Genomic DNA, 56,663 nt, shown 5'->3' with positions numbered 1-56,663 from the left:
GATTTCGGGCACGCGTGAACAATATCTCTTTGTAGTATAAGAAGAGAAAGATGCAGATGCAAGTTTCTCGCAACTAGAGAGGTTCTAATCAGGCCTGGAACCGCGTGGTGAGCGCGTCATTTTACCTTCATGGATGCGCTTTGCCACCCGAAATGGCCTGTGTTAGAGAGCGCGCGGTTCCGCTTAGCCGATTTTGGCGCAGCCGAGCATGAAGGCTTGGTTCGCAGTCCATCCGGGGCTTGCGCGAGTCGCGGCCGACGGTGGCAATTGGCGTTGCTGTCCGATCGAGACGGGGCCATTTTCGCCAAAGAACGCCGCTCAATCGGGATTGAACAGAGGCTCGTGAATGCTGAACAGGCGCAACGGTTATGATTACGAAGATCTGCTGGCCTGTGCCCGCGGCGAGATGTTCGGTCCGGGCAATGCCCAGCTGCCGCTGCCGCCGATGCTGATGTTCGACCGCATCACGGAGATCACCGACAATGGCGGCGAATTCGGCAAGGGCCTGGTGCGCGCCGAGCTCGACGTGAAGCCTGACCTCTGGTTTTTCGGCTGCCATTTCAAGAACGACCCGGTGATGCCGGGCTGCCTCGGCCTGGATGCGCTGTGGCAAATGGTCGGCTTTTACCTCGGCTGGGTCGGCGGCGAAGGCCGCGGCCGGGCGCTCGGCCTGAGCGAGCTGAAGTTCGGCGGCCAGGTGCTGACCGACGCCCGCAAGGTTGTGTACAACATCGACATCAAACGCGTGATGCGGGCAAAGCTGGTGCTCGGCATCGCCGACGGGTGGCTTTCGGTCGATGACCAGATTATTTATCGCGCCAAGGATCTGAAGGTCGGCCTGTTCAAGCAGGGCACCAACCTGGTCTGAGCGCATCACCAAAAAGACAACGATTGAGGCGAGGCTGTCATGAGGCGGGTTGTGGTCACCGGAATGGGCATCGTCTCGTCCATCGGAAACAACACCCAGGAAGTGCTTGCGAGCCTTCACGAGGCGAAGTCTGGCATTTCGCGGGCAGGGAAATATGCCGAGCTCGGCTTCCGTTCGCAGGTGCAAGGTGAGCCCACGCTCGATCCGTCGACGGTGGTCGACCGCCGCGCGATGCGTTTCCTCGGCCAGGGTGCGGCGTGGAATCACGTCGCGATGGAGCAGGCGATCCAGGACTCCGGCCTGTCGCCGGATGAAGTCTCCAACATCCGTACCGGCATCATCATGGGCTCCGGCGGTCCCTCGGCCCGCACCATCGTCGAAGCCGCCGACATCACCCGCTCCAAGGGACCCAAGCGCGTCGGCCCGTTTGCCGTGCCGAAGGCGATGTCTTCCACGGCCTCCGCGACGCTTGCAACCTGGTTCAAGATCAAGGGCGTGAACTATTCGATCTCCTCGGCCTGCGCGACGTCGAACCATTGCGTCGGCAATGCCTATGAGACGATCCAGATCGGCAAGCAGGACATCATCTTCGCCGGCGGCTGCGAGGAGCTGGACTGGTCGCTCTCGGTGCTGTTCGACGCCATGGGCGCGATGTCCTCGAAATACAACGACACGCCGGCCACGGCGTCGCGTCCCTACGACCTCAATCGCGATGGCTTCGTCATCGCCGGCGGCGCCGGCGTGCTGGTGCTGGAAGAGCTCGAGCATGCCAAGGCGCGCGGTGCGCGCATCTATGGCGAGATCGTCGGCTATGGCGCGACCTCGGACGGCCACGACATGGTGGCGCCGTCGGGCGAAGGCGCCGAGCGCTGCATGCGCATGGCAATGTCGACGGTGAAGACCAGGGTCGACTACATCAATCCGCACGCGACCTCGACACCCGCCGGCGATCCGCCGGAGATCGAGGCGATCCGGAAAGTGTTCGGCGTCGGCGAGAAGTGCCCGCCGATCTCGGCGACCAAGGCGCTGACCGGCCACTCGCTGGGCGCCACCGGCGTGCAGGAAGCGATCTATTCGCTGCTGATGATGAACAACGGCTTCATCTGCGAGAGCGCGCACATCCAGGAGCTCGATCCCGTGTTCGCCGACATGCCGATCGTGCGCAAGCGCATCGACAACGTCAAGATCGGCACCGTGCTGTCGAACTCCTTCGGCTTCGGTGGCACCAACGCCACGCTGGTGTTCAGCCGGCTGGATGCGTGACATCATTGTTGGTGCATTGTTGATTTCTTCGTCATGGCCGGGCTCGTCCCGGCCATCCACGTCTTGGCCTCAAGCATCGAAGCGATGGGCCCGGCCACGGCGAAGCGGAAGGTGATGGTGAGATGGAAGGTCTGATGAAAGGCAAGCGCGGTCTGATCATGGGCATCGCCAATGATCACTCGATCGCCTGGGGCATGGCGCGGACGCTGCATGCCCATGGCGCAGAGCTTGCCTTCACCTTCCAGGGCGAGGCGCTCGGCAAGCGCGTGAAGCCGCTGGCGGAGCAGCTTGGCGTGGATCTGGTTCTGCCTTGCGACGTCGAGGACATCGCCAGTGTCGATGCCACCTTCGCTGCGCTCCGCGAGCAATGGGGCCGGCTCGACTTCGTGATCCACGCGATCGGCTTTGCCGACAAAAACGAGCTCAAGGGCCGCTACGCCGACACCAGCCGCGAGAATTTCTCGCGCACCATGGTAATCTCCTGCTTTTCGTTCACGGAGGTCGCAAAACGCGCCGCCGAGCTGATGACGGAAGGCGGCAGCATGATCACGCTGACCTTCGGCGCGTCGGAGCGCGCGATGCCGAATTACAACGTGATGGGCGTGGCGAAGGCGGCGCTGGAAGCTTCCGTGCGCTATCTCGCCGCCGATTTCGGACCGCGCGGCATCCGCGTCAACGCGATCTCCGCGGGCCCCATCCGCACGCTCGCCGGCTCCGGCATCGGCGAGGCGCGGGCGATGTTCGCCTTCATGCAGAAGCACTCCCCGCTCCGTCGCGGCGTCACGCTCGACGACCTCGGCGGCTCGGCGCTGTATCTGCTGTCGGATCTCTCCGGCGGCGTGACCGGCGAGATCCACTACGTGGATTCCGGCTACAACGTCATCCTGATGCCGCGGCCGGACAATCTGAAGACGGAAGGCTGACCTGTAAGCATGATCCTTCGGAAAACCGCTGCACACTTTTCCGAATTATGCGCTAACCGGCCGCGATCTTCTCCGCGCGCTGGAACGCCGGCCGCGCCATGCAGCGCGCCAGATAGGCGTCGAAGGCCGGCCGCGACGGCACCATCTTGAACAGCCGTACCGCGAAATTCAGGCCGGAGCCGACCGTGATGTCGGCGGCGGAAAATTCTTCGCCGAGAATCCACGGTCCTTTTTCAAGTGCGGCTTCCAGCACGTCGAACACCTGCGTCGCGCTGCCCCACGCCGCGGTCGAGGTCGGGATCTCGATCTTGGTGAAGATCTGGATGATGGCGGGCTCGATGCAGCCCGGCGAGAAGAACAGCCATTGCAGGTAGCGCGCGCGGCGCGGGTCGGTCACGCCAGGCGCCAGCTTCGTCTCGGGATAGCGGTCGGCGATGTAGGCGCAGATGGCGGCGGCTTCCGCGAGCGCCGCGTCGCCGTCGGTCAGCGCCGGCACCTTGCCCATCGGGTTGATCTTTAGAAAGTCCGGCGTCTTCTGCGCGCCGGTCGAAATATCGGTCAGCACGCGCTCGTAGGGCAGGCCGCTCTCTTCCATCAGCCAAAGCGTCGTGAACGAGCGCGAGCGGGGAGACCAGTAGAGCTTGATCATGGCGAGGAACCTCCTCAACGTGAAGCGCGACGAGGCTCATTCATCGCCTGTCCGCCGCGAATCCGCAACGTACAAGTCCCAATGCGTGGAGGTGATGCCTTGCGACATCCTGGTCGACGGACCACGGCGGCGAGTCGCTTAATCTTCCTTGAGATAGCCGGGGAGAGTCCGGTCGAGCCTCGCCGCAACGAGCGCGCGGGTCCTTTCTCGCAACGTTGTATTGCCCGCCGCGGTGGCGGGAGGATCGGGAAACTGCGAATTGTCGAGCTTGGTGATCGGATCTTCCGTCAGCCTCATGCTCTCGGCGAGATTGGAGCCGAAATTCGCGAAGTGCCGATTGATCGGCTCATAGCTCCTGCCGTCAATCAGGTTGACCGCAACATTGGCGAACAAATGCGAATGTCTGGCGAAAGAGCCGAGGCCCCGGCTGTAGGCGCCGATGCCGTCCAGAACCAGGCTGGAGCCTTGCAATTCGGTCTTGTACCTCGTCACCACGAGATAGCGGTCGCAATTCGCATTGGCGGTGATGTTGCGAACGATGGCCGGTAAACGCTCGCTCGGATCCGGAAAGAGCCTGGATTTCGGATTGTAGAATGGCTCGAACGCTCCCTTGGGGTAGCTGATCTTCCTGATCGACGGATCAGCGCCGCTTGCGGCACGCACACGCGCCAGCGGGATGTCGTCAAGGCTCCAATCGTCGATCGGAATCTCGTTGAATTCGGTCTCGAACACCGTGAGGCCGAACTTCTCGACCGAGAACCGACCGCCGATCGCTGAAATGACGCCCAGGCGGCAAGGGCCGGTCTCGATCGCTGCCGGCTGCTTCGTGGCCGCATTGGCCTTCGCTGCATTTGGCTTGGCGGCGGGTTTCTTGACAGCCGGTTTGACCGGCGCGCCAGGAGCCGCCGATGTGGGGACCTCGGCCCATCCAGTGGCAGTCAGGCACGATGAAGCGAGGACGATGGCGACGATGAAACGACAGAACATGATCGGGGAATGAGCGGTCGAAAGTGTGAGAGCTGCAAAACTAGAGCGTGTAAGCCGCGCCTGCAAGCATGGCGCGCGGCTTCAAGCTGCCCTCTTCCACCGGTAATATTTCATCATGAACCCATTCGACGGCTCGATCTCTTCCTTCTCGAATACAAAACCCTCGCGCTCGTACCAGCGCCAGGCCTTTTCGTTCTCGCGCACGCAACGCAGGTACATTTCATCGGGCATCTGCGTCCGCGCAAACGCGAGCAGTCGCCGCCCGAGCGAACGACCCTGATAGTCTGGCGCGATGAAGAGCATGTCGAGATAGAGCTTTGGCACATGCAGCGCCAGCATCGCAGCGACCGTGCCGTTGTCGTCGGCGACGAACAGGCTCCAGCCGTTCGCGATCTCGCGCCTGATGCGCGCACGCAAGTTGGCCAGGAGGAAGTCGCTCGTCTCGGCAAGCCCGGTCGAGGCCCAGCTCTCCATCCAGACGCGGCCGACCTCATCATACTCGTCTGCGCGGGCAGGGCGGATGACAGGGTGCGGCATCGGAGCTAGGCCCGCTGGCTGCGCACGCTCTGACGCGCGCGCACCTTGCCGGCCGACAGGCAGACCACCTCGGAGATTTGCAGCAGCTGCCGTGCGAGCGGGCTGGTCTTGCGCCACACCATACCGATGGTGCGCGACGGCTCGGGGTCGCGGAAGCGCGCCAGCGAGACCGAGGCCGATCGCGTCTCCACCGGCACCGCCATCTCCGGGATCAGCGTCACGCCGATGCCGGCGCTGACCATCTGGACCAGCGTCGAGAGCGAGTTGGCGTCCAGCATCTCGCGCGGCGGCGCCGACTGCATGTTGCAGAAGGAGAGCGCCTGGTCGCGGAAGCAGTGCCCCTCTTCCAGCAGCAGAAGCCGCATCTCGCGCATCATCTCCCGCGACGGCACCGGTGTGCCCTCGTCGGAGCCCGGCCGGACCAGCAAGAATTTCTCTTCGAACAGAGCGACCTCGGTGAGCGAGGGCTCCGACACCGGGAGTGCCACGATGGCGGTGTCGAGCCGGCCTTCCACCAGTTCCTGGATCAGCCGGGGAGTCATGGTCTCGCGCACGCGGATATCGAGCTCTGGATGCATGCGCGTGAGATTCTTGGTGATCTTGGGCAGCAGGTAAGGCGCGATCGTCGGGATCATGCCGATGCGCAGGCGGCCGGCAAAGCGGTCCTGCGAGGCCCGGGCGAAATCACCGAGTTCGTCGACCGAGCGCAGGATGTCACGGACGCGCTGGGCGAGCTCCTCGCCGAACCGGGTCAGCGCAACCTGCCGCGCGCTGCGCTCCAGCAGCAGCCCGCCGAGCGTCTCCTCCAGCGCCTTGATTTGCATCGACAGGGCCGGTTGCGAGATGGAACAGGATTCGGCCGCGCGGCCGAAATGGCCGTGGCGCGCCAGCGCATCGAAATACCGGAGCTGGCGCAGCGTCAGATTTATCATAAGAAAATCCTATCGCAGCGATCACTAAAGTCAACTTCCCCTGATGGGATGCGGCGCTTACAGTGGTTCTACCTGGTCAAGGGCGCGAGTTCGACGCCGCCAGAGGAGGTATTCATGGACGACACTTCGAAGTGCCCGTTTTCGGGCGGAAAACCCGCGCGTGCCAACCGCGACTGGTGGCCAACTCAGCTCGACATCGAGGTCCTGCACAAGAACTCGAACAAGTCCGATCCGATGGACAAGGACTTCGACTACGCGAAGGAGTTCAAGTCGCTCGACTTGAATGCGGTCATCAAGGACCTGACCGCTCTGATGACGGATTCGCAGGAATGGTGGCCCGCCGATTTCGGTCACTATGGCGGCCTCATGATCCGCATGGCCTGGCACAGCGCGGGCACTTACCGCATCACCGACGGCCGCGGTGGCGCCGGAGCCGGTCAGCAGCGTTTCGCGCCGCTCAACAGCTGGCCCGACAACGCCAATCTCGACAAGGCGCGCCGTCTGCTCTGGCCGATCAAGCAGAAATACGGCCGCAAGATTTCCTGGGCCGATCTGATGGTGCTCGCCGGCAACGTCGCGCTGGAATCGATGGGCTTCAAGACCTTTGGTTTCGCCGGCGGTCGCGTCGACGTCTGGGAGCCGGAAGAGCTCTATTGGGGTCCGGAAGGCACCTGGCTCGGCGATGAGCGCTACAGCGGTGAGCGTCAGCTCGCCGAGCCGCTCGGCGCGGTGCAGATGGGCCTGATCTACGTCAATCCGGAGGGGCCGAACGGCAAGCCGGATCCGGTCGCTGCGGCCAAGGACATCCGCGAGACGTTCGCCCGCATGGCGATGAACGACGAAGAGACCGTCGCGCTGATCGCCGGTGGCCACAGCTTCGGCAAGACCCACGGCGCCGGCGATGCGTCGCTGGTCGGTCCGGAGCCGGAAGCGGGCGCGCTGGAAGATCAGGGGCTCGGTTGGAAGAGCAAGCATGGGACGGGCCTGGGTGCTGATTCCATCACCAGCGGCCTCGAGGTGACGTGGACGACGACCCCGACCAAGTGGAGCAACAACTTCTTCGAGAACCTGTTCAATTTCGAATGGGAGCTGACGAAGAGCCCGGCTGGTGCGCAGCAGTGGACGGCCAAGAACGCCGAGGCGATCATCCCCGATGCTTTCGACAAGTCGAAGAAGCATCGGCCGACGATGCTGACGACCGACCTCTCGCTGCGCTTCGATCCCGTGTACGAGAAGATCTCGCGTCGCTTCCTGGAGAACCCGGATCAGTTCGCGGACGCCTTCGCCCGCGCCTGGTTCAAGCTGACCCATCGCGATATGGGCCCGATCCAGCGCTATCTCGGCCCGCTGGTGCCGAAGGAGACGCTGATCTGGCAGGATCCCATTCCGGCCGTCAATCACGAGCTGGTCAGCGATCAGGACATCGCCGCCCTGAAGACCAAGATCCTGGGCTCCGGCCTCTCGGTGTCCGAGCTGGTCTCGACCGCCTGGGCGTCGGCCTCGACGTTCCGCGGCTCCGACAAGCGCGGCGGCGCCAATGGCGCGCGCATCCGCCTTGCCCCGCAGAAGGACTGGGAGGTGAACGAGCCGGCTCAGCTCGCCAAGGTGCTCGGCAAGCTCGAAGCGATCCAGAAGGACTTCAATGCGTCATCCGGCGCGAAGAAGGTCTCGCTGGCGGACCTGATCGTGCTCGGCGGCACCGCCGCGGTCGAGAAGGCCGCCAAGGACGCTGGCGTCGATGTGAAGGTCGGCTTCACGCCGGGCCGCATGGACGCCTCGCAGGAGCAGACGGATGCGGCTTCCTTCGCGCCGCTGGAGCCGCGGGCCGATGGCTTCCGCAACTACATCGGCAAGCGGCATCAGTTCATGCATCCTGAAGAGGCGCTGGTCGATCGCGCGCAGCTGCTGAGGCTGACCGGTCCGGAGATGACGGTGCTGGTCGGCGGCCTGCGGGTGCTCGGTGCGAATGCGAACGGTTCGAAGCACGGCGTCTTCACTTCGAAGCTGGGTACGCTGAGCAACGACTACTTCGTCAACCTGCTCGACATGAGCACGCAGTGGACGCCGTCGGCCGACGGCTCCTATGAGGGGCGCGACCGCAAGACCAACGCGGTGAAGTGGACCAGCACGCGTGTCGATCTCATCTTCGGCGCACACTCGCAGCTCCGCGCCTTCGCCGAGGTCTATGCCACCTCGGACTCCAAGGAGAAGTTCGTCAAGGACTTCGCCAAGGCATGGACCAAGGTGATGAACCTCGACCGGTACGACATCGTGGCGTGAGGTCAGGTTCACCTCTCCCGCTTGCGGGAGAGGTCGACGCGCGAAGCGCGGCGGGTGAGGGTTCTCTCCGCATTGGAAGTCTCTCTGAGGAGACACCCTCTCCCCAGCCCTCTCCCGCAAGCGGGAGAGGGAGCGCATATCGGCCGGAGCATGAACAACGGCACAAACAAAAAGGGCGGCCGCTCGGCCGCCCTTTGTGTTTCTGGCTGGGTGCGAGAGCTTACTCGCCCGCCGCTTCGCGCGGGGCCTTCTCGCCCTCGGCGGCCTTCTCCTTGGCCTCGAGGTCCTCGCCGGTGGTCTGGTCGACCACCTTCATCGACAGGCGGGTCTTGCCGCGATCGTCGAAGCCGAGCAGCTTGACCTTGACCTTGTCGCCTTCCTTGACGACGTCGGAGGTCTTCTGCACGCGGCTGGAAGCGAGCTGGCTGATGTGGACGAGGCCGTCCTTGGAGCCGAAGAAGTTCACGAAGGCGCCGAACTCCATCACCTTGACGACGGTGCCGTCATAGATCTGGCCGACTTCGGGCTCGGACGCGATCGACTTGATCCACTTGATCGCGGCCTTCATGGCTTCGCCGTCGCTGGAGGCGACCTTCACGGTGCCGTCGTCCTCGATGTTGACCTTGGCGCCGGTCTTCTCGACGATCTCGCGGATCACCTTGCCGCCGGTGCCGATCACTTCGCGGATCTTGTCGGTCGGGATCTTGAAGGTCTCGATGCGCGGCGCATATTCGCCGAGCTCGGCGCGGGCGTTGGTCAGCGCCTTGGCCATCTCGCCGAGGATGTGGATACGGCCGTCCTTGGCCTGGCCAAGGGCGACGCGCATGATCTCTTCGGTGATGCCCTCGATCTTGATGTCCATCTGGAGCGAGGTGATGCCCTGCTCGGTACCGGCGACCTTGAAGTCCATGTCGCCGAGATGGTCCTCGTCACCGAGGATGTCGGAGAGAACCGCGAAGCGCTTGTCTTCGAGGATCAGGCCCATCGCGATGCCCGCGGTCGGCCGCTTTAACGGCACGCCCGCATCCATCAGCGCCAGCGAGGCGCCGCAGACCGACGCCATCGACGAGGAGCCGTTGGATTCGGTGATCTCCGAGACCACGCGCACCGTGTAGGGGAACTCGTGGTGCGGCGGCAGCACCGGATGGATCGCGCGCCAGGCCAGCTTGCCGTGGCCGATCTCGCGGCGCTTGGTGCCGCCGAGGCGGCCGGTCTCGCCGACCGAATAGGGCGGGAAGTTGTAGTGCAGCAGGAACGTTTCCTTGTACGTTCCCGACAGCGCGTCGATGTACTGCTCGTCCTCGCCGGTGCCGAGCGTGGTCACGACCATCGCCTGGGTCTCGCCGCGGGTGAACAGCGCCGAACCGTGGGCGCGGGGCAGCACGCCGACTTCGGCGATGATGTTGCGGACCGTCTTGCTGTCGCGGCCGTCGATGCGCTTGCCGGTGTCCAGGATGTTCCAGCGAACGATCTTGGCTTCCAATTCCTTGAACACGCCGGCGACGCGGAGCTTGTCGTATTTCGGCTCCTGCCCTTCGGGGAAGTAATGGGCGATCACCTTTTCCTTGACCTTGCCGACCGCGGCGTAGCGATCCTGCTTGACGGGAATCGCGTAGGCGGCGCGCAGCTCCTGCTCGACGAGGCCGAGCATCTCCTTCTCGAGCGCGGCGTTGTCGATCACGGTGACTTCGCGCGGCTCCTTGGCGGCCTTCTCGGCGAGCTCGATGATCGCGTTGATCACCGGCTGGAAGTGGCGGTGACCGAACATCACGGCGCCGAGCATGATGTCTTCGTTCAGCTCCTTGGCTTCCGATTCCACCATCAGCACGGCGTCGGCGGTGCCGGCGACGACGAGGTCGAGCTGGGTGTCGACCATCTCGTCGAGCGTCGGGTTGAGGATGAACTCGTCATTGGCGAAGCCGACGCGCGCTGCGCCGATCGGGCCCTTGAACGGGGCGCCGGACAGGGTCAGCGCAGCCGACGACGCGACCAGCGCGACGATATCCGGGTCGTTCTCCATGTCGTGCGACAGCACGGTGACGATCACCTGGGTCTCATTGCGCCAGCCGTCGACGAACAGCGGGCGGATCGGACGGTCGATCAGGCGGGAGACCAGCGTCTCCTTCTCGGTCGGACGGCCCTCGCGCTTGAAATAGCCGCCGGGGATGCGGCCGGCCGCGTAGGTCTTCTCCTGGTAGTCGACGGTCAGCGGCAGGAAGTCGACGCCTTCGCGCGGCGCCTTCGCCGCAACGACAGTGGCGAGCACCACGGTCTCGCCATAGGTGGCGACGACGGCGCCGTCGGCCTGGCGGGCGATCTTGCCGGTTTCGAGCTTGAGTGGGCGTCCGCCCCAGTCGATCTCGACTGAATGCTTATTGAACATAGTGGTCTTCTTTCATGGGTTCTCGAAAGAAGGGCCGCGTCGAAAAACAAAAACCATGCGCAAGATTGCGGGACGCTGATCGGAGCGGATGATCAGCGTCCTGCGATCCTGCCATGGTTTTTGGATTTCGGATGGCGTCCATCCTTTCGGGTCATACGGGCGCCTTGCCCGTTGTGCCCAGCCGCCGGATTGCTGCTGGACTGTCAGTCGGCACGAACGCGAACACCGAACCGCGGTCTTCACTCTTCATGCCCGGATGCGAATCCTCAAAGACGCGCATCCGACGCGCACGCAGCCTCGATCAAAAACCTTTAAGGAAGCGCTTTCGTTCGAAACCACGCACGAAAACGCGCGCCAGTGGCGCGCGCAGGAACACTTAACGACGAATATTGTGCTTCTCGAGCAGCGCCTTGTACCGCGCCTCGTCCTTCTTCTTGAGATAGTCGAGGAGCGAGCGGCGGGTCGAGACCAGCTTCAAGAGGCCGCGACGCGAATGGTTGTCCTTCACGTGGGTCTTGAAATGGTTGGTGAGGTTGTTGATGCGTTCCGACAGGATCGCGACCTGAACCTCGGGCGAGCCGGTGTCGCCGGCCTTGGTGGCATTCGTCTTGATGACTTCCGCTTTGCGTTCTGCGGCAATCGACATCGTCAATTTCTCTCGTTGCGACCGGAGCTGGCAGTCAGGCCGGTCAGGTTGAACACACGCTTGGGGATGATTTCGCCATTGCCGACTTCAGCAAGCGCGAGAAGCCGGCCTGCCACCGTGACATAGACTGTGCCGCTACAAGTGGGCGCATCCCGTCCGCGCAACAAAACGGCTTGGCCCCGATGGAGCCTTGCCGCATCAGCCCGAGTGACGGCCAGTGCCGGGATGTCGTCCAGCGCGGTCTCAACGGGCAAAAGCGCGTCGGCGAGGCTTCCCTCGCCGGACGCGGCTCTATCGCACAAAGCCTCCAACTGATCCAGCGGAATCATGTCGTTTTCGCCGAACGGGCCGACCAAGGTCCGCCTGAGGGCGCAGATATGGCCATAAGTGCCGAGAATCCGGCCCATATCGCGGGCCAGGGCGCGGACATAGGTGCCCTTGCCGCACTCGGCCTCGAATACGGCTCGGTCCTTATCCGGTTGATCTACAAGGGTTAAATGGTGAATCTCGACCGGCCGGGGGGCCAGTTCCACGACCTCGCCGTCGCGGGCGAGGTCATAGGCGCGCTCGCCCTGGATCTTGATCGCGGAATAGCGTGGCGGGATCTGCTCGATCACCCCGGTGAAGCGGGGCAGAAGAGCCAGGATCGCCTCCCGGGTCGGGCGCTGGTCGGAGGTCGCGGTCACCCGGCCCTCGATGTCGTCGGTGTCGCGCTCCTCGCCCCAGCAGACCGTGAACTGGTAGCGCTTGCGGCCGTCCATCACGAAGGGAACGGTCTTGGTGGCTTCGCCGAGTGCGATCGGCAGCCCGCCGGAGGCGAGCGGATCGAGCGTACCGGCGTGGCCGGCGCGCTTGGCGTTGAACAGGCGCTTGAGCACCGCAACCGCCTGCGTCGAGGTCATGCCGATCGGCTTGTCGAGCACGACCCAGCCATGGACGTCGCGGCGGTCCCGGCGCGGCTGGTTGCCCTTCTGCTGCTTGGCGCGCGGATCGTTGTTGACGCGGCGCGGCTCCTGATGCGGCCGGGCATCGCCTCCCAGATCCGCCAAATTATTCTTCTGCACCTCGCGCTGATCGGCATCGTTGCCGCCGATGGTGCCGTGAGCCGGGTCCATGGTCATTGTTCTTCTTCCCGATCCGAAGCCGGATTCTGTTCCAGATCCTTGTCCAAGTCCTTCTGCACCGCAGGTGTTCGCAAAAGCTTCTCGATCCGTTCCGCTTCGTCGAATCGCTCGTCGACGCGGAAGCGAATGTCAGGTGCAAATTTCAGGTTAACGCGCCGCGCGACCTCGCCGCGCAGGAATTTCTTGTTGCGTTCGAGCGCCGCGATCACGATCTCGGTGTCGCGGCCGCCAAGCGGCATCACGTAGACCGTCGCGAGCTTCAGGTCGGGCGACATCCGTACCTCCGGCACGGTGATGATGTGACCTTCGAGATCCCCATCATGTACGTTGCCTTGCGCCAGAATATCGGCCATCGCGTGGCGAACCTGCTCGCCGACGCGCAACTGTCGCTGCGAGCCTCCGCCGGGCGCGGAACTTTTCTTCTGTTGGTGGCGTGGCATTCTCGAAAATCACCTCGTCATGCCCGTGCTTGGGACACGGGCATTGTCGTTTTCCTGTTGAAACGAAGAGGGGTGGATGGCCGGAAAGATCCGGCCATCGCACTCCCGCAATTTCAGTTCAAAAAGATCCGAGCGCTTCGGTAAGATTTGGACTTACAGGGAGCGCTGAATCGTCTCCACGCGATAGCACTCGATCACGTCACCGGCACGCATGTCGTGATAGCTCTCGAAGGCCATGCCGCATTCCTGGCCCGACTGGACTTCCTTCACTTCGTCCTTGAAGCGCTTCAGCGTCGACAGCTTGCCTTCGTGCACCACGACGTTGTCGCGGATCAGGCGCACATTGGCGCCGCGTTCCACGGTGCCGTCGGTGACGCGGCAGCCGGCGACCTTGCCGACCTTGGAGATGTTGAAGATCTCCAGGATCTCGGCATTGCCCAGCATGGTTTCGCGCAAGGTCGGCGCGAGCAGACCGCTCATCGCCTTCTTCACGTCGTCCACGAGGTCGTAGATGATGTTGTAGTAGCGGATCTCGATGCCGTTGCGCTTGGCGGCCGCAGCGGCTTCCTTGTTGGCTCGGACCGAGAAGCCGATGATCGCGGCGTTGAAGCCTTCCGCGAGCGTCACGTCGGATTCCGAGATTCCGCCGACGCCGGCATGCAGGATGCGGGCTGCGACTTCGTCGGTGCCGAGCTTCTCCAGCGAGCCGAGGATCGCTTCCAGCGAGCCCTGCACGTCGGCCTTGACGATCAGCGGGAATTCCTTGCGGCCCGCCGTCTTCAATTGCGACATCATCTGCTCTAGCGAGCCGCGCATACCGGAGATCGAAGCTGCCGCGTTCTCGCGCTTCTGGTGCGCACGGTAGCTGGTGACCTGACGGGCGCGGGCTTCGTTCTCGACCACCGCGAGACGATCGCCGGCCTCGGGCGGACCGTTGAAGCCGAGCACTTCAACCGGTACCGAGGGACCGGCCTCCTGCACCGTCTCGCCCTGATCCGAGATCAAGGCGCGGACACGGCCCATTTCGGCACCGGCGACGATGATGTCGCCGACGCGGAGCGTGCCGCGCTGCACCAGCACGGTCGCAACCGGACCACGGCCGCGATCGAGCTTGGCCTCGATCACGGTGCCCTCGGCCGGACGCTGCGAATTGGTCTTCAGGTCGAGGATTTCGGCCTGGAGCGCGATCATTTCGAGCAGCTTGTCGAGATTGGTCTTGTTCTTGGCGGACACCTCGACGTCGACGACCTCGCCGCCGAAGGATTCCACCTGCACCTCGTGCTGAAGCAGCTCGGTGCGCACGCGCTCGGGCTTGGCGTCGGGCTTGTCGATCTTGTTGATGGCAACGATGATCGGCACTCGCGCCGCCTTGGCGTGGTTGATGGCCTCGACCGTCTGCGGCATCACGCCGTCATCGGCCGCGACCACCAGCACCACGATGTCGGTGACCTTGGCGCCGCGGGCGCGCATCGCGGTGAACGCGGCGTGGCCGGGCGTATCGATGAAGGTGATCTTCTTGCCGCTTTCGGGCGACACCACCTGATAGGCGCCGATGTGCTGGGTGATGCCGCCGGCCTCGCCGGAGACGACGTTGGCGTGACGGAGTGCGTCGAGCAGCGAAGTCTTGCCGTGATCGACGTGACCCATCACGGTCACGACGGGCGAGCGCGTTTCGGTATCGGTGGAATCGTCGACGGTGTCGAACAGGCCTTCCTCGACGTCCGACGCGGCAACGCGTTTGACGGTGTGGCCCAGTTCTTCGGCGATCAGCTGCGCGGTGTCGGCGTCGATCACGTCGGTGATCTTGTGCATCGCGCCCTGCTTCATCAGCATGCGGATGACGTCGACCGCGCGCTCGGCCATGCGGTTGGCGAGCTCCTGGATGGTGATCGCTTCCGGAATGACTACCTCGCGGATGAGCTTTTCCTTCGGCTCGTTCGAGGCGTGGCCCTTCAGGCGCTGGGTGCGGCGGCGGAACGAAGCGATCGAGCGCTCGCGCACCTCGTCGGCGTTGAGCGCGGTGACCACGGTGAGGCGGCCGCGCTCCTTCTGCGGGCCGGGCTTGTGGGTGGTCTTCGGGGGAGGCGCGGGACGCGCGGCGCCGCCGGGACCGCGACGGATCTGGCGCGGAGCTTCGTCCTCATCAGGCTCGGCTGCAACTGCGGGGCCGCGACCTGCCGGTGCACCCGGGCGCTGCGCGGTCGTCGTTGCGGGACGCGCCGTCGTGGTTCCCGGGCGGGTCGTGGTGGTTCCGGGCCGGGCCGCGGGGGCGCCGGGCCGCGGCGCAGGCGCGGCCGGTGCGGCGGTTGCGGGGCGCGCGGCCGCTGCGGCCTGCTCGCCTTCGCCAAAACGCTTCTTGGCTTCGCTCTCGGCCTTCCGCTTGGCTTCGTCCTCGTGGCGATGGCGCTCGTCCTCGGCCTTGCGGCGGGCTTCGGCGGCTTCGCGCTCGGCGCGTTCGGCGGCCTCGCGGACGGCGCGGCGCTGGGCCTCTTCCTCGGCCTGGCGGCGTTCTTCGACTTCGCGCAGCTTGGCATCGGCCAGCGCGCTGGCGCGGGCCGAACGTTCGTCCTCGGTCAGGGTACGCAGCACCACGCCGGAACCGGCGTTGCGAGGCGGGGCGGGCGGAGCCGGGCGCGACGGCGCGGCGGGTGCCGCCGGCGCCGGCTTTGCGGCCACCTCAGGCGCGTGCGGCTCGGGGCCATCGCCAATGCGGCGCTTGCCGCGCTTCTCGACCACGACCTGCTTGCTGCGGCCATGGCTGAAGCTCTGGCGCACGGTCCCCGTTTCGACGCGCGGCTTGAGCGATAGCGTCTTGCTCGGAACGCTCAGCTTCTTGTCGCCAGGGGTCTTGGTATCAACCATTCAGCAGTCCTAATCCTGATTTATCAGTGTTGTGCGTTGCCGCACCGTCCAATTGGGTCGTCGTTGTCTCTCAGAAATCCTGGCCGTGCTTTTCGGCAGTCTTGTCATCGTCCGCCATCCGGTATCGGACCAGCATCTGGCTACGTGACAGGAATGACCTGCTCGCCGGGCCCGCGAGCAGCGCAGCATGTATCACATTTGACCGGGTGAGTGCCAAATCCAATTCTACCGATTTCAGTGCGGTGACGACGGGAATCTGCGGCTCAGCGCCGCGATTTCCGGCATTTTGACGTGCCAGCATGTCCAATTTGCGGATTCCGTCCGCGGCCCCGTCGCTGGCATGGATCAGGACCTCGACCGTGCCCTCCCGAAGCGCGCTCTCGACCTTGCCGAAGCCGGCCACGACCTGGCCCGCCTTGGCGGCGATCCCAAGGGCTTCCGTCACGCTCCGAACCAGGAGCGCCTCGATGTCGGTGGGAAGCGTCTGAGGGATGCGCAGATCGCGCTTGAAGGCCCTGCTAAATTGGTGACGCCGGACGGCTTCCGCAACCACCTTGCGTGAGGCGGTGATCCACATGCCGCGTCCGGGCAGCTTGCGCTTGAGATCGGGAACCACCTCGCCTTGCGGCGATACGACGAAGCGGATCAGCTCGTCGATCGGCCGGACCTCGCGACTGACCGCGCACATGCGCATGGTCGCGGACCTTTCGGTCCGCGGCCCATGGTCGAGTTCGCTGTCAATGCTGGCGAGCATCCGGATGACATCCTCCCTGGCCCTTACGCCGGCTGGTCTTCGGTCGCCGCAGCCTCTTCGGCAGGCTTGGCGATATCGGCTTCGGTGATCCAGCCGGCCTTGACGCGGGCCTGCATGATCATCGCTTCGGCATCGTCACGGGAAATGTCGATGCCATCGAGCGCACCGGCGTGCTTGGTCGGCTCGCTGCCTTCCTTGCGCTCGGTCCAGCCGACCAGATCGTCGGTGGCGCAGCCGGCGAGGTCGTCGACCGTCTTGATGTCGTTCTCGCCGAACTTCACCAGCATCTTCGAGGTCACGCCGGGCACGTCCTTGAGCGCGTCCTCGACACCGAGCTCCTTGCGCCTGGCCTCGAGCTCGGCTTCCTGCTGCTCCAGATATTCGCGGGCGCGGTTCTGGAGCTCTTGCGCGGTCTCCTCGTCAAAGCCTTCGATGCCGGCGAGTTCCTTGACGTCCACCATCGCGAGTTCCTCGACCGAGGTGAAGCCTTCGGACGCCAGCAGCTGGCCGACCACTTCGTCGACGTTGAGCGATTCCATGAAGACGCGAGTGGAGTTCTCGAAGTCGGCCTGGCGGCGCTCCGATTCCTCCTGCTCGGTCAGGATGTCGATGTCCCAGCCGGTGAGCTGCGAGGCCAGACGCACGTTCTGGCCGCGGCGGCCGATCGCCAGCGAGAGCTGGTTGTTGGTGTCGGGCACCACGACCTCGATGCGCTCGCGGTCCTCGTCGATGACGACCTTGGAGACTTCGGCCGGCGCCAGCGCGTTGACCACGAAGGTCGCGATGTCGGGCGACCAGGGGATGATGTCGATCTTCTCGCCCTGCAGTTCGTTCACCACGGCCTGCACGCGCGAGCCGCGCATGCCGACGCAGGCGCCGACCGGATCGACCGAGGAATCGCGGGAAATCACGCCGATTTTCGCGCGCGAGCCGGGATCGCGGGCCACCGCCTTGATCTCGACGATGCCGTCATAGATCTCAGGCACTTCCTGCGCGAACAGTTTCGCCATGAATTGCGGATGAGTGCGGGAGAGGAAGATCTGTGGGCCTCTCGTCTCGCGGCGGACGTCGAAGATGTAGGCGCGGACGCGGTCGCCGTTGCGGAACACTTCGCGCGGCAACATCTCGTCGCGGCGGATGATGGCCTCGCCACGGCCGAGATCGACGATCACGCTGCCATATTCGACGCGCTTGACGACGCCATTGACGATATCGCCGATGCGGTCCTTGAATTCCTGGTATTGCCGGTCGCGCTCGGCCTCGCGCACCTTCTGCACGATCACCTGCTTGGCCGATTGCGCGGCGATGCGGCCATATTCCAGCGGCGGCAGGGTGTCGGCGATGGTGTCGCCGACCTGGGCACCGGGATTGGCGCGCTGCGCGTCCACCAGCGAGATCTGGTTGGCATGGTTTTCGACCTTGTCGACCACCAGCATGTGGCGCGACAGCCGCAGCTCACCCTTTTTCGGGTCGATCTCGGCATGAACGTCAGTTTCGCTGCCGTAACGGGCCCGCGCCGCCTTGGCGATGGCGTCCTCCATCGCGGCGATGACGATGCCGCGGTCGATCGATTTCTCGCGTGCAACGGCGTCCGCGATCTGAAGCAATTCAAGTCGGTTGGCGCTGACTGCCATGGCTAGTCTCCTTGGTCAGGCTCGATCTCGCCCCGCCGCGCGCGTTCGGCGGCCAGGCGATGTTTCTTCGTATTGGTCGGAGCCGGCTTCTTCTTCGGCTTGGTGTTCTTGGTGATTCTTTCACTGATCTTCGCGTGCGGCGCCTGCGGCGGCTCGAGACCGAGATTGCGGCGCATCTCGCGCGCCTCGGCCTTGCCGCGGCGCATGGATTCGGCGATCAGTTCGTCGGTCAGCACCAGCCGGGCATCGCCGATATCCTCCATGGTCAGGAGAACGTCGACTTCGTCACCTGCCTTGACGTCGTCGCGATGCAGATGCACGCGATCGCCTTCGACAGCACCGAGCGTGCCGCGGAAGCGCTTGCGCCCCTCGTGCGCGACCGCCATCTCGATCTTCACCAGATGCCCGGAATAGCGCTCGAAATCGGAGCGGCGCACCAGCGGGCGGTCGATCCCCGGCGAGGAGATCTCCAGCCGGTAGGCGCGATCGATGGGATCGGCGACGTCGAGCACGGGCGACAATGCCCGCGAGATCGCCTCGCAATCCTCGATCTGCATCGAGCCGTCCGGTCGCTCGGCCATGATCTGAACGGTGCAGCCGGCTTCCCCGGAAATGCGGATCCGCACCAGGCGATAGCCCATGCCCTGGAGCACGGGAGCAGCCACCGCGGACACCCGTGCCGCGACGCCCGGCTCGACCACGAGCCGCGGCTCGGCCAGCAATTCGGCATCCGTGGAACCAGGGTTCGGCTCGGTCATGTCCAGGGTCAGGGCGCTCAATGGTTAAGGCTTGGTTACGACTTCAAAGCCCGCTTCGGAACTTTCCCGACAGCGCGTCGGGCCGCATCTTCCGCCAAGCCGCGTTCAGGTAATAAAAAAGAGCGGGTCCTTGCGGGCCCACTCTCACTACGCGGATCGTATGAGAAGATGAATTGGCGCTGATATAGCGCTTTCCGCCCTCCCGGACAAGGCCCATCGCAGCGGGAACGGGGCCTTTTTGCGCCGATCTGCGGACCCTGCGCAACGCTTCTTTCATCAAGCAGGCCTAACTTCCGCGATCGTGGGGCGGCTTGAACCAAGGGCGCACCCGCGGCGTGCCCCGTTCGAGTTGCGTTTTCATGACCGTTGCCACGTCGCTCATTCCTGGACTGGACGATATCGTCAAACGCGGCGATCCGCGGCGACGCGGCGAGATCGCGCGGGCCATCGCCCAGTTGTTCTTCCAGGATGCGGAGAAGCTCCGCCCCGAGTTGATCGATCTCTTCGACAATCTCCTGATCGATCTCGTCCCGCATGCCGAGCTGTCCTCGCGGGTCGATCTGGCCGAGCGCTTCTCGCGCCTGAACAACGCGCCGCCGCACCTGGTCAATCAGCTCGCGCGCGAAAACGAGATCATGGTGGCCGGTCCCGTGCTGCGCCGCTCGCCCGTGCTCGACGACGCGGCTCTTGCCGAGATCGCGCGCCTGAAAGGCCAGGGCCATCTCCTGGCGATGACGGAGCGCCCAGCCCTGTCTCCCGTCGTCACCGACGTGCTGGTCGAGCGCGGCGATCGCGACGTGGTGCGCCGCGCCGCAGGCAATGCCGGCGCGGTGTTCTCACCAGGCAGCTATTCCGAGATGATCAGGCGCGCGGCCCAGGACGGCGTGCTGACGCTCAGGATCGGCCAGCGCAACGACCTTTCCGGCGAGCACCTGAAACAGCTGCTCGACGGGACGCTCGACGTCATCCGCCGCCGCCTCTCCAGCGTGGTCAATCCCGCGCGCAAGGCCGAGATCAAGCGCGCGATGGCGGCGATCGAGGAGGCGGCGCGCCCGCCGGGGCCGCGCCGCGATTTTTCGGACGCGCAGCGCACGGTGCTCGCCTTGCATCGCGAGGGCCATCTCGGCGAAAGCGCGCTGCTCGGCTTCGCCAAGGCGCACAAATACGAGGAATCGATCGCCTCGCTCTCGGCGATGTCCGGCATTCGCCTCTCGACCCTCGACCGCCTGATCGCTGGCGACCGCTACGATCCGCTTCTGATCCTGGGCCGCGTGCTCAATCTCGGCTGGCCCACGGTGCGTGCGCTCATCCTGCTCTGGTACGGTCCGCAACGCACGCCTGCCGATGCCGACCTCGAGGCCGCGCGCGTGAACTTCACGCGCCTGATGCCGACGACCGCCGAACGCGTCGTGAATTTCTGGCGCAACCGGCGGACGATCTGAGATCATTTCTCCAGTCATTCCGGGGCGCGTGAAGCGCGAACCCGGAATCTCGAGATTCTCAGGTGCGCAATTGCGCACCATAGTTCGATGCTGCGCATCGCCCCGGAATGACGACTACGCTCTCCTGAACCGCAAGTAAGCTGCCTTGCGTCCTTCCCGCGCGGCCTTCCGGCCGTAGCGTGTCATGGTGTAGCCGGGCCATGGCTGGCGGAAATCGTCGGCGCGTTCGGCCAGCCAGACGAAGTCCTGCGAGCGCGCAAGATGCGAGAGCGTCCAGGCGCAGTAATCGTCGATGTCGCAGACGAAACGGAACTCGCCGCCGCTTCGGAGCACGCGCGCCATTGCGGCGATCGTCCGGTCCTGGACGAAACGCCGCTTCCAGTGTCTCCGCTTCGGCCAGGGATCGGGGTGGATCAGGTCGATCCGCGACAGCGAATCCTTCGGCAACCAGGCCAGGAGCTCGGCGGCATCGCCCGCGAACAGGCGGATGTTGCCGATGTTGGCGGCCTCGATCTGCGCGAGGATTTTCGCCATGCCGTTGACGTAGGGTTCGCAGCCGATGAAGCCCGTAGCGGGAAAGTTCTGGGCCTCGGCCGCGAGATGCTCGCCGCCGCCGAAGCCGATCTCGAGCCTGACGTCTTCGGCTGCGGGAGCGAAGATCGCGCGGGCATCCGCCGGCGCCTCACCGTCGATGTCGAGGGCAAGATGCGGCAGCAGCTGCTCGATCAGCCCGGCCTGATGTTGCCTGAGCTTGTGGCCCTTGCGGCGCCCGAAGAAGGCGCGGTCGCTGTCGTCGCGATCGGGGTCTGATTTGCGTTCGCTCATCGCAGCGTCTGATACAGGCGATGGAGCAGTCGCGCGCGCGGCGCGAGCGACGAGACATAGAGCTGCTCATAATGGGTGTGCGCGCCCTTGCCGTCGACGCCGAGCCCGTCGAGCGTCGCGGTGTAGGCAGCGGTGAAATTGCCGTCCGAGCCGCCGCCTGTATGCGTGTCGATCAGCTCGAAGCCGATCTCCGCGGCGAGCGTCCTCGCATGCTCGTACAGCGAGGCGCCCGCATTGCTCTTCTCGTAAGGCGGACGATTGAGCTCGCCGGTGACCGTGACGGTGACGCCGTCCGTCTTCGACGTCAGCCCGAGGATCTTGCCCACGAACTCGTCTGCGTCCTTCAGGCCCGGCACGCGCAGATCGACTTCGGCATAGGCCTCTTCCGGTGTCACGTTGGGGCGCGTGCCTCCGCGCACCACTCCGACATTGACGGTGACGCCGCGCGTCAGATCGTTCATTCCTTCCAGCGCCAGGATGATATTGCCGAGCTCGCGGACGGCGCTGCGGCCGTCTTCGGGCCTGGAGCCGGCATGCGCGGGCACACCCTTGATGAATACCTGGAAGCGCCCGACGCCCTTGCGTCCGGTGACGATCTTGCCGCCGTCGCGCGCCGGCTCGGTCACCAGCACATATTTGGCCTTGCGCCCTTCCTTCTCAATCAGCGCACGCGACGTCGGGCTGCCGATCTCCTCGTCGGAGGTGAACAGGTGCGTGATGCCGAGCGGCGAGCGATCGGCCGTCGCGCAAAGCGCGCGAAAGGCGTGATGGGCGATGTAGGCACCGCCCTTCATGTCGTAGATGCCGGGGCCGAACGCGACGTCGCCTTCAACCTTGAACGGCAGGCGCTCGATGAATCCGATGGGATGAACGGTATCGAGGTGGCTCAGCACCAGGATGCCCGGTCGATCCTGACCCCAATTGGTGCGCGCCACGAGATGATCGCCGCAGCCATCCACGCCGGCGACGCGCTCGAGCGTGACAGGCAGGTCGCGGTACTGCTCCGCGACCAGAGACACCAGCTTGTTGACCTGTTCAGGCGCTTCGGTCGGCGTCTCGATTTCCACCCAGCGGCGGATGCCATCGAGGATGGTTTGGGAATCGAACCAATTGGAGCCGGTCATGAGCGCATCTGTGCCTTTGAATCGCATCATCGAAGCGGGCGCGCAGCAAAGCGCGGTCCTAAATGACGACATAGGCCAGATTTGACGCAGTCTCAAATCGCCATCGAGATGGCGCTTCAGCGCTTGTCGGGGCCTTCGCGGGCCGCAATCTGCTCGACGAGATCGACGATGGAGCGGCGCATCTTCGAATCGGTGATTCGCGTGAACGCCTTGGTCAAGGCGAGCCCTTCGGAGGTCGCGAGAAAGTCCGAGACGTAAGAGGGCGAGGCGCCTTCGCTGAAGCCATCCGGACCCGGCACGCCGCTCGGGCCGCCTTCGAACAGGAATGACACCGGCACCTGGAGAATCTCGGCGATCTGCTGGATGCGGCTCGCGCCGACCCGGTTGGTGCCCTTCTCGTATTTCTGGACCTGCTGGAAAGTCAGGCCCAAAGCTTCACCGAGCTTCTCCTGGCTCATGCCCAACATGATGCGGCGCATGCGCACGCGACTGCCGACATATTTGTCAACAGGGTTGGGCGCTTTCGACATTTCCTCAGCCCTCCAAACATCACCTTCGGCGCAATCATCAAGCATGCCTCGGGTGCAGCATCGTCAAAACCAAACCCTGTTATTGGGAAACATTGCGGAGAAATTTAGCAACGCACCTCTGTCTTTCGCAGCTGGTGCAGAATGGGGAGCCCGCGTGCAGTCTGTCAACCGTGGGACTACGGTTGTCAAAGGATTCCGGCCGCCTCGGCGGCGGCGTCATCAGGGCTGACGCTTGGCGACACGCCGGCGGAGCGCCAGGAGCACGGCCACTGCGACGAGCATCGCCGCGGGCGCATCACCCACCCGTGCATAGACGGTCGGCGGGATCGCGGCCGGAAGGTTTGCATCCAAAATGCCTTCGATGCCGAGGCCGAGGCTCGCGACCGTGCGTCCGACCGGATCGATCACTGCGGAGATGCCGGTATTGGCGGAGCGGACCAGCGGCAATCCCAGCTCGATCGCGCGCATCCGCGACTGCTCCAGATGCTGATAGGGGCCGGTCGAGATGCCGAACCAGCCGTCGTTGGTGAGGTTCACGATCCAGCCTGGACGTTCGTTGCGTCCAGCCACTTCACCGGGAAAGATGGCTTCGTAGCAGATCAGCGGCAGCGCCGGTTGTGCGCCGGGGACCGGCAGCACATGCCGCACGCTGCCGGCGATGAAGCCGCCGCGCACACGCGTCAGCTGCTCGAAACCGAGCTTCTCCATCAACGCCTGGTAGGGGAGAAATTCTCCGAACGGGACCAAATGCACCTTGTCGTACACAGCGAGCACGCTGCCGTCGTGATCGATCACGTAAATCGAGTTATAGGCGCGCGTGATCGGCGTGCCCCGCGGCAGGTCGGGCGCGCGGACCGAGCCCGTGATCAGCACGGTACCCTTGGGCAGGAGGTCGGCGATTTGCGCCATCGCGTCGGCTTCGCGGGTCAGGAAGAACGGAAAGGCGGATTCCGGCCAGATCAGGATGGTGGCATCGCGTACACCGGTCGATTGCGGGCCGGAGGCGCGGTCCGACAGCGCAAGGTATTTCTTCATCACCTCCGTCTTCGCGGCGTAGTTGAATTTTGCGTCCTGCTGGAGGTTCGGCTGCATCAGGCGGAGCTTGGCGCCTGACACCATTGTGGTTGGATGCAGCGACAGGCGGATTGCGCCGAAGACGCTCATGACGACCAGAAGCGCGACGGCGGCCGCCGGCACGCGCCATGGCAGGCGGCGATCGGGCGTGCGGTCGATCAGCGTCGCCGGGCTTGCGAAGATCGCAACCGTCAGGAACGTCATGCCCCACAGGCCGATCAGCGACGCCGTCTGGGCCAGCGGCAGCGGCTCGGACAGCGCGTAGCCGAACGCGTTCCAGGGAAAGCCTGTCAGTGCGTGACCGCGCAGCCATTCGCTCATGGTGAGGCTCGCTGCGAGTGCCAGCACGCGCGTGGCGTTCTTGGTCCAGAGCAGGCGCGCCAGCGCAAAGCCCATCGCGGTGAAGATCGACAGATAGGCCGGCAGGCCGAGGACGGCGAACGGCGTCAGCCAGGCGAACACGTCGGCGTCGACAAAGAAGGCGTAGCCGATCCAGTAGAGGCCGGGCACGAAATAGCCGAGCCCGAACCAGTAGCCGGTCAGCGCGGCGGCGGGGACGCCGCCATAGCGGCCGGCGCCGGCGCCGTCGATCAGCCAGACCAGCACCGGGAAGGTTACGAACAGCACCGGGAAGAGGTTGAACGGCGCCAGTGCCAGCACCGACAGCGCCCCGGCCGCCATGGCGATGACGGCGCGCTTCCATCCCCAGGTGAGAATGATGGCAAGCGCAATCTGCCGGAGTCGCTGTGATGGACTCACTGCGGGCCGGTCCCGTCGCTCGGTGGCGGCGTGGGCGTGTCGCTGGCCGATGGCTGTCCGCTCTCCGGCGTGGCCTCGCGGCGCCGGCTCTCGCGCTGGGTGCGCGGCGCGGGGCGCTCCTTCCGTGTCGAGATGCGCAGCCGCTTGACCCGGCGCGGATCGGCGTCGAGCACCTCGACCTCGTAGGTGCCCGGACCCGAGATCACTTCGCCGCGCACCGGCAGGCGTCCGACGAAGCTGACGAGATAGCCGCCCAGCGTCTCCACCTCCTCGCCGGCTTCGCCGGTGACGAAATCCTCGCCGATCACCGAGCGGACGTCGTCGAGGCTGGCGCGGGCGTCGGCGATGAAGGCGTTGTCGGGCAGGCGCACGATCGAGGGTGGCTCGTCGCTGTCGTGCTCGTCGTCGATTTCGCCGACGATCTGCTCGACGATGTCCTCGATCGAGACCAGGCCGTCGCTGCCGCCATATTCGTCGACCACCAGCGCCAGATGGATGCGCGTGGCCTGCATCTGCGCGAGCAGGTCGATCGCCCGCATCGACGGCGGCACGTAGAGCAGCTTGCGAATGATGTGCGCATCATGAAGCGGCAGCGCGAGATCGACGGCGCGCAGGTCGAGCCCGGCCGGCAGCGGCTTCTTGCGCTTGGTCTTGGTGGCTTCCGATACGCGGGCGCGGGCGGTCATGAAGGCGAGCAGGTCGCGGATGTGGACGATGCCGACGGGATCGTCGAGCGTCTCGTTGAAGACGACGAGGCGGGAATGGCCGGCACTCTCGAAGCGGTCCATCAATTCGCCGAGCGGGATGTCGCGCTTCACTGCGATGATGTCGGCGCGATGCACCATGACGTCGGCGATACGGCGCTCGTGCAGGCCGAGAATGTTGCGCAGCATGGTGCGCTCGACCGCGGAGAAGCCGGTGTCGTCGGGCGTCGATGCATCGAGCACGACCTGGAGGTCGTGGCGGACCGACCCCGCCTTCCAGCCGAACAGCGTCCGGATGGCGCGCAGGAGCCAGCCTTCGGCGGCCGGGCGCAGCACCTCGCCATGGGCCACAACGGCGGGCAGATTGCGCGTGTTGCGCGGGTTGTCCTGGATTGGATCGGAATCCGGCATCTCAGTGCGCCCCGGCGCGGTCGGCATAGGGATCGGGGATGCCGAGATGCGCCAGGATCTGCGTCTCCAGCGCTTCCATCTCCTCGGCGTCGCCGTCGTCCTCGTGATCGTAGCCGATCAGATGCAGGAAGCCGTGCACGGCGAGGTGGCTCAAATGGTGCTCGAACGGCTTGTGTTCCTCGTCCGCCTCGCGCCGCATTGTCTCGTAGGCGATCGCGATGTCGCCGAGCATGCGCGGCGCATCGCCCGGCTTCCACCCGCCCTCCGGCTGGAGCGCGGGGAACGACAGCACGTTGGTCGGCTTGTCGATGCCGCGCCAGTTGCTGTTGAGCGTGCGGATGCCGGCGTCATCGGTCAGCATCACAGCCACTTCCGCGTCGGCAACGTCTTCGTCGACGCTCTCGGCGGCGGCCGCCACGGCGCGCTGGATCACGGCTTCGGAATCAGGCTCGCGCTGCCAGCAATCGGCGACGACGAGGACCTCGGTCATGGGAAGGTTGGAATGGGACATTGTGTTGTCTGGGACGAAAGGCGCGGTGTTCGCACCTTCTCCGTCCGGTGTTGCCTCGTCAGGATTGACCGGTGGCCGGCCGCTGCGGCGGCCCTTCGTAGGCGGCGACGATCCGCGCCACGAGTTCGTGGCGGATCACGTCCTCGGCCTTGAAATGAACCTGGGCAATTCCCTCGACGCCGCCCAGGAGGCGGGTCGCCTCGGCCAGGCCCGAGGTCTGGCCGTTCGGCAAGTCGATCTGCGAGGGATCGCCCGTCACGATCATGCGGCTGTTCTCGCCGAGACGCGTCAGGAACATCTTCATCTGCATCGACGTGGTGTTCTGGGCCTCGTCCAGGATGATGGCGGCGTTGGTGAGCGTGCGGCCGCGCATGAAGGCGAGCGGCGCGATCTCGATCTCGCCGGTCTGGAGCGCACGCTCGACGATGCGCGCATCCATGAGGTCGTAGAGCGCATCGTAGATCGGCCGCAGATAAGGATCGACCTTCTCGCGGAGATCGCCGGGCAGGAAGCCGAGTCGCTCGCCGGCTTCCACCGCCGGGCGCGACAGGATGATGCGATCGACCTCCTTGCGCTCGAACAGCTGGGCGGCATGGGCGACGGCGAGCCAGGTCTTGCCGGTGCCGGCGGGGCCGACGCCGAACACCAGCTCGTGCCGCTTCAGCGCGCGGATGTAGGAGTCCTGCGCGGCCGTGCGCGCGCGCACCGGGCGCTTGCGCAAGTTGATGCTGTCGAAGGTCGATTTGGCCGATTTGGCGTCGAACTCGAACAGCGAGCCCTGCGCGATCACGGCGCGGATCGCGCCTTCGACCTCACCCTGGTCGAGATCCTGTCCCTTCACGGCCTGCGTGTAGAGCATCTCCAGCACGCGCCGCGCGGCGTCGCAGCCGTCGCGGCTGCCGCCGATGGTGATGTGGTTGCCCTTGGAATCGACGACGACGCCGAGCCGCCGCTCGATCTGCGCCAGGTGCTGGCCGTAGGGGCCGACCAGCGCGGAAGCGGCGCGGTTGTCGTCGAAGTCGATGACGACCTGGGTCTCGGGCGGAACTTGCATGTCGCGGTCAAATTTGCGGCTGGGAGCGAACGAAGACGAATCCGATGCGCTTTTGGGCAAGGGTTCAGGCTCCAGTGGCTTGCGATAAAGCGGGCTCGCGCGCGCCATGCGGCGTCACGAGTTCGCCGAGAAAGCTGTAGCGTTCGAGGCTGTCGATGCGGACCGGCAGGATTTGTCCGATGATGTCGGGCGAGGCCATCACATGGGCGGGTTGGAGGTACGCGGTGCGGCCGACGATCTGGCCCTCCTTGCGCGCCGGACGCTCGAACAGCACATCGACCGTTGAGCCAATCGCAGCCTTGTTGAAGGCCGATTGCTGGCTGTCGATCAGTTCCTGGAGCCGCTCCAATCGCTGGTCCATCTCGGCGGGGGACACCGTCTCCTGCATGTCCGCGGCCGGCGTTCCCGGCCGGGCGGAGTATTTGAACGAATAAGCCGCAGCGTAACCGATTTGCGTGACAAGCGCGAGGGTGGCGAGAAAATCTTGCTCGCTTTCGCCCGGGAAGCCGACGATGAAATCTGATGAAAAAGCAATGTCTTGGCGGGCGGCGCGGAAACGGTCGATGACCCCAAGGTAATCATCGGCGGTATGTTTCCGGTTCATGGCGGCCAGAATCCGGTCCGAGCCCGATTGCACCGGCAGGTGCACGAACGGCATCAGGGCACCGAGATCGCGATGGGCTGCAATCAGGCTGTCGTCGACATCGCGCGGATGACTGGTCGAATAGCGCAGCCGCGCGATGCCGGGAATCTTCGCCAGATGCTCGAGCAGCCGGCCGAGCGGCCAGCTCGTCCCGTCCGGCCCATCGCCGTGATAGGCATTGACGTTCTGCCCGATCAGCGTGAGCTCGCGCACGCCGTTGTCGGCGAGCCGCTTCACGTCATCGACGATCTTCGCCACCGGCCGCGAGACTTCGGCGCCGCGCGTGTACGGCACGACGCAGAAAGTGCAGAACTTGTCACAGCCTTCCTGCACCGTGACGAAGGCGGAAATGCCGCGCGCGCGGATCGCATCGGGCTTCGGGTGCGCCAGGAAGCCGAACTTGTCGGCCGCGGGAAACTCGGTCTCGATCGCGCGGCCTTCGTCGCCGGCGCGTTTCAAGAGCTCCGGCAGATGATGATAGCTCTGCGGGCCGACCACGACGTCGACCACAGGTGCCCGGCGCACGATCTCCTCGCCCTCGGCCTGTGCCACGCAGCCCGCGACCGCGATCTGCATCGCGCGGCCCCCACGCGCGGCCTCGTCCTTGGCGACGCGCAGCCGGCCGAGCTCGGAATAGACCTTTTCCGAGGCCTTCTCGCGGATGTGGCAGGTGTTGAGGATGACGAGGTCGGCGTCCTCAGCGCTGGCCGTCTCCACGAATCCTTCGGGTGCCAGCGTATCCACCATGCGCTGGGCATCGTAGACGTTCATCTGGCAGCCATATGATTTGATGTGCAGCTTGCGCGGCGGCGTCATGGAACCCGAAAATGGCGGTGGAGGGCGGCCCTCAGATATAGGCTCGAGGGGCGAAAATCCAGCGAATGGGGGTCGAGACGGTCATTCCGGGGCGCTCGCAGCGCGAGCGAACCCGGAATCCAGAGGTTTTGGCCGTGATTCCGGGTTCGATGCTGCGCATCGCCCCGGAATGACAGCAATAATCAGCCCGCCAGGGCCTTCGCCTCGACCCGCCGGAGCAACTCCGGGAGCTGGTGCATGTCGGCAAAGGTCAGCTCGGCGCCAGCCTGCCGCAGGGTCTCGGCATGGCCGTCCCCGCAATGGCTGCCTCCGTAAAAGCCGAACACGGTCATTCCCGCTGCCCGCGCGCCGGCAATGCCGGCCAGGCTGTCCTCGATCACGACACAGCGCTCGGGTGGCACGCCCATTTCGCTTGCCGCGAACAGGAACAGGTCCGGTGCCGGCTTGCCGTTCTTCACCTGCGAGGCCGAGAAGATGTTCGGTGCCAGGCGCTCGTAGAGCCCGGTGCTTCCGAGGCTCACGCGCATGCGCTGATGCGAGCCGCTCGAGGCCACGCAGACGCGTTGCGTGACGACATCGAGCACGTCATGGATACCTCGGATCGCCTCGAGGTCGGCCTCGAACGCGCGGAACAGCTCGTCCTGAAGATCGCCGTGATAGGCCTCGGGCAGCTTGCGGCCGAGCTCGGTCTCGATCTCAAGATTGGCCTGTCTTGTCGAACGGCCGAGGAAGCGTTCGAACACCTGCTCGGACGTGATCGGATAGCCGTGCCGCGTCAGCACGTCGGCATGGGCGCGGCAGGAGATCACCTCGCTGTCCACCAGCACGCCGTCGCAATCGAAGATGATGAGGTCGATGGGCATTCAGTGTGTAACTTGGTTATGGCATTCTGGCGCAGGGCGCGCGGTGCCACCTCTCCCCGACGCGGAGAGGTGAAGAGAGGCCGTCGCAAAATCTGTTCATCAATTCGTCGGCTTGTCGTCGTCGAGCGGGACGCAATAGAGCTCGAGTCGATGATCGACCAGACGGTAGCCGAGCTTGCGGGCGATCTCCGCCTGGAGCTTCTCTATCTCCTCGGAGGTGAACTCGATCACCTTGCCGTCGCGCAGATTGATGAGATGGTCGTGATGGCTGTCGCGCATCTGCTCGTAGCGCGCGCGGCCCTCGCGGAAATCGTGGCGTTCGATGATGCCGGCATCCTCGAACAGTTTCACGGTGCGATAGACCGTCGAGATCGAGATCTTGTCGTCGACCGCAACGCAGCGCCGGTAGAGTTCCTCGACATCGGGATGATCGATCGCTTCCGCGAGCACGCGGGCGATGACGCGGCGCTGCTCGGTCATGCGCATGCCCGTGGCGGCACAGCGCGCCTCGATGTCGGACGCCTTGGATGCAGAGGAAGGTTTCAATGTGGTCATAGCGTTGTCTGCCTGGCGGGCGCTTTCTGCCACCGATGTTACGACAAGTCGCGTCGCATCAGAAGGGCGTTCAATTGTTCCCCGTTGGGCTGCTTATAGTAGCGATCGCGGCGCCCGACCACCACGAATCCGCACCCGTCGTAGAGCCGCCGCGCCGGCTGGTTATTTTCCTCCACCTCGAGAAATATTGTGCGCACGCCGCGCCCGGCGAGGTGGCCGAGATGGGTCATCAGCAGCGTGCGGGAGAGGCCGCGGCCGCGATAAGCCCCGTCCACCGCAATCGAGAGAATTTCCGCCTCGTCCGCGCCGATCCGCGACACCGCAAAGCCGACCGTCTTGCGGCCGAGACGCAGGCGATGCACCAGCGTGTTGCGCTCGCTGATCATGCTCTCGAATTCGCCTTCGCCCCAGCCGTGCGCGAAGGAGGCGACGTGCAGCTGCGCGAGCCGCGCGGCATCGCGCAAGGTGGCGGGCTCGACGACGGCACTGCCGCCGTGCCACCACTCCGACAGCCATCCCATCATGAGGTTGCGGCTTGCGCCGCGAGCGGCTTCTGTGTCGCCGGCTTTGCATCGGGCGCCTTCAGATAGAACGGCCGCGCCGGCGTGGTGTCGGGATTGGCCGCCGCACCGAGCCAGGCGATCCAGCTGATATCGGGCGCGGGCTGCGCGTCGACCGCAACAGGTTGCGGTCCATCCTTCGGCCAGCGATCGGCGAGGATCTCTGCGGCGTTGCCGACCAGATGCGGCGCGCCGAATTGCGAGGCGGCGATCGCCTCGTCGATGCTGGCGACCTTAGGTCGCACCAGCTGGCTGCCGTCGCCGGCGACGATCTGGAAATAGACGTGATCGTGCCGCGCATCGACTGCGGAGAGCACGGGCGCCGTTCCGCTCTGGCCCACGACGGTGGCGGCATAGGCCGACAGGGTGGTCAGGCCGACGGCCGGCCGCCCGGCCGCGAGCGCAAGGCCGCGCGCCGCCGAAATGCCGACGCGCAGGCCCGTGAAGCTTCCGGGACCGACGGTGACCGCAATGCGGTCGAGCGCGGTGAAGGCGAGATTGGCCGACTGCATCACCCGCGCGATCATCGGCATCAGGGCCTCGGCGTGGCCGCGCTTCATCAGCAGCGATTCCTGCGCGCGCAGTTCGGCCGTTTCGGTGTCGAGCACGGCGGCCGCGCAGGCGTCGAGCGCGGTATCGATGGCGAGGATCAGCATGAAAAAGCAAATGGCGAGTGACGAATGGAGAACAGTCTAGCGAACCAAGCGCCTATTCGCCATTCATCACGCACGATTGCAGGCCCCCGATATGCCACCCTACGACAACCGTCATTCCGGGGCGGTCCGTAGGACCGAACCCGGAATCTCGAGATTCCGGGTCTGGTGCTAACGCACCATCCCGGAATGACGACTTCGTCGTCACATCGGCCGGACTTCGACCACGTCGGGCACGAAGTGCTTGAGCAGGTTCTGGATGCCGTGCTGAAGCGTCGCCGTCGACGACGGGCAGCCGGAGCAGGCGCCCTTCATGTTGAGATAGACGATGCCGTCCTTGAAGCCGCGGAAGGTGATGTCGCCGCCGTCGTTGGCGACGGCCGGCCGCACCCGGGTCTCGATCAGATCCTTGATCATGTCGACCGTCTCGGCGTCGGCCTCGTCGAAGAACTCGTCCTCGTCGTCGAGATCGGCATCGCCCTGCGCTGCGCCGTCGGCAAGCAGCGGCGCGCCCGACATGTAGTGCTCCATGATGGCACCCAGGATGGCGGGCTTGAGCTGCTGCCATTCACCGTTCGCCTTGGTCACGGTGATGAAGTCCGATCCGTAGAACACGCCGGTGACGCCGGGCACGTCGAACAGCTTTTCGGCGAGCGGCGAACGGCCTGCGGCTTCGCGGCTCGAAAACTCCACGGGGCTGCCGTCGACCACGACGCGGCCCGGAATGAACTTCAGCGTGGCGGGATTGGGGGTGGCTTCGGTTTGAATGAACATGGTTCTCTCCAGACGTCGCCGGTTCAAGGCCGGCGCGTGCCTATCCACTAGCAGATGGCGACGGGGAACGCACGATCAAGGGGAGAGGGAACTGTTTCGTTGTCATATCAGTAGGTTAGGGTGCCGAAATCGCCAATCGTCGTGGCCGGGCTTGACCCGGCCATCCACTGGCGAGCAAACGACAGGCCGCCTCCGAGACCAGGGACCTACGACAGCGAATCCACGCTTTCGTCGCTCAGCGCGCCCGAGATGATGGTCACCGGCACCGGGAATGTGCCCAACTCGTGCGCGAGCAATGAGACCAGCGGCCCCGGCCCTTCCGCACCGGGATTGGCAGCGAGCACCAGCATGGCGATGTCGGGGTCCTCATCGACCACCGCGAGCAGCTGTTCCATCGCGGCGCCTTCCCGGATCACCCGTTCCGGCGTGATCGCGGCGATGCCGTTGGCGCGGCCGGCGGCGCGGTCGAGCGCGGCTTCTGCCGCTTCCTGGGCCTCGGCGCGCATGATGTCGGCGACGCCAAGCCATTCCTGGCTCTGCTGCTCGGGCTCGATGATGCGCAGCATCACCACGCCGCCGCCGGCGCGGATCGCCCAGCGGCTGGCATAATAGACCGCGCGATCCCATTCCGCGGTGTCGTCGACGACGACGAGGCATTTGGGCTTGTGACCCGGCTCGAAGCAAAGTCGCTTGCTGGTCATGCATGTCCCGGCGAGTGCATGGCGCGCATGCTGCCACACTCCCTCCCGCTTGGGGAGAGGAGACCCGATCGGCGCCTCGCGCCGAGCGCTTCTAGCGTCGGCGGATGAAGCCGACGATGTCCTTGGAGAGCTTCATGGTCTCGTCGGCGAGCGCGCGCGCCCGGTCGGCCCCCTCGTTCAGGATCGCGTCGATATGGCCGGGGTCGGCGACGAGGCGCTTCATCTCGCCTGCGATCGGCGCGAGCTTGGTGACGCACAGCTCCGCCAGCGCGTTCTTGAAGCTGGAGAACTGGCCGCCGCCGAACTCGCGGAGCACCTCGGCCTTGGAGCGGCCGGAGAGCGCGGCGAAGATGCCGACGAGATTGTCGGCCTCGGGGCGGGCTTCCAGGCCCTTTTCCTCCGTCGGCAGGGGCTCCGGATCGGTCTTCGCCTTGCGGATCTTCTGCGCGATGGTGTCGGCATCGTCGGTGAGATTGATGCGCGAATTGTCGGAGGCATCCGACTTCGACATCTTCTTGGTGCCGTCGCGCAGGCTCATCACGCGCGTCGCCGGGCCCGTGATCAGGGGTTCCGGCAGCGGGAAGAACAGGCCGTCATTGGCGCCCTGTGCCCGGATCGAGTCGCCGAAATCGTTGTTGAACTTCTGCGCGATGTCGCGGGAGAGCTCCAGATGCTGCTTCTGGTCCTCGCCGACCGGAACGTGGGTGGCACGGTAGAGCAGAATGTCGGCCGCCATCAGCACGGGGTAGTCGAACAGCCCGACCGATGCGTTCTCGCGGTCCTTGCCCGCCTTCTCCTTGAACTGGGTCATGCGGCCGAGCCAGCCCATGCGCGCGACGCAGTTGAAGATCCAGGCGAGCTCGGCATGGCCCGAGACCTGGCTCTGGTTGAACACGATGTGTTTCTTCGGATCGATCCCGGCCGCGATGAAGGCCGCGGTCACCTCCCGGGTGTTGCGCGTGAGCTCGGCCGGGCCGCCCCAGACGTCGACGCCCTGCGTGATCGCGTGCATGTCGACGACGCAATAGATGCAGTTGTGAGTTTCCTGCATCTTCACGAAGTTGACGATCGCGCCGAGATAATTGCCGAGGTGCAGATTGCCCGTCGGCTGGACGCCCGAAAAGACCCGTTCAACGAATGCCATGGTCAGCCTTCTCATAGGTAATTGGCCGTCGTTTCCAACAGCGGCGCTGCCCCGTCAAGGGCAATTCCACCTCTCCCATCGGGAGAGGTCACGCCGAAGGCGCGGGTGAGGGGTTGGGCTCCATCGAGGGACCTGGTCCCCTTACCCGATTTGCTGCGCAAATCGACCTCTCCCGATGGGAGAAGTGAAGAGCCGTCGGCGCGCACGCTAATGAGCGGGCCGTTTCAACGCGTGAACCGCTTCGCGCCAGGACGCCGCTCCGAGGAGCTGCAGCAGCAGGCCGTAGACGGCGATTCCGGCCGCGATCTGCGCGCCGAGCACGACGAAATCGATGATGCCATGGACCCCGGCCGGCACGAGGCCTGCAGTCAGCCAGAGCAGAGCGCCCATGGCAGCAGCGGCGAGCACGATCCGTGGCAGCCGCTTGCGGGCGCTCGCGTCGACCGAGAAACCGAACTCGCGCGTGCCCTTGCGGAGCAGCGAGAGCGCGCTGCCCCAGGCGCCGGCCGCGATGCTTGCGGCGATCCCGCTCGTACCGAAGAGATGGCCGAGCAGGACGGCCAGCACGACTGCGACCACAAAGCCTTTGGCCGTGGCGCGTAGCGGCGTCATCGTGTCGCTGCGGGCATAAAAGGCCGGCGACAACGCCTTGATCAGCACATGCGCCGGCAGGCCCAGCGCCAGCCACATCAACGCATGCGCCGTCGCCGCGCTGTCATGCGCGCCAAACGCGCCACGCTCGAACAGCAGCCGTACGATCGGCTCGGCCAGAACGGCGAGGCCGAGCGTCGCCGGCAGCGCCAGCCCGGCTGCAAGCTCCAGCGCGCGCGATTCGGCATGCGCCACGGCGTCGCGATCGCCGCTGCTCACTGCGCGCGTCAGCTCCGGCACCAGCACCGTGCCCATGGCGACGCCGACGATGCCGAGCGGCAGCTCGATCAGGCGGTTGGCGAAATACAGCCAGGACACCGCCGATGGTGTCGCTGAGGCGATGATCGCGCCCGCGACCATCAGCCATTGCGGGCCCGAGCTTGCGAGCATGCCGGGGATCGCCTTGGCGAAGAAGCCGCGCATCTCCTTGTCGAAACTGGCGCGCAGCGGCGTCGCAAGATGCGCGCTTCGCTGCGACAGCAGCATCAGGAGTTGCAGCAGGCCGGCGATGCCGACGGTGGCCGCCAACACCCACGCAGCGAAACTGGCGTCAGCCTGCCAGACGAGCAGCACCGCGATCGCGGCGATCAGCGCGATGTTGAACAACAGGGGCGAGAACGCCGTCAGCGCGAAGCGGCCCTGCGCATTGAGCAATCCCATAAGCACAGTGACCGGGCCGGCAAAGGCGAGATAAGGCAACATCAGCCGCGCACTCTCGACCGCGCGATCGAGCGTGCCGCTGCCAAGGAAGCCCGGCGCAATGACCGCGATGACCAGCGGCATCAGCAATGCGAGCAGGATCGACATCGCGATCAGGGCCGCGCTGACCGTGCCGAGCACGCGCCCGGCGAACGCCGCTGCGGCTGCCGCCCCGTCGCGATCCCTGATGCGCAGCCAGGCCGGGATCAGCGCCGCGTTAAGCGCGCCCTCGCTGAGCAGCCGGCGCACCACGTTGACGAGCTGAAACGCCGCGAGAAACGCATCCGCCACGGCGCCGGTGCCGAGCAGCGCCGCAATCATGGAATCGCGGGCAAAACCCAGCAGCCGCGAGGCCAGCGTTCCCGTCGAGACGGTGAGGAAGGAGCGGATCATCGGCCCTTTATCATACCGTTGCTTGCCCGCGCCGGCCCGGTCATGATAGGCCGCGAGCTTGGATTTCAGGCCGACAGGAAGCGGATTTCCGCAGGGATCGCAATCCGGCAAACAGGATCAAGGTGAATGGCTGACGTGAAATATGACGTTCTCGGCATCGGTAACGCGCTGTTCGACGTGCTGGTCAGGACCGACGAGGCCTTTCTGGCCAAGCATGGCATGGCCAAGGGCAGCATGTCGCTGATCGACGAGGCTCGCGCTGCCGCCATCTACAAGGACATGGGTCCGGCCACGGAAGTCTCGGGCGGCTCGGCCGCGAACACCATCGTCGGCATCGGCAGCTTAGGGGCACGCGCCGCCTATGTCGGCAAGGTCAAGGACGACCAGATCGGCAAGCTCTATGTCCATGACATCCGGGCCGCCGGCGTCGCCTTCAACACGCCTGCCGCCACGGACGGCCCCGCCACCGGCTGCTCCTACATCCTGGTCACCGGCGACGGCGAGCGCACCATGAACACCTATCTCGGCGCGGCGCAGGACCTGTCGCCCGCCGATATCGATCCGGCCGAGGTCGCTGCTGCCGGCATCGTCTATCTCGAGGGCTATCTCTGGGACCCCAAGAACGCCAAGGACGCCTTCGTCAAGGCGGCCCAGATCGCCCATGACGCCAGGCGCAAGGTGGCGCTGACGCTGTCGGATTCCTTCTGCGTCGACCGCTATCGCGACGAGTTTCTCTCGTTGATGCGCAACGGCACCGTCGACATCGTCTTCGCCAACGAGTCCGAGCTGCATTCGCTCTACATGACCTCGGACTTCGACACCGCGCTGAAGCAGCTGCGCAACGACGTCAATCTCGGCGTCGTCACCCGCAGCGAGAAGGGCTGCATGGTGGTCTCGGTGGAAGACGCCGTTGCCGCGCCGGCATTCCCGGTCGACAAGGTGGTCGACACCACCGGCGCCGGCGATCTCTTCGCTGCCGGCTTCCTGTATGGCCTCGCCCGCAACTTCGGCTACAAGCAGTGTGGCGAGCTCGGCGCACTCGCCGCCGCCGAAGTGATTCAACACATCGGCGCCCGCCCGCAGGTGTCGCTCAAGGAATTGGCCCAGCAGCGCGGGCTGACGGCATAAGGCCCGTCTCTCTCCCCGTCATTGCGAGGAGCCCTTGCGACGAAGCAATCCAGTCCGTCTCCGCGGAACGTTTCTGGACTACTTCGCTACGCTCGCAATCACGGTGTGGAGGCAGGTGCGCGCCTACCCCGGCCTCACGCCGTCTTCGCAGCCTTCAGTCCCAGCCGCTGCTCGACTTCCTCGCGCATCAAGAACTTCTGGATCTTGCCCGTCACCGTCATCGGGAATTCGTCGACGAACTCGACGTAGCGAGGGATCTTGTTGTGGGCGATCTGGCCTTCGCAGAACGCCCGCACCTCGTCCGCCGTCATCTGTTCGCCCGATCTGACGCGGACCCAGGCGCAGAGCTCCTCACCATAGCGGCTATCCGCGACGCCGAAGATCTGCACGTCCTGGATCTTGGGGTGACGATAGAGAAACTCCTCGATCTCGCGCGGATAGAGGTTTTCGCCGCCGCGGATCACCATGTCCTTGATGCGGCCGACGATGTTGCAATAGCCCTCGTCGTCGATGGTGGCGAGGTCGCCGGTGTGCATCCAGCCGTTCGCATCGAGCACGTCGGCGGTCTTCTCGCTCTCCTCCCAATAGCCCAGCATGACGCTGTAGCCGCGGGTGCACAGCTCGCCCCGCTCGCCGCGCTTGACGATCTTGCCTTCGAGATCGACGACCTTGACCTCGACATGCGGATGGATCCGTCCGACCGTGGAGACGCGGCGCTCCAGCGGATCGTCCACCGCGCTCTGGAAGCTCACCGGGCTGGTCTCGGTCATGCCGTAGGCGATCGTGACCTCGCGCATGTTCATCTCGGTGTTGACGCGCTTCATCACCTCGATCGGGCAGGGGGCGCCGGCCATGATGCCGGTGCGCAGCGACTTCAGGTTGAAGCGGGCGAATTCGGGGTGATCGAGCTCGGCGATGAACATGGTCGGCACGCCGTAGAGCGCTGAGCATTTCTCCTGTTCAATCGTACGCAGCGTCGTGAGTGCGTCAAACCCCTCGCCGGGATAGACCATCGCGGCGCCGAGCGTGACGGAGGCGAGGTTGCCCATCACCATGCCGAAGCAATGATAGAGCGGCACCGGAATGCAGATGCGGTCCTGCTCGGTGAGGCGCATGGCCCGGCCGGTGAAATAGCCGTTGTTGAGGATGTTGTGATGGGTCAGCGTCACCCCCTTGGGCGATCCCGTCGTGCCACTGGTGAACTGGATGTTGACGGGATCGTCGAATTGCAGCTCATGGCCGAGCGCAACAAGCTGCCTGCGGTGCCGGTCGCCGCCCATGCGCGCGACCTCGTCGAAAGGAATCGTGCCGGCAGCGGAGGGGCCGCCGATCTGGATGACATTGCGCAGGGCCGGCAGCCGTGCCGCCTGCAACTGCCCAGGCTCGGCGGCCGACAGCTCCGGCAACAGCGTGTTGAGCATCTCCATGTAGTTGCTGGTCTTGAACGCGGTCGCGGTGACGATCGCGGTGCAGCCGACCTTGCGAAGCGCAAATTCCAGCTCGCTCAAGCGATAGGCGGGGTTGATCGTCACCAGGATGAGGCCGGCCTTGGCGGCCGCGAACTGGGTCAGCGTCCATTCGGGTCGGTTCAACGACCAGATTCCGATCCGTTGCCCCCGCTCGAGGCCGAGCGCGAGGAAGCCGGCGGCGAGCGCATCGACCCGCTCGGCCAATTCCGACCATGTCCATCTCACGCCATGGCTGGGCGAGATGAGGGCTTCGCGATCGCCCCAACGCTGCACAGCCCGGTCGAGGCTGTGGCCGATGGTGTCGCCGAGCAGCGGCGCGTCGGAGATGCCGCAAACGTAACTGTCCGCTTTATCGGCCAAATTGTCAGCCAAGTCGAAATCCTCTCGTCAAAATACCCAGCATGGTCTCTCAGTCGTCATGCCCGGGCTTGACCCGGGCATCCACGTCTTTGTGCCCTGCGGCTGCACGTGGATGGCCGGGACGAGCCCGGCCATGACGGGTTGGTGAGAGCCGCGCCCTTCAGGCCGCCTTCTGCCCGCTTCCAGCCGCATCCAGCCCGGCATAGACCCCGCGCTCGAAACCTGCGAAGGCCTCCAGGCATTTCGCATCCGCGAACGGCAACAGCTGCATCAGGATCACGCCGGTGACGTTGCGGGCCGGGTCGATCCAGTAATAGGTGTTGGCGAGGCCCGCCCAGGCGAGGCTGCCGGCGCTGCGGCCCTCGGCGGTCTTGGCGGTGTTGATCATGAAGCTGAGGCCCCACTTCTTCACCTGCTCCGGATAGAGATCGACGTCGTTGGTGTACATCGGCGCCGCCGTCGTCATCTTGCCCATGGCGAGATCGCCGATGTGGTTCTGACCCATGGTCGCGACGGTCTCGGCCTTCAGCACCTGGTTGCCGTTGCCGCGGCCCTTGTTGAGGATCATCTGGGTGAACTTGATGTAGTCGGCCGCGGTCGAGTAGAGGCCGCCGCCACCCATGTGGAATTCCGGCTCCTGCTCGAGCTCGAACGGGATGGCAGCCAGCTGGCCGTCCTCACCGCGCGCGTGCATGCCGACCAGGCGCTTGCGCATGTCGTCGGTGATCTTGAAGGCCGTGTCGTTCATGCCAAGCGGGTTGAACAGATTGTCGCGCAAGTAGGCATCCAGCCGCTTGCCGCTGGCGGCTTCCACGGCCTTGCCGACGAAATCGATATTGGTGCCGTATTCCCAGCGCGTGCCGGGGTCGCTCATGATCGGGGTCTTTAGTGCCGCATTCTGGCAGGTGGTGATGGCGGGGATGCCGTTCTTGTCCAGATAGACCGCGAGATCGCCGTTCCACATATTGTAGCAGAAGCCGGCGGTGTGGGTCATGAGCTGGCGCAGCGTGATCGGTCGCTTCGCCGGGCGCAGCTTCGCCTCGCCGTTGGCATCGAAGCCTTCCAGCACCTGCGGATTGGCGAGATCGGGCAGGACATCGCCGATCGGCGTATCCAGCGACAGCTTGCCCTGCTCGACCAGCTGCATTGCGCCCGCTGACGTCACCGCCTTCGTCATCGATGCGATCCAGAACACGCTGTCATCGGTCATCGCGTCGGGCTTGGACAGGTCGCGTTTGCCGAACGCGCCCTTATACAGCACGTCGTTACCGCTCGCGGCGATCGCGACGACGCCCGGAATCTCCTTGGCCTCGCTCTTCTGACGCAGAATCTCATCGATCTGTGCTTTGCTTTGCATGGCGTTTCCTCGGGTTTGATTATTGTTGGAAGTGATCGATTGTCGTCCCACATGCCCGGCGCGGCAAGCGCATCGACGCGCATGCGCCGGTCGCGATGTCGTGACTTGACGGTCTTGGTCCCACGCAGGACGACAACGGGGCTGGACGGCGACGCTCCTTTGCAATCTGCGGTAGATGCCCACGCGTCGCCCTCACCCTGGATGGGGCTCCAGGCGATAGGTTTCACGCGTTTTCGGACGCCTGAAACATTTCGTGAGCTGCCGCGTTCAGCACCCGGTCCGATCCATGGGCCGGTTAAGACTTGATGCAAATGTTGCCGCCCGAGGATGGGTGGCGAGGGGGGACCTCAGATGATTTCGACCTGGAGCGACTGGAAGCGCTATCCCCGTCAGGGACGCGGCGAGAACCTGGAGGCGCCGATTTCGCCCGGTATTTACGAGGTCCGCATCGCCGGCACCGGCGCACTCTATTCGTTCGGCGCCGTCGACAATCTGGCGCAGGCGCTGGCGCTGCTGCCGGTCGGCTCGAGGTCATGGTTCGGCCGCCGCGACACCTCTCATGTCCCCGATCTCGAATACCGGACGTGCGCGACGTCCACGAAGGCGGATGCCAAGGCCGCGGCCGAGCGCATGATCGGCCGGCGCGAGACCTATATGAGCGGCGCGGCGTAAGGCCGCTGCCAGTCTAGCTGGCATCTGACGTGCGTTGCAGGGCGGTGCATTGCGCATCGTCTGTCCCTATATTGCGGCCGATCCGATCGCCCCCAGGGAGTAACGCTATGACCCCGACTGCCGCCGCACGCGCCCCGCAAGCCACGTCCAATTTGCGCGACCGGTTGAAGGATCCGTCGCTGCTCAAGGAAGCCTGCTACATCGACGGCGCCTGGGTCGGCACGCCGGTCTTTGCCGTCAACAATCCCGCGACCGGCGTCGAGCTTGCCAAGGTTCCGCAGCTTGGTGCCGAGGAGACGACCAAGGCGGTCGAAGCCGCCGAGCGCGCCTTTCCGGCTTGGGCCAAGCACACCGCCAAGCAGCGCTCCAACATCCTGCGCAAATGGTTCGAGCTGATCGTCGCCAATCGCGAGGACCTCGCGCTCATCCTCACCTCCGAGCAGGGCAAGCCGCTCACCGAGGCGCTCGGCGAGGTCGATATCGGCGGCGCCTATGTCGAGTTCTTCGCCGAGGAGGCGAGGCGCGTCTATGGCGAGACCATCCCGACGCAGCGCCCCGATGCGCGGCTGCTCGCGATCAAGCAGCCGATCGGCGTCTGCGGCGCCATCACGCCGTGGAATTTCCCGAACTCGATGATCACGCGCAAGGTGTCCCCGGCGCTCGCCGCCGGCTGCACCGTGGTGCTGAAGCCCGCCAATGAGACGCCGCTGTCGGCGCTCGCGCTTGCCGCGCTTGCCGAGAAGGCCGGCGTGCCCAAGGGCGTCTTCAACATCGTCACCGGCGATGCTCCGCCGATCGGCAAGGTGTTGTGCGAGCATCCGGCCGTGCGCTTCGTCGGCTTCACCGGCTCGACCGCGGTCGGCAAGATCCTGTATCAGCAGGCTTCGGTCGGCGTGAAGCGGCTCGGCCTCGAGCTGGGCGGCAATGCGCCGTTCGTGGTGTTCGACGACGCCGACATTGACGCCGCGGTCGAAGGTGCCGTCGTCTCGAAATACCGCAACATGGGCCAGACCTGCGTCTGCGCCAACCGCCTCTACGCCCAGGACAAGATCTACGACGAGTTCGTGCAGAAGCTCTCGAAGAAGGTCGCGGCGATGAAGATCGGCGACGGCACCGAGAGCGGCGTCACCCAGGGGCCGCTGATCAACATGAAGGCCGTCGACAAGGTCGAGCGCCACATCGCCGATGCCGTGAAGCGCGGCGCCAAGGTCGTCACCGGCGGCAAGCGCAGCGAGCTCGGACGCTCCTTCTTCGAGCCGACGGTGCTGGCCGACGTCAAGCCGGACTCCCTGGTGGCGCAGGAGGAAACCTTCGGCCCGCTCGCACCTGTCATCCGCTTCAAGGACGAAGCCGATGTGATTGCGATGTGCAACGCCTCGCCGTTCGGCCTGGCCTCCTACTTCTATTCCCGCGATCTCGGCCGCGTCTGGCGCGTTGCCGAGGCGCTGGAGTCGGGCATGGTCGGCGTCAACACCGGCCTCATCACGACGGAGGTCGCGCCCTTCGGCGGCGTCAAGGAGAGCGGCCTCGGGCGCGAAGGCTCGCATCACGGCATGGAAGAATATGTCGAGATCAAATACGTGATGATGGCGGGGGTGTAGCCCCCGGCCTCTGTGCCGCTACCTTCGCCTTTCACGACCCGCATTTTTTCGCCGGCCGGCACACGCGCGGCCGTCGAAGGGGGATCAGCTAGGGCTTCACGCCAATCACGCCTTCGCAGCAACGTACCCGTAAAAATTCATAAGAAAGTCCTTGGTGGCGAGGGGCTTTATGGTGCCGGTTTTATTCGGGTGCGGGATCTCGTAATCTCCATTGCCCCATGAGAAAACCTTCGCCTTCACGTACCCGTTCGCGACCTGTATCTTCTCGCGCAGCACGACCCAGTGCATCGTGAACGCGGAGCCTTTATCGGACTGATCATCATAGTCCGTCATATTGGCGCTTATGAAGAGGCATACGCGATACCCCTTGTCGAGCAGGGTGTTGGCTTCGTTTACATCGGCGATGCCTTTGTTGAATCGCGAAATGTTGGTATTCTCGCGCACGTCCCGGTATCCGGCCTTGCGGAACCATTGCTCCATCTCGCTCGGCAGGGTGACGCCGGCAAGATCGCTGATTCTGCCCGTGTCGTCGAAATCGAGGAACCAATTCTCTGAATCGCGTATGGAGGCGCACGTCAGCCAATCGACGTGGTCCAGCGACCAGGGCGGCGTGTAGTTCCTCACATCCTTTCCCGGCTTGATTAGCAGGCGGCCAAGAGGCGCCTGTCCCTTCTGATACAGGTCGATCGCGAACCGCGCGTAGTGCCCTGGCTTATCGGATGCGTAGCTGAACATCAGCGCGGAGGGCCCGCACAGACTTCCCTGATCCTGATCGATGAGGCTCGGCTTCGCGATGCGCCTGAGAATACCTATGCCGACGCGGTGCGGGTCGAGCTTCGGAAAGAACGTGGTCCTCGTGTTCTTGAGGAAATCGCAGACCATTTCTGCGGCGAGTTTCTTGTGATCCGAATTGAGGTCGTACGGTCCGATCCCAAGCCACTTCTTCTGTTCGTCGCCGACGAAGAGGTTGATGAGCTTTTTCGAAGTAGCGGAGAGCGTTCTGGAGGTGTTCGCAATGGTGAGCAGGTCGTCCAGCTCGAATGCGGTGACCATGCCGTCCGTGACGGTGGCCCGGATGATATCGACCACCTCCGCGTAATCCAGCTTCAAATCGTCGGCGATGCCTTTGCTAAGTGCAGCATTGACGGAAGGAGTAGCGACGGCATCCCACTGGCCCCTTTGCGGGGCGGGCTTGGCAGCCGCCTTTGTCGACAGTTCAACGAGCCGCTTGAATGTCGGACCTGTAGGCCGAATGTAACCGTCAGGCGTGCCGGGAAAGTTCTTCTTTTGGAAATACAGAATCGAGGTGTAGAGGCTCTCGCTGGCGTGACCGGTCACGACCAGCTGCGGTTTGAGCATGTTCTCAGCACCACCGTCGGAAATGGAGATCTTGTTGAGCAGCGAAATGACCAACTCCTGGTCCTTTTTCCAGTTCTGGCAGCTTCGACCCGTCGCCGCGAACCGTCCGACTTTATCTTTCAGCTGCATATGGCGTCTCCTGGGATACCAAAATGCTGCCTCGAACCTTCTGACATGCGGCCGGCTGAGGCAGGCGCTGTGCCAACTCTTCTGCTGTAGAATGTTGGTCGCACCTGCCGGCCTTTGTGTTCACTCGCAAGGGCAGCGGCTGTCCTGCTGTAACTTTCACTAGTGCGTGATGGCTGCCATTCTTTCTCATGCTGTTTGGCCCGGTGAGCCGAACTGATAAGGCCGGCATCTTCGTCGGCAATGCCGCAGACGAGCATCGCGCCACGCGCCAGCCAAGTTCGTCTCACCTGCTGATCCGGCAGCCGCTGAACGGGAGCCCATGGTGGGCAGGCGTGATTGCGATCTGGCGAATCTACTGCTGGCAATGAATGCGGATGACGCTGGTCACTTACACGGGTCTTCTGGTGACGCCGGTGATCGGTCTCCTGCTTTGCCACCCCAAGTACCTTGGCGGCATGATGACGCTGGGCGAAGTGGTTCAGGCTTCAGCGGCATTCGTCGTGGTCCAGACCGTTCAACTGGTTCACGGACAATTATGCCAAGCTCGCGGAATGGACCGCATCCGCCAACCGTGTTGCCGAACTCCTGCTGGCTCTGGATGCGGATCACGCGGCCGGCGATGAAGCGCGTCATCGGTCGATCCCTGCCAAACGCATCGTACCGTCGGACGCCTGAGACGAGCGCGTCGCGCCGGGACGACAAAGATGCGCGCTAGATCTTCAGCTCTGTCCCCGTCACCCGCCGATACGCTTCCAGATATCGTTTGCTGGTCGCATCGACGACGCTGGCCGGCAGCGGCGGCGGCGGGGCGTCGCCGTTCCAGCGGCCGGCGCGGCGTTCGACGTCGAGATAGTCGCGGAGCGGCTGCTTGTCGAAGCTCGCCTGCGGCTGGCCGGGCTTGTAGGCGTCCACCGCCCAGAAGCGCGAGGAATCCGGCGTCATCACCTCGTCGATCAGGATGATGCGGTCGTCCTTGTCGCGGCCGAACTCGAACTTGGTGTCGGCGATGATGATGCCCTGCTCCCGCGCCAGCTCCTCGCCGAGCGTGTAGATCGCGCGCGTCATGCTCTCCAGCGTGTAGGCGACCTCGTCGCCGACCACTTCGCGCATCTTCGCGATGGTGATGTTCTCGTCATGGCCGCTCTCGGCCTTGGTCGCCGGGCTGAAGATCGCGGGCTCCAGCTTCTCGCTCTCGACGAGACCGGCCTTCAGCTTTTCGCCGGCCAGCGTGCCGCTCGCGGCATATTCCTTCCAGGCGGAGCCCGAGAGATAGCCGCGGATCACGCATTCGATGGGGAATACGGTGGTCCGCTTGCACAGCATGGCGCGGCCGAGGATCTCGGCGCGGTGCGGTTTCAACGCCGGCACGGCCGCGACGATCTCGTCGGTGTCCGCGCTGATCATGTGATGCGGCACCACGCCTTCGAGCTCGTTGAACCAGAACGCGCTGATCTGCGTCAGCACGGCGCCCTTCATCGGGATGGTCTCGGCCATCACCACGTCGAAGGCGCTGATGCGGTCGGTGGTGACGAGCAGCAGACGGTCATCGTCGACGGCGTAGATATCGCGCACCTTGCCGCGTCCGATCTTGGGCAGGGGCAGGTCGCTGGAGAGCATGGTGGACATCGGTATGGCTTTCGCAGGCAGGGCCTTCAGGCAATGAACCGGCCGCGCCGGATGGCGCAGCCGGAAACCCGATTAGCCTATTCCGGCAGCGGAATGAACTCGTGTTCCTGCGGAACTGCGGCGAAGCGGCCGGTTTTCCAGTCCTGCTTGGCCTGCTCGATCCGCTCCTTGCTGGAGGAGACGAAATTCCACCAGATGTGGCGCGGGCCTTCCAGCGCATCGCCGCCGAGAAACATCATCCGCGTCGCCTTGAGCGCCTTCACGGTGATGCGGTCGCCGGGCCGGAAGATCAGGAGCCGCGGCCCCTCGTAACGTTCGTTCGCGATCTCGACCTCGCCCTCCACCACGTAGATCGCGCGCTCCTCATGATCAGGATCGAGCGGCACGATCGCGCCCGCGGCTGCCGTGACCTCGGTGTAGAACCAGGGCGACACCATCGTGACGGGCGAGGCGATGCCGAAGGACGAGCCCGCGATCACGCGTGCGGTAAAATCGCGCTCGGAGATCATCGGCAGTTCGCCCGCGGCGTAGTGCTGGAACGACGGCGCGATCTCTTCCGATCCGGCCGGCAGCGCGATCCAGCTCTGCAATCCCAGCATCTTCTGGCCCGAGGCGCGCTGCGCATCCGGCGTGCGTTCGGAGTGCGCGATGCCGCGGCCGGCCGTCATCAGATTCATCGCCCCCGGCGCGATCTCCTGGACGTTGCCCTCGCTGTCGCGATGCATGATCGCGCCGTCGAACAGATAGGTGACGGTGGCAAGCCCGATATGCGGATGCGGCCGCACGTCCATGCCCTTGCCCGAGACGAACTGCACCGGGCCGAAATGGTCGAAGAAGATGAAGGGCCCCACCATCTGCCGCTTGCCGTGCGGCAGCGCCCGCCGCACCGCGAATCCGTCGCCGAGATCGCGCGTCCGCGGCACGATGACGAGATCGAGCGCATCGCAGGACATGGGATCGCCGAGCACGGGATCGTTCGAGGGTTGCCAGCTCATGGGTGGGACTCCTTTTGACTTTCTTGGACGCGAGCTTAGCAGGAATCTGCGGCGTCGTCGCGGCAAAGCCCGGACAAGACGTCGTGTCGCAATGAGGCCTCATATTCCGCTGTCATCGCCCGCGAAGGCGGGCGATCCAGTACGCCGCAGCCTCTCGATTCATCACTGCTGTCTCGGATTGCTGGATCGCCCGGTCAAGCCGGGCGATGACAGCGGTGGAGGTGGCTCTAGGCGTGGCATGCGGATGGTCCTTGAAAAACCTGGCGCAACCAACGATGTTTGGCGGCCTTCAACTGCGACCGATCGCACCACCCGATGACCCTTGCCGCAACCGAGCTCGCCTTTCGCGCCGCCAGCGTCGCGCTGTTGCTGGTGCTGGCGGCGTCATTGCTCTCCGACTTCCGCAAGGTGCTGGCAGCCCGCCTCGGCGCGGCCTTCGCGCTCGGCTCGGCCGCGCATGCGGCGAGCTATTCGATCGGCGTATCGTCGCTGGTCCCGGCGTGGCATGCACCGCTGATTGCGCTCTCGACTGGCAACATCGTGGTGTTCTGGTTGTTCACGCGTGCGCTGTTCGATGACGAATTTCGCCTGCAATCGTGGCACGGGTTGATCTGGGCGGCAGTGACTGCCTTCAGCCTTGTCGGGTGTCTCTGGATCGCACCCGGCGGGAACACGCGCTTCTCCGTGATCGCAGTCGATTTGATCGTGCTCGGTTTCATCGCGCTCGCGGTGGTGCAGACGATCGCCTCGTGGTCGGCTGACCTGGTCGAGCGCCGCCGCAATGTTCGTGTCTTCATCGTCTGTGCCGCCGCGCTCTATGGCGGGTTGAATGCGGTTCTCCAGATTGCCGTCGCCGGGAGCGAGGTCGGCGATGTCGCCAACACGATCAATGCCGGTGTGCTCGCCTGCATCGTTGCGGCCATTGCCTATGCGATGATGCGCGTCGACGGCGCCGATCTGTTTCCGATGTCAACGTCCGCGCCGGCGATTCTGGCCCAACCCGGGAGGGCCGATGAATCCGCTGACCGGAAACTCATCGATGCCCTGATGCGCCTGATGGCGGACGAGCGCATCTATCGCCAGGAGAACATCACCATCGGCGTGCTGGCGGGCCGGCTCAAGATTCCCGAGTACCGCCTGCGCCGGCTGATCAACCAGCAGCTCGGCTATCGCAACTTCAGTGTGTTCCTGAACAATCACCGGATCGAGGAGGCCAAGGCCGCGCTCGCCGATCCCGCCCAGGCCGCGGTCCCCGTCATCACCATTGCCATGGACGCCGGCTTCCAGTCGCTCGGACCGTTCAACCGCGCCTTCAAGGCCGTGACCGGCGTGACACCGACGGAATATCGGCGGCTGAAGGTAAATGCGGTCTGATTCATAGGTTATTGTAATATCGAGGCAATTTCAGAATCGGCGAGCCGCGATACAGTTTCCGGCAGGCCATTTTCCAAATCCGGCGAGCGCGCCTCAGCCGGCTCCGGCTTCCTTCCTGCATGCCCCCAAGCCGGAGAGAAAAGCTGTGACCCGCCGCCGCAAGATCGTCCTCCTCACCGCCACCATCGCCGCTGCCGGTATCGCGCTCGGCGCCGCCCGTGCCCGCGACGTCCCGAAGGTGGCCACCGGCTTCGTCGCGGACATTCTCTGCGCGGAGACGTTCGTCTCCGGACTCGATCCGGAGCGCAACTTTGCCGAGACCAACGATGCCATGCCCGGGACCGGCCTGATCGCCTGGGCGATGGACTACCGGGTCGACCGCGTCCGCAAGGATGTCACGGTGACGTTGTTCGGCATCGGCCGCAGCCACGCTGTCTATCGCGAGGGCCTGGGCTGCACCCTCGAGCACGGCGCAGGCGTTACCGTCGTCGAGCCGCCTGCAGACGACGGGCAGCCGGCATTGTTGCCCGAGATCGCCGCCCCCGCGATCGTGCCGCCGCAAAGTCCCGAGCTTGCCGCCGCGCTGGACCGTGCCTTCACCGAACCCGCGCAGCGGCCCCACCGCCGCACCCGCGCCATCGTCGTGATGAAGGCCGGTCGCATCATCGCCGAGCGCTACGCCGACGGCATTGGACCTGAGACGCCGCTGCTCGGCTTCTCCATGACGAAGTCGGTGATCTCGGCCTTGATCGGCGTGCTGGTGCGCCAGGGCAAGCTCAGGCTCGATGGGCCCGCGCCGGTCGTCGCCTGGAAAGATCCTGATGATCCGCGCCATGCCATCACCGTCGATCAGCTGCTGCGTCACACCGCGGGGCTTGCGCTCGGCAGCTCGCTGCAGGCCTCGCTCGGCTCGGCGTTCGAGCCGGTCAACCGGATGAAGTTCGTGGAGACCGACATGGCCGCCTATGCCGAGACCGTCCCGCTCGAGACCGCGCCGGGCACGGCGTGGAACTATCACGACGGCAACATCCTCATCCTCTCGCATCTGATCCGCAACGCCACCGGCGGCAACCCCGCTGACGCGCTCCGCTTCGCACGCCGCGAATTGTTCGGCCCGCTCGGCATGCGCGATGTCGTGCTCCAGCTCGACGGCTCGGGCACGATCGAAGGATCGAGCGAGATGCTGGCCTCCACACGCGACTGGGCGCGCTTCGGCCAGCTCTATCTCAATGACGGCGTCGCCGGCAGCAAGCGCATCCTCCCTGAGGGCTGGGTGAGCTACACGGCCACGCCCACGCCGAACGCGTGGGTCGGCATCGGCGCCGGCTTCTGGATCAACCACGGCGACAGTTTTGGCGCGAAGTTTCGCGTGGAGCACGGCTGGCCGCGCGATGCCTTCTTCGCCAAGGGCACGATCGGGCAATACACCATCGTGATCCCGTCGGAGAAGCTGGTGATCGTGCGGCTCGGCCGCTCGCCGAATGCGCCGCCGGAAGCGGACGGCGTGTTCGATCTCGTGCGCGATGTGGTGGCGGCCACGCGCGCCATCTCTTCTCCCTCTCCCCGCTTGCGGGGAGAGGGTTGGGGTGAGGGGGAGTCTCCGCAAGGGAGGTGACAATTGGACTCGCGGAGAATCCCCCTCACCCGGAATCCAAGCTGCGCTTGGATTCCGGCCTCTCCCCGCAAGCGGGGAGAGGCGAAGAGATCCACTACCTTCCCAATTCCGTCGCCTGCGCCACGCGATCGAACCGCTCCAGCGTCATGATCGCGTCCGCGAATTTCTCCGCGCGCGCGTTCAGCACCGGGCGGGCCAGCGTCAGGAATTTCTGCTGCATCGCCTGCGTGTCCGGGAACGAGGTCGGCTCGCCGGAGGGATCGGCATAGAGCCGCTCATGCACGCCGTCGTCCGTGGTGATGCTGACGCGGGCACCGAACGGGTGGGTGCGGCCGATCTCGAGCCGGTCGTCCTGCACCACGTCGAACTTGTCGGCGAGCGCGTCGATCGCGGCATCGCCCAGGCGGTTGTAATCGTCCCAGCCGAACGAGCCCTGGTCGAGCGCGAGCGCGCCGGTGAAGAACATCGAGAACTGGCCGCCGACGATCGAGCGCGGGTGGCGCTTGGTCGCTGCATCCCCGGTCAGCGTGATGCCGTTGCGGTGCAGGCCGATCTCGACGCGCTTGACCTGGTCCGGCGTCAGATTGTGCTCGCGCCGCATCGCGATCAGCGCGTCGATCGCGGCATGGGTGTAGCGGCAGCTCGGATAGGGCTTCACGCCGATCTTCATGGTCTCGTAGGTCTTGCCGAGCTCGGCGACCGCCTTGTCCGGATGCGCGTCGTCGGTGTAGCCGGCGAGCAGACCGTGCTTGCCCTCGACCGATTCCGTCGCGCCGACGAAATCGTTGCGCGCCAGCGTCGCGGCGATCACGCCGTTCATCGCGGCGGCGCCGACCTGGTAGCGCTTGTTCCAGGCGCCGTTGACCAGAAATTGCAGCGAGCCCGCGGCCTGGCTGCCGGAGACTCCGAACGCGGCGATGAGCTGCTTCTCGCTGAGGCCGAACAGCTTGCCGGCCGCCGCGGCCGCGCCATAGGTGCCGGCCGTCGCGGTCGGGTGGAATCCGCGCGCATAATGCGAGGTCGGGTCGAGCGCGTTGCCGAGCCGGCAGCAGACCTCATAACCCGCAACGATCGCGGTCAGCACGTCACGGCCGGACGCGCCGACCATCTCGCCGACGGCGAAGGCGGCAGGAACCACCGGCGCGCTCGGATGCAGCGAGGAATCGGCGTGGGTGTCGTCGAAGTCGAGGGAATGGCCGAGCGCGCCGTTGAGCAGCGCCGCGACCGCCGGAGTCCAGGTCTTGCTGTCGCCGAACACGGTCGATTCGCCCTTGGTGTCGAGCGCCAGCGCCTCCAGCATTTTCATCATCGACGGGGTCGATTCGGCCTCGCGTCGCGCCCGGATCGCGCTGCCGAGGAAGTCCAGCGTCAGCACTTTTGCGCGATCCAGCACTTCCGCCGGAATATCCTGGTATTTCAGGTTGAAGACATAGGCGGCGAGCGTTGCGGTTTCGTGGGCCATCGTGTTTCCTCGTTTTGGCGCGCAAGTTAGGCGGGCTGATTTGGCCTTTCAAGCGGCCTTGGGGCTGCGGGCATCAGCCATGCTTTTGCTTGGCTTCCAGGACGGACCGGGACTTCGATGGCACTCAAAAATGAGCTGTTCGACCATATCAGGTCGCGGCGGACGCAATTGGGGCTGGCGATCCGGGTCACGGTGGCCGCGGCCGCGGCCTATGCGATCGCGACCGCGCTGCATCTGTTGCTGCCACTCTGGGCGGTGCTGACCTCCCTGATCGTGACCCAGATGAGTGTTGGCCGCTCGCTGAAGGCAACGCGCGACTACATGCTCGGCACCATCGGCGGCGCCGTCTATGGCGGCGCCATTGCGATCCTGATCCCTTATTCCAGCGAAGCCGGTCTGCTGGGGCTTCTGGTTCTCTCCGTCGCCCCGCTCGCCTTCATCGCCGCGATCAATCCGAGCCTCAGCGCGGCCACGGTCACCGCGGTGATCGTGCTCCTGGTCCCGACCATGCACCACTCCGATCCCATGACCTCGGCGATCGATCGGGTCAGCGAGGTCGCGGTCGGCGCCGTTACGGGGCTGCTCGTTTCGTTCCTGGTGCTGCCCTCGCGCGCAGTGCGGCAGATCCGCGCCTCCGCGGCGACGCTGCTCGAATTGATCGCGGATGCTTTCACCGAGCTGCTCGCGGGCCTCACGCGCGGCCGCGACAACGACGCGCTGCACCGGATCCAGGACGGCATCGGCACCGCCATGGTCAGCCTCAACGCGATCGGCTCCGAGGCCGAACGCGAGCGCGCCGCGCGCCTGTCGAGCGGCCCGGACACGGGTCCCCTGCTGCGAACCATCCTGCGGCTGCGCCATGACGTCGTGATGATCGGCCGGGCCACCGTGGTGCCGCTGCCCGCCGACGTGCAGACGCGGCTCGCAGGCCCGCTGGCGGAAGTCTCGACCGTGATCGCGCGTTTCCTGCGTTCGGCCGCGGCGGCCTTGCGCGAAGGCGCGGGCGCGCCGCCGATCCATCCCGTCCACGTCGCGCTCCAGCATTACGCCGAGGCGGTCGCGTCTGTACGCCATGACGGCCTGATTCGCGGCCAGCCCGGCGACACCGCCGAGCGCTTCTTCGCACTCGGTTTCTCGCTGGAGCAGATGCACCAGAATCTGTGCGATCTCGATCGCGTCGTCGGGGAGTGGTCGGAGGCGGCCGCGGGCAAGTCTGCGCGGGTAGCAGGGTGAGCTACCGCTTCGCCAACCCCTTGCCCTGCATGCGCCAGACCAGGAGATCGATGCGGTCCTGGCCGAAGAACGGCTCGTTCTCGAACACGAAGGTCGGCACGCCCCAATGGCCTGAGGCCGCGTGGTCCTTCTCGTTCTCCGCAATCACCCGCTCGTAGCGGTCCGGATCGGCGGTGATCGCGGCATCCATGGCGGCGAGATCGAAGCCGGCCGCCGCGGCGGCGCGTGCGAGGTGGTCGCCTTCGTTCCATCCTGCCACTGAGCCGTCCCATAGTACGCGCGCGATCGCGGAGGTGAACACGAGCGAGCGGCCTTCGAGCTGCGCCATGGCGCCCAGCCGGGTCAGGCGATGGATGTAGGGCTGCTCGGCCGCGACCTCCAGCGTCGTCATGTTCTGCACGATCGGGTCGGGCCGGGGAAAGCGGAACGGAATGCCCTCGTATTCCGCCACGCGGGTGGAATCGCGGACAACGTAGCAGTGCGAACTGCGGGTTGGCTTTCTTGAAGAAGCCGGGCACGCGCACCGCGAGCGGATAGACGGGACGCAGGTTCACCGCGAGATCATAGTCTTCGACGAGCTTCAGCGTCTTGGGCAGCGCCAGATAGCTGTAGGGGCTGCGGAAGGAGAAGAAGAGATCGACTGACAAGGTCATCGCGCCGGCTCCACGATCCGTACCATCATGCTGCGGACCACCAGCTTGTGAAAAGGCATGATGAGGATGAGATAGGTCCGTCCGAGCAGGTTATGTGTCCGCACCAGCGTCGTCGAGGTCACCCGACGGCTCGCGGCATTGCCCTCCACGTCGACCACGATGCGGAAGTCGAGGTGAGAATCGTCGAAGCCCGCGACCAGCCGCTCGGGCGTTTCACTCAGCACCGGAAACAGACCGATCATGCCGCCGGGCGCCGGCGCGCCCTCGCCCGATGTCTTCAGCCCGAACGGCCTCACCAGAATGTTGCGCAGGCGCAGCAGCGCGTCGATCCAGCGTGGCCCGTCCAGCACCATCCTGGTGCAGGCCTCGCGGGCGTTCACAGCCGCCGCGCCGACTTCCACGCGAAACGCGTCGATGAACTGGGCGCCGGCCAGCACTGCACTGGCGTCGACCTCCGGCGTGACTTCGCGGACCATCCCGATCATCCCGCCAATCTGCGCGTCAGCATCCGGAAGCGCAAGATCAGCAGGCCGGCATAGACGAACGTGCCGATCGAGAATCCGATCCAGACTCCGACCGCGCCGAGCCCGGCATTGAACGCCAGCACCCAGGCGATGGGAAAGGCGATGCCCCAATAGCCGATCGCCGCGAACAGCAGCGTCATCCTGGTGTCGTTGATGCCGCGCAGCGCGCCGCCCATGATGGTCTGGAGGCCGTCGGCGATGAAGAAGGTGGCGCCGACCACCAGCAGTGTCGCGGTCAGTTCGACGGTGGCCGCGCTTTCGCTGCCGGCGCCGAAGAACAGCCGGCCGAGCTGGTAGCGCCCGATGATGATGGCGATCGTCAGCGCGGACACCAGCGCGACGCCGAGCACGGCCGCGGCGAGCCCTGCACGCTTCACGGCCGCGGCATCACCGCGGCCGAAGGCATGGCCGACCCGCACCGTCGCCGCCATGCCGATGCCGAGCGGCACCATGAACAGCACGGCCGTGACCTGGAGCGCGATCTGGTGCGCGGCAATCGCGGCGGTCGAGATCAGTCCCATCAGCAGTGCCGCCGATGAGAACAGGCCATATTCCAGCAACAGCGAAAACGAGATCGGCGCGCCGATCGCAATGAGCTGGCGCATCAAGGGCCAGTCGATCCGCCACAGACGGGCGAGCGGACGGTAGTCCGCAAACGGCTTGCGCAGCCCGGCGATGGCGAGTGCCGCGATGAAGGTGCCGAGATTGACCAGCGTGGTCGCGAGCCCCGCGCCGAACAGGCCGAGCTCCGGCAGGCCGAACAGGCCGTGGATCAGGGCATAGACCAGCGCGGCATTGACGGGAATCGCCGCGACCGTGATCCACAATGGCGCCTGCGGCCGGTTCACCGCGCTCATCATGCCACGCAGGGCGATGAAGCCGAGCGCCGGTGCAATGCCCCAGGCAAGTCCATTCAGGTAGTGTTGGGCGAGGCTGGCCGAATGCGGCGCCTGTCCGAGCGCGAGCAGGATCTGCTCGCCATAGAGCGGCGAAGCCATCATCGGCAGCGAGATCAGCAGCGCGACCCAAAGCCCGACGCGCAAGGAGCGGCGGATCAGCCTGACGTCGCCGGCGCCGAACGCCTGTGCCACCAGCGGCGACACGGCGGACGTCAATCCGAGCCCGAAGGTGAAGCTGACGAAATAGACCGTATGGGCCAGCGCCGCCGCGGCCACCGCATCCTCGCCGAGCCGCCCGATCATCGCGAGATCGGTGGTGATCATCGCGATCTGCCCGAGCTGCGTCAGCATCAACGGCACGGCGAGGCGCAGCGTCTCGACGAATTCTTGCGCGAGATGGTTTGGCGGCGCATCCGAGCGTGCCCGGTACGGCTGTTTGGTATCCACAAGATCAGTCATGGCAGGGGGCATAGCAGCCCCGATTGGCGAAGTAACGGCAAAGGAACGAGGTGGGTGGGGTCCCGCCGGAAAAAAAGCGCGCGCTGAGCGAAGGAAAGTGTGGCTTGCGCCGTATTCGTCATGTGCGGCGAACTTCCGCCGGTCTCAGATTGGGAATTTGAGCATGACAGCGCGATTTGGACTGACGCTCGCCGCGGTGATCATCGGTTCTGTCGTGGGTGCTGGCCAAGTCGCGGCGGCCGATCTGCGGCTGCCTGTCTCACCCCCACCGCAAGCCCAGGCCGCGTCAGCGGCTCTCTTGAGCTGGGCCGGGCCCTATTTCGGCGTCCAGGCCGGCTATCTGTCGGGCCGCTCCGAGGTCTCGTTTCCGGCCACCGGTGAATTTCACTTCATGGATCCGAAGGGAGCCACGGTAGGCGCCACGGCCGGCTTCTCCGCGCAATGGGGCCGGATCGTCGCCGGCATCGAGGGCGATGTGAACTTCGTCGATGCGCGCGCGACCATCGATATCGGCTTTGCGCCGACCCCCGCCGTCACGCAGCTACAATCCGCCGTCAACTGGAATAGCCATCTGCGTGGGCGCATCGGCTACGCTTTCGACCGGACGCTGCTGTTCGCCAGCGGCGGCCTTGCAATCGCAGGCGTCGAGAGCAAGGCGTTCGACAATGCGAGCGGCACGGTTGCGAACTGGAGCGACACCCGAATCGGCTGGTCGATCGGAGCGGGCGCGGAATTCCGCTTCGCCCGGCCGGCGTCGCTCCGGCTCGAATATCTCTATGACAATTACGGATCAAAGACGCTCGGAGCACAGACGGTCGGGGCGACCGCTTTCGGTGAGCGCGAATCCACGCTCGATACGCATACCGTTCGAGCCGGCGTGTATTGGCGCTTTTGACCGGGGCGATCGCGGCTTGTTGCCGCAGGTGTCTCAATTGAAGCGGCGGTGCGTCCCGGCAATGCGGCATATCTCTCCCGGCCGGGACCGGCGCGCACTCCGCAGCAACGATGGCCGCAGGCCAGGGCAACAGATCGAGATGATGGAAGAGCCATCGGACGAGGCCTTGATGGTGGAGGTTTCGGCGCGGCGGCAGCATGCGTTTCGTATCCTCATGCGGCGTCACATGCCGCGGGCGCTGCGGGTCGCGGAGCGGATCGTCCGCGATCCGGTCGAGGCCGATGACATCGGCCAGGAGGCGTTCATGCGCGTCTGGACTCACGCGGCTTCGTTCGATCCGCAGGTTGCGAAATTCACGACCTGGCTCTACCGCATCGTCCTCAACCTGACGTTCGACCGCACGAGGCGCCGTACGTTCCAGCCGCTCGATGCGGCTGGTGATGTGCCCGATACGGGGCCGCACGCGGTCGAGCGGCTGATCGCCGATGAGGAATTCCGCCTTCTCAACCGCGCAATGCTCGGACTGTCGGACCGTCAGCGCGGCGCGATCGCGCTCTTCCACATGGAGGGATTGAGCGGCGAGGAGGCGGCGAAGGCGATGAACCTCAGCGCCAAGGCGTTCGAATCGCTGCTGGGCCGCGCCCGCACGGCGCTCAAGGCAAATGTTCAGAAAATACAGGACACGGGGAGCTACGCATGACGCCCGATCAGTTCAGACGATTGGCCGAGACGTGGGGAGGCGATGTCGAGCGCTGGCCCGCGGCAACGCGAGAGGCCGCGCGGCGACTTGCGGCGAGTGCGGAAGGGGCTGCCGTCCTGGATCGGCAGGCGCGCCTCGACCGCCTCCTTGCGGTCACCCCGAAGATCGAGACGGAAAGGGTGGATCGTTCAAGCTTGCTTGTGCTGCAAAGACTGGCCGCGATGCCG

Annotated in this window: 50 protein-coding genes and 1 pseudogene (1 of these 51 running past the window's edge); 14 read left to right on the top strand and 37 right to left on the bottom strand. The window is 65.2% G+C overall.

Features of this window, described 5'->3' with window-relative positions:
- The first annotated feature begins 346 nt into the window (after positions 1 to 346).
- The 3 genes from fabA to fabI all read left to right on the top strand — a co-directional run bounded on the left by fabA (position 347) and on the right by fabI (position 3,054).
- On the top strand, positions 347 to 868 hold the full coding sequence (gene fabA / locus FJV43_RS16090; RefSeq protein WP_239628432.1) for a 3-hydroxyacyl-[acyl-carrier-protein] dehydratase FabA: 522 nt from the start codon (positions 347 to 349) through the stop codon (positions 866 to 868).
- Positions 869 to 907: 39 nt separating this feature from the next.
- Positions 908 to 2,131 carry a beta-ketoacyl-ACP synthase I gene (fabB, locus tag FJV43_RS16085; RefSeq protein ID WP_194390569.1) on the top strand — a complete coding sequence of 408 codons (1,224 nt, stop codon included), beginning with the start codon at positions 908 to 910 and terminating at the stop codon, positions 2,129 to 2,131.
- 122 nt (positions 2,132 to 2,253) lie between these two features.
- A complete protein-coding gene (gene fabI, locus FJV43_RS16080; protein ID WP_239628430.1) occupies positions 2,254 to 3,054 on the top strand; it encodes an enoyl-ACP reductase FabI in 801 nt (266 codons plus the stop codon).
- Between the two features lie 52 nt (positions 3,055 to 3,106).
- Here fabI and FJV43_RS16075 read toward each other — a convergent pair whose 3' ends face one another.
- From FJV43_RS16075 to FJV43_RS16060, 4 genes are all read right to left on the bottom strand, one after another.
- On the bottom strand, positions 3,107 to 3,703 hold the full coding sequence (locus FJV43_RS16075) for a glutathione S-transferase family protein (protein WP_239628428.1): 597 nt from the start codon (positions 3,701 to 3,703) through the stop codon (positions 3,107 to 3,109).
- Positions 3,704 to 3,841: 138 nt separating this feature from the next.
- Positions 3,842 to 4,690 (bottom strand): hypothetical protein, encoded by an 849-nt coding sequence (locus FJV43_RS16070; protein WP_239628426.1) that lies wholly within the window; start codon positions 4,688 to 4,690, stop codon positions 3,842 to 3,844.
- A gap of 81 nt (positions 4,691 to 4,771) precedes the next feature.
- Positions 4,772 to 5,227: a GNAT family N-acetyltransferase gene (locus FJV43_RS16065; protein WP_239628425.1), complete on the bottom strand. Its 456-nt coding sequence runs from the start codon at positions 5,225 to 5,227 to the stop codon at positions 4,772 to 4,774.
- 5 nt (positions 5,228 to 5,232) lie between these two features.
- The gene (locus FJV43_RS16060) at positions 5,233 to 6,159 is read right to left on the bottom strand and encodes a hydrogen peroxide-inducible genes activator (RefSeq protein WP_239628423.1); all 927 of its coding nucleotides are present in this window, start codon (positions 6,157 to 6,159) and stop codon (positions 5,233 to 5,235) included.
- Between the two features lie 114 nt (positions 6,160 to 6,273).
- Here FJV43_RS16060 and katG point away from each other — a divergent pair, with 114 nt between their 5' ends.
- Positions 6,274 to 8,439: a catalase/peroxidase HPI gene (gene katG / locus FJV43_RS16055; protein ID WP_239628421.1), complete on the top strand. Its 2,166-nt coding sequence runs from the start codon at positions 6,274 to 6,276 to the stop codon at positions 8,437 to 8,439.
- 220 nt (positions 8,440 to 8,659) lie between these two features.
- On the opposite strand, the gene pnp is transcribed toward katG, so the two are convergent.
- From pnp to rimP, 8 genes are all read right to left on the bottom strand, one after another.
- Complete coding sequence (gene pnp, locus FJV43_RS16050) at positions 8,660 to 10,822, bottom strand: polyribonucleotide nucleotidyltransferase (RefSeq protein WP_239628419.1); 2,163 nt, start codon at positions 10,820 to 10,822, stop codon at positions 8,660 to 8,662.
- A gap of 376 nt (positions 10,823 to 11,198) precedes the next feature.
- Positions 11,199 to 11,468 carry a 30S ribosomal protein S15 gene (gene rpsO / locus FJV43_RS16045; RefSeq protein ID WP_008540131.1) on the bottom strand — a complete coding sequence of 90 codons (270 nt, stop codon included), beginning with the start codon at positions 11,466 to 11,468 and terminating at the stop codon, positions 11,199 to 11,201.
- A gap of 2 nt (positions 11,469 to 11,470) precedes the next feature.
- Positions 11,471 to 12,589, bottom strand: coding sequence for a tRNA pseudouridine(55) synthase TruB (truB, locus tag FJV43_RS16040; protein ID WP_239628417.1), 1,119 nt, complete (start codon positions 12,587 to 12,589; stop codon positions 11,471 to 11,473).
- Positions 12,586 to 13,032 (bottom strand): 30S ribosome-binding factor RbfA, encoded by a 447-nt coding sequence (gene rbfA, locus FJV43_RS16035; RefSeq protein WP_239628415.1) that lies wholly within the window; start codon positions 13,030 to 13,032, stop codon positions 12,586 to 12,588. Before rbfA ends, truB begins: the two co-directional genes overlap by 4 nt.
- Before the next feature lie 153 nt (positions 13,033 to 13,185).
- Positions 13,186 to 15,894: a translation initiation factor IF-2 gene (gene infB / locus FJV43_RS16030; RefSeq protein WP_239628413.1), complete on the bottom strand. Its 2,709-nt coding sequence runs from the start codon at positions 15,892 to 15,894 to the stop codon at positions 13,186 to 13,188.
- Positions 15,895 to 15,964: 70 nt separating this feature from the next.
- A complete protein-coding gene (locus FJV43_RS16025) occupies positions 15,965 to 16,648 on the bottom strand; it encodes an RNA-binding protein (protein ID WP_239628411.1) in 684 nt (227 codons plus the stop codon).
- A gap of 23 nt (positions 16,649 to 16,671) precedes the next feature.
- Positions 16,672 to 18,282 (bottom strand): transcription termination factor NusA, encoded by a 1,611-nt coding sequence (nusA, locus tag FJV43_RS16020; protein ID WP_239628409.1) that lies wholly within the window; start codon positions 18,280 to 18,282, stop codon positions 16,672 to 16,674.
- 2 nt (positions 18,283 to 18,284) lie between these two features.
- The gene (gene rimP / locus FJV43_RS16015; protein WP_239628407.1) at positions 18,285 to 19,040 is read right to left on the bottom strand and encodes a ribosome maturation factor RimP; all 756 of its coding nucleotides are present in this window, start codon (positions 19,038 to 19,040) and stop codon (positions 18,285 to 18,287) included.
- Positions 19,041 to 19,399: 359 nt separating this feature from the next.
- Between rimP and FJV43_RS16010 the strand changes: the two genes are divergently transcribed.
- Entirely contained in the window at positions 19,400 to 20,482 is a 1,083-nt protein-coding gene (locus FJV43_RS16010) for a DUF2336 domain-containing protein (RefSeq protein ID WP_239628406.1), read from the top strand.
- A 114-nt stretch (positions 20,483 to 20,596) separates the two neighbouring features.
- On the opposite strand, the gene trmB is transcribed toward FJV43_RS16010, so the two are convergent.
- The 16 genes from trmB to murJ form a co-directional block, all read right to left on the bottom strand.
- On the bottom strand, positions 20,597 to 21,307 hold the full coding sequence (gene trmB / locus FJV43_RS16005) for a tRNA (guanosine(46)-N7)-methyltransferase TrmB (protein ID WP_239628404.1): 711 nt from the start codon (positions 21,305 to 21,307) through the stop codon (positions 20,597 to 20,599).
- Complete coding sequence (locus FJV43_RS16000) at positions 21,304 to 22,461, bottom strand: M20 family metallopeptidase (RefSeq protein WP_239628402.1); 1,158 nt, start codon at positions 22,459 to 22,461, stop codon at positions 21,304 to 21,306. Before FJV43_RS16000 ends, trmB begins: the two co-directional genes overlap by 4 nt.
- 86 nt (positions 22,462 to 22,547) lie before the next feature.
- Positions 22,548 to 22,961: a helix-turn-helix domain-containing protein gene (locus FJV43_RS15995; RefSeq protein WP_007603895.1), complete on the bottom strand. Its 414-nt coding sequence runs from the start codon at positions 22,959 to 22,961 to the stop codon at positions 22,548 to 22,550.
- A gap of 219 nt (positions 22,962 to 23,180) precedes the next feature.
- Positions 23,181 to 24,794, bottom strand: a complete 1,614-nt coding sequence (lnt, locus tag FJV43_RS15990; protein ID WP_239628400.1) for an apolipoprotein N-acyltransferase — start codon at positions 24,792 to 24,794, stop codon at positions 23,181 to 23,183.
- Positions 24,791 to 25,909, bottom strand: a complete 1,119-nt coding sequence (locus tag FJV43_RS15985; protein ID WP_239628398.1) for a hemolysin family protein — start codon at positions 25,907 to 25,909, stop codon at positions 24,791 to 24,793. The genes lnt and FJV43_RS15985 overlap by 4 nt, the downstream gene beginning before the upstream one ends.
- Position 25,910: 1 nt before the next feature.
- The gene (gene ybeY / locus FJV43_RS15980) at positions 25,911 to 26,420 is read right to left on the bottom strand and encodes an rRNA maturation RNase YbeY (protein WP_194390553.1); all 510 of its coding nucleotides are present in this window, start codon (positions 26,418 to 26,420) and stop codon (positions 25,911 to 25,913) included.
- A gap of 58 nt (positions 26,421 to 26,478) precedes the next feature.
- Complete coding sequence (locus tag FJV43_RS15975; RefSeq protein ID WP_239628396.1) at positions 26,479 to 27,474, bottom strand: PhoH family protein; 996 nt, start codon at positions 27,472 to 27,474, stop codon at positions 26,479 to 26,481.
- A gap of 64 nt (positions 27,475 to 27,538) precedes the next feature.
- Positions 27,539 to 28,933 carry a tRNA (N6-isopentenyl adenosine(37)-C2)-methylthiotransferase MiaB gene (gene miaB, locus FJV43_RS15970; RefSeq protein ID WP_239628394.1) on the bottom strand — a complete coding sequence of 465 codons (1,395 nt, stop codon included), beginning with the start codon at positions 28,931 to 28,933 and terminating at the stop codon, positions 27,539 to 27,541.
- A gap of 182 nt (positions 28,934 to 29,115) precedes the next feature.
- A complete protein-coding gene (locus tag FJV43_RS15965; RefSeq protein WP_239628393.1) occupies positions 29,116 to 29,796 on the bottom strand; it encodes an HAD family hydrolase in 681 nt (226 codons plus the stop codon).
- 99 nt (positions 29,797 to 29,895) lie between these two features.
- A complete protein-coding gene (locus tag FJV43_RS15960) occupies positions 29,896 to 30,351 on the bottom strand; it encodes a Fur family transcriptional regulator (RefSeq protein WP_061879908.1) in 456 nt (151 codons plus the stop codon).
- Positions 30,352 to 30,389: 38 nt separating this feature from the next.
- A complete protein-coding gene (rimI, locus tag FJV43_RS15955) occupies positions 30,390 to 30,875 on the bottom strand; it encodes a ribosomal protein S18-alanine N-acetyltransferase (protein ID WP_239628391.1) in 486 nt (161 codons plus the stop codon).
- Positions 30,872 to 31,567, bottom strand: coding sequence for a tRNA (adenosine(37)-N6)-threonylcarbamoyltransferase complex dimerization subunit type 1 TsaB (tsaB, locus tag FJV43_RS15950; protein ID WP_239628389.1), 696 nt, complete (start codon positions 31,565 to 31,567; stop codon positions 30,872 to 30,874). Before tsaB ends, rimI begins: the two co-directional genes overlap by 4 nt.
- A 201-nt stretch (positions 31,568 to 31,768) precedes the next feature.
- A complete protein-coding gene (locus FJV43_RS15945) occupies positions 31,769 to 32,338 on the bottom strand; it encodes a NifU family protein (protein WP_239628387.1) in 570 nt (189 codons plus the stop codon).
- A gap of 206 nt (positions 32,339 to 32,544) precedes the next feature.
- On the bottom strand, positions 32,545 to 33,039 hold the full coding sequence (locus tag FJV43_RS15940; protein WP_239628385.1) for a universal stress protein: 495 nt from the start codon (positions 33,037 to 33,039) through the stop codon (positions 32,545 to 32,547).
- Between the two features lie 91 nt (positions 33,040 to 33,130).
- Positions 33,131 to 34,183, bottom strand: a complete 1,053-nt coding sequence (gene trpS / locus FJV43_RS15935; RefSeq protein ID WP_239628383.1) for a tryptophan--tRNA ligase — start codon at positions 34,181 to 34,183, stop codon at positions 33,131 to 33,133.
- 207 nt (positions 34,184 to 34,390) lie between these two features.
- Complete coding sequence (gene murJ, locus FJV43_RS15930; RefSeq protein WP_239628381.1) at positions 34,391 to 35,926, bottom strand: murein biosynthesis integral membrane protein MurJ; 1,536 nt, start codon at positions 35,924 to 35,926, stop codon at positions 34,391 to 34,393.
- Between the two features lie 126 nt (positions 35,927 to 36,052).
- On the opposite strand from murJ, the gene FJV43_RS15925 reads away from it, so the two are divergent.
- Positions 36,053 to 37,054, top strand: coding sequence for an adenosine kinase (locus FJV43_RS15925; RefSeq protein WP_239628379.1), 1,002 nt, complete (start codon positions 36,053 to 36,055; stop codon positions 37,052 to 37,054).
- 134 nt (positions 37,055 to 37,188) lie between these two features.
- Here FJV43_RS15925 and FJV43_RS15920 read toward each other — a convergent pair whose 3' ends face one another.
- Positions 37,189 to 38,883 carry an AMP-binding protein gene (locus tag FJV43_RS15920; protein WP_239629435.1) on the bottom strand — a complete coding sequence of 565 codons (1,695 nt, stop codon included), beginning with the start codon at positions 38,881 to 38,883 and terminating at the stop codon, positions 37,189 to 37,191.
- Positions 38,884 to 39,043: 160 nt separating this feature from the next.
- The gene (locus tag FJV43_RS15915; RefSeq protein WP_239628378.1) at positions 39,044 to 40,240 is read right to left on the bottom strand and encodes a serine hydrolase domain-containing protein; all 1,197 of its coding nucleotides are present in this window, start codon (positions 40,238 to 40,240) and stop codon (positions 39,044 to 39,046) included.
- 351 nt (positions 40,241 to 40,591) lie between these two features.
- Between FJV43_RS15915 and FJV43_RS15910 the strand changes: the two genes are divergently transcribed.
- Together FJV43_RS15910 and FJV43_RS15905 are read left to right on the top strand one after the other, a co-directional pair.
- Positions 40,592 to 40,912 (top strand): hypothetical protein, encoded by a 321-nt coding sequence (locus FJV43_RS15910; protein WP_239628376.1) that lies wholly within the window; start codon positions 40,592 to 40,594, stop codon positions 40,910 to 40,912.
- A gap of 107 nt (positions 40,913 to 41,019) precedes the next feature.
- Positions 41,020 to 42,513: an NAD-dependent succinate-semialdehyde dehydrogenase gene (locus FJV43_RS15905; protein ID WP_239628374.1), complete on the top strand. Its 1,494-nt coding sequence runs from the start codon at positions 41,020 to 41,022 to the stop codon at positions 42,511 to 42,513.
- 105 nt (positions 42,514 to 42,618) lie between these two features.
- On the opposite strand, the gene FJV43_RS15900 is transcribed toward FJV43_RS15905, so the two are convergent.
- From FJV43_RS15900 to FJV43_RS15890, 3 genes are all read right to left on the bottom strand, one after another.
- Positions 42,619 to 44,001 (bottom strand): hypothetical protein, encoded by a 1,383-nt coding sequence (locus tag FJV43_RS15900; RefSeq protein WP_239628373.1) that lies wholly within the window; start codon positions 43,999 to 44,001, stop codon positions 42,619 to 42,621.
- Positions 44,002 to 44,712: 711 nt separating this feature from the next.
- Positions 44,713 to 45,627, bottom strand: a complete 915-nt coding sequence (locus FJV43_RS15895; RefSeq protein ID WP_239628370.1) for a phosphoribosylaminoimidazolesuccinocarboxamide synthase — start codon at positions 45,625 to 45,627, stop codon at positions 44,713 to 44,715.
- Between the two features lie 77 nt (positions 45,628 to 45,704).
- Positions 45,705 to 46,622 carry a pirin family protein gene (locus tag FJV43_RS15890; RefSeq protein WP_239628368.1) on the bottom strand — a complete coding sequence of 306 codons (918 nt, stop codon included), beginning with the start codon at positions 46,620 to 46,622 and terminating at the stop codon, positions 45,705 to 45,707.
- Between the two features lie 315 nt (positions 46,623 to 46,937).
- Here FJV43_RS15890 and FJV43_RS15885 point away from each other — a divergent pair, with 315 nt between their 5' ends.
- Entirely contained in the window at positions 46,938 to 47,996 is a 1,059-nt protein-coding gene (locus FJV43_RS15885; protein WP_239628366.1) for an AraC family transcriptional regulator, read from the top strand.
- Positions 47,997 to 48,141: 145 nt separating this feature from the next.
- A complete protein-coding gene (locus tag FJV43_RS15880) occupies positions 48,142 to 49,611 on the top strand; it encodes a serine hydrolase (protein ID WP_239628364.1) in 1,470 nt (489 codons plus the stop codon).
- A gap of 94 nt (positions 49,612 to 49,705) precedes the next feature.
- Here FJV43_RS15880 and FJV43_RS15875 read toward each other — a convergent pair whose 3' ends face one another.
- Positions 49,706 to 51,073, bottom strand: coding sequence for an MmgE/PrpD family protein (locus FJV43_RS15875; RefSeq protein ID WP_239628362.1), 1,368 nt, complete (start codon positions 51,071 to 51,073; stop codon positions 49,706 to 49,708).
- A gap of 117 nt (positions 51,074 to 51,190) precedes the next feature.
- Between FJV43_RS15875 and FJV43_RS15870 the strand changes: the two genes are divergently transcribed.
- The gene (locus tag FJV43_RS15870; protein ID WP_239628360.1) at positions 51,191 to 52,306 is read left to right on the top strand and encodes an FUSC family protein; all 1,116 of its coding nucleotides are present in this window, start codon (positions 51,191 to 51,193) and stop codon (positions 52,304 to 52,306) included.
- A gap of 1 nt (position 52,307) precedes the next feature.
- Here the strand turns inward: FJV43_RS15870 and FJV43_RS15865 are convergent.
- The 3 genes and pseudogenes from FJV43_RS15865 to FJV43_RS15855 form a co-directional block, all read right to left on the bottom strand.
- A pseudogene (locus tag FJV43_RS15865) lies at positions 52,308 to 52,959 on the bottom strand (DsbA family protein).
- On the bottom strand, positions 52,956 to 53,444 hold the full coding sequence (locus FJV43_RS15860; RefSeq protein WP_239628358.1) for a DUF2867 domain-containing protein: 489 nt from the start codon (positions 53,442 to 53,444) through the stop codon (positions 52,956 to 52,958). The pseudogene FJV43_RS15865 and the gene FJV43_RS15860 overlap by 4 nt, the downstream one beginning before the upstream one ends.
- A complete protein-coding gene (locus tag FJV43_RS15855; protein WP_239628356.1) occupies positions 53,441 to 54,841 on the bottom strand; it encodes an MATE family efflux transporter in 1,401 nt (466 codons plus the stop codon). The genes FJV43_RS15860 and FJV43_RS15855 overlap by 4 nt, the downstream gene beginning before the upstream one ends.
- A 163-nt stretch (positions 54,842 to 55,004) precedes the next feature.
- Here FJV43_RS15855 and FJV43_RS15850 point away from each other — a divergent pair, with 163 nt between their 5' ends.
- The 3 genes from FJV43_RS15850 to FJV43_RS15840 form a co-directional block, all read left to right on the top strand.
- Positions 55,005 to 55,736 (top strand): outer membrane beta-barrel protein, encoded by a 732-nt coding sequence (locus FJV43_RS15850; RefSeq protein ID WP_239628354.1) that lies wholly within the window; start codon positions 55,005 to 55,007, stop codon positions 55,734 to 55,736.
- A 139-nt stretch (positions 55,737 to 55,875) separates the two neighbouring features.
- Positions 55,876 to 56,436, top strand: coding sequence for an RNA polymerase sigma factor (locus FJV43_RS15845; RefSeq protein ID WP_239628345.1), 561 nt, complete (start codon positions 55,876 to 55,878; stop codon positions 56,434 to 56,436).
- Positions 56,433 to 56,663, top strand: the 5' portion of a protein-coding gene (locus tag FJV43_RS15840; protein ID WP_239628344.1) for a hypothetical protein. The gene runs 198 nt beyond the window's last position; only the first 231 of its 429 coding nucleotides appear in the window; its start codon is at positions 56,433 to 56,435; its stop codon lies off the right edge, out of view. The genes FJV43_RS15845 and FJV43_RS15840 overlap by 4 nt, the downstream gene beginning before the upstream one ends.

This window comes from Bradyrhizobium sp. I71 (assembly GCF_022354745.1).
GTDB classification, from domain to species: Bacteria; Pseudomonadota; Alphaproteobacteria; order Rhizobiales; family Xanthobacteraceae; genus Bradyrhizobium; species Bradyrhizobium liaoningense.
Note: the sequence above shows the minus strand (reverse complement) of the source record. Positions and strands in the feature narration are given on the sequence as shown.

Bases quoted from the DNA above. Each gene is read 5' to 3' on its own strand.
- fabA (WP_239628432.1), top strand. From the start codon at position 347: ATGCTGAACAGGCGCAACGGTTATGATTACGAAGATCTGCTGGCCTGT.
- fabB (WP_194390569.1), top strand. From the start codon at position 908: ATGAGGCGGGTTGTGGTCACCGGAATGGGCATCGTCTCGTCCATCGGA.
- fabI (WP_239628430.1), top strand. From the start codon at position 2,254: ATGGAAGGTCTGATGAAAGGCAAGCGCGGTCTGATCATGGGCATCGCC.
- FJV43_RS16075 (WP_239628428.1), bottom strand. From the start codon at position 3,703: ATGATCAAGCTCTACTGGTCTCCCCGCTCGCGCTCGTTCACGACGCTT.
- FJV43_RS16070 (WP_239628426.1), bottom strand. From the start codon at position 4,690: ATGTTCTGTCGTTTCATCGTCGCCATCGTCCTCGCTTCATCGTGCCTG.
- FJV43_RS16065 (WP_239628425.1), bottom strand. From the start codon at position 5,227: ATGCCGCACCCTGTCATCCGCCCTGCCCGCGCAGACGAGTATGATGAG.
- FJV43_RS16060 (WP_239628423.1), bottom strand. From the start codon at position 6,159: ATGATAAATCTGACGCTGCGCCAGCTCCGGTATTTCGATGCGCTGGCG.
- katG (WP_239628421.1), top strand. From the start codon at position 6,274: ATGGACGACACTTCGAAGTGCCCGTTTTCGGGCGGAAAACCCGCGCGT.
- pnp (WP_239628419.1), bottom strand. From the start codon at position 10,822: ATGTTCAATAAGCATTCAGTCGAGATCGACTGGGGCGGACGCCCACTC.
- rpsO (WP_008540131.1), bottom strand. From the start codon at position 11,468: ATGTCGATTGCCGCAGAACGCAAAGCGGAAGTCATCAAGACGAATGCC.
- truB (WP_239628417.1), bottom strand. From the start codon at position 12,589: ATGACCATGGACCCGGCTCACGGCACCATCGGCGGCAACGATGCCGAT.
- rbfA (WP_239628415.1), bottom strand. From the start codon at position 13,032: ATGCCACGCCACCAACAGAAGAAAAGTTCCGCGCCCGGCGGAGGCTCG.
- infB (WP_239628413.1), bottom strand. From the start codon at position 15,894: ATGGTTGATACCAAGACCCCTGGCGACAAGAAGCTGAGCGTTCCGAGC.
- FJV43_RS16025 (WP_239628411.1), bottom strand. From the start codon at position 16,648: ATGCTCGCCAGCATTGACAGCGAACTCGACCATGGGCCGCGGACCGAA.
- nusA (WP_239628409.1), bottom strand. From the start codon at position 18,282: ATGGCAGTCAGCGCCAACCGACTTGAATTGCTTCAGATCGCGGACGCC.
- rimP (WP_239628407.1), bottom strand. From the start codon at position 19,040: ATGACCGAGCCGAACCCTGGTTCCACGGATGCCGAATTGCTGGCCGAG.
- FJV43_RS16010 (WP_239628406.1), top strand. From the start codon at position 19,400: ATGACCGTTGCCACGTCGCTCATTCCTGGACTGGACGATATCGTCAAA.
- trmB (WP_239628404.1), bottom strand. From the start codon at position 21,307: ATGAGCGAACGCAAATCAGACCCCGATCGCGACGACAGCGACCGCGCC.
- FJV43_RS16000 (WP_239628402.1), bottom strand. From the start codon at position 22,461: ATGATGCGATTCAAAGGCACAGATGCGCTCATGACCGGCTCCAATTGG.
- FJV43_RS15995 (WP_007603895.1), bottom strand. From the start codon at position 22,961: ATGTCGAAAGCGCCCAACCCTGTTGACAAATATGTCGGCAGTCGCGTG.
- FJV43_RS15985 (WP_239628398.1), bottom strand. From the start codon at position 25,909: ATGCCGGATTCCGATCCAATCCAGGACAACCCGCGCAACACGCGCAAT.
- ybeY (WP_194390553.1), bottom strand. From the start codon at position 26,420: ATGTCCCATTCCAACCTTCCCATGACCGAGGTCCTCGTCGTCGCCGAT.
- FJV43_RS15975 (WP_239628396.1), bottom strand. From the start codon at position 27,474: ATGCAAGTTCCGCCCGAGACCCAGGTCGTCATCGACTTCGACGACAAC.
- miaB (WP_239628394.1), bottom strand. From the start codon at position 28,933: ATGACGCCGCCGCGCAAGCTGCACATCAAATCATATGGCTGCCAGATG.
- FJV43_RS15965 (WP_239628393.1), bottom strand. From the start codon at position 29,796: ATGCCCATCGACCTCATCATCTTCGATTGCGACGGCGTGCTGGTGGAC.
- FJV43_RS15960 (WP_061879908.1), bottom strand. From the start codon at position 30,351: ATGACCACATTGAAACCTTCCTCTGCATCCAAGGCGTCCGACATCGAG.
- rimI (WP_239628391.1), bottom strand. From the start codon at position 30,875: ATGATGGGATGGCTGTCGGAGTGGTGGCACGGCGGCAGTGCCGTCGTC.
- tsaB (WP_239628389.1), bottom strand. From the start codon at position 31,567: ATGCTGATCCTCGCCATCGATACCGCGCTCGACGCCTGCGCGGCCGCC.
- FJV43_RS15945 (WP_239628387.1), bottom strand. From the start codon at position 32,338: ATGTTCATTCAAACCGAAGCCACCCCCAATCCCGCCACGCTGAAGTTC.
- FJV43_RS15940 (WP_239628385.1), bottom strand. From the start codon at position 33,039: ATGACCAGCAAGCGACTTTGCTTCGAGCCGGGTCACAAGCCCAAATGC.
- trpS (WP_239628383.1), bottom strand. From the start codon at position 34,183: ATGGCATTCGTTGAACGGGTCTTTTCGGGCGTCCAGCCGACGGGCAAT.
- murJ (WP_239628381.1), bottom strand. From the start codon at position 35,926: ATGATCCGCTCCTTCCTCACCGTCTCGACGGGAACGCTGGCCTCGCGG.
- FJV43_RS15925 (WP_239628379.1), top strand. From the start codon at position 36,053: ATGGCTGACGTGAAATATGACGTTCTCGGCATCGGTAACGCGCTGTTC.
- FJV43_RS15915 (WP_239628378.1), bottom strand. From the start codon at position 40,240: ATGCAAAGCAAAGCACAGATCGATGAGATTCTGCGTCAGAAGAGCGAG.
- FJV43_RS15910 (WP_239628376.1), top strand. From the start codon at position 40,592: ATGATTTCGACCTGGAGCGACTGGAAGCGCTATCCCCGTCAGGGACGC.
- FJV43_RS15905 (WP_239628374.1), top strand. From the start codon at position 41,020: ATGACCCCGACTGCCGCCGCACGCGCCCCGCAAGCCACGTCCAATTTG.
- FJV43_RS15900 (WP_239628373.1), bottom strand. From the start codon at position 44,001: ATGCAGCTGAAAGATAAAGTCGGACGGTTCGCGGCGACGGGTCGAAGC.
- FJV43_RS15895 (WP_239628370.1), bottom strand. From the start codon at position 45,627: ATGTCCACCATGCTCTCCAGCGACCTGCCCCTGCCCAAGATCGGACGC.
- FJV43_RS15890 (WP_239628368.1), bottom strand. From the start codon at position 46,622: ATGAGCTGGCAACCCTCGAACGATCCCGTGCTCGGCGATCCCATGTCC.
- FJV43_RS15885 (WP_239628366.1), top strand. From the start codon at position 46,938: ATGACCCTTGCCGCAACCGAGCTCGCCTTTCGCGCCGCCAGCGTCGCG.
- FJV43_RS15875 (WP_239628362.1), bottom strand. From the start codon at position 51,073: ATGGCCCACGAAACCGCAACGCTCGCCGCCTATGTCTTCAACCTGAAA.
- FJV43_RS15870 (WP_239628360.1), top strand. From the start codon at position 51,191: ATGGCACTCAAAAATGAGCTGTTCGACCATATCAGGTCGCGGCGGACG.
- FJV43_RS15860 (WP_239628358.1), bottom strand. From the start codon at position 53,444: ATGATCGGGATGGTCCGCGAAGTCACGCCGGAGGTCGACGCCAGTGCA.
- FJV43_RS15855 (WP_239628356.1), bottom strand. From the start codon at position 54,841: ATGACTGATCTTGTGGATACCAAACAGCCGTACCGGGCACGCTCGGAT.
- FJV43_RS15850 (WP_239628354.1), top strand. From the start codon at position 55,005: ATGACAGCGCGATTTGGACTGACGCTCGCCGCGGTGATCATCGGTTCT.
- FJV43_RS15845 (WP_239628345.1), top strand. From the start codon at position 55,876: ATGATGGAAGAGCCATCGGACGAGGCCTTGATGGTGGAGGTTTCGGCG.